Raw genomic sequence first — 42,408 nt, 5'->3', positions numbered from 1 at the left:
GGTCGGCAACACTCTATCTACAAATTTAAGTATCTCATAAAAATAGATACTCTTGGGTTTATAGGTACATCCCGTCCCTAAAAAACCTAACTTAATCATACGAGGAGGTGATACAAGCTATACGAAATCGATATTCAATTTTATTGAAAAAAAGGAGGATGTCTAAATGACAAAGAAAACAGAAATTCCATCACATTTAAAACCATTCGTATCCACACAACATTATGATCAATACACACCGGTGAATCACGCTGTGTGGCGTTATATTATGAGACAAAATCATAGCTTCTTAAAAGACGTTGCTCATCCAGCCTATGTGAACGGACTACAATCATCTGGTATTAATATAGATTCAATTCCAAAAGTAGAAGAAATGAATGAGTGTTTGGCACCAAGTGGCTGGGGTGCTGTAACGATTGACGGACTTATTCCCGGCGTAGCATTCTTCGATTTCCAAGGACACGGATTACTACCGATCGCAACAGATATTCGGAAAGTAGAAAATATCGAGTACACACCAGCGCCAGATATCGTACACGAAGCCGCAGGACACGCACCGATTTTACTTGATCCTACATATGCAAAATATGTGAAACGTTTTGGGCAAATTGGTGCAAAAGCTTTCTCTACAAAAGAAGAACATGATGCATTTGAAGCTGTTCGTACATTAACGATAGTAAAAGAAAGCCCTACTTCTACTCCTGATGAAGTTAAGGCTGCTGAAAATGCTGTAATTGAAAAACAAAACTTAGTTTCTGGTTTATCAGAAGCTGAACAAATTTCACGTCTTTTCTGGTGGACAGTAGAATATGGATTGATTGGAAATATAGATGATCCAAAAATATATGGTGCTGGTCTCCTTTCTTCTGTTGGCGAAAGCAAACATTGCTTAACAGACGCTGTAGAAAAAGTTCCATTTTCTATCGAAGCATGTACAGGGACAACTTATGACGTAACAAAAATGCAACCACAACTATTCGTTTGCAAGTCCTTTGAAGAATTAACAGATGCGCTTGAAACATTTTCTAAAACAATGGCCTTTAAAACAGGTGGAAAAGAAGGTTTAGAAAAAGCAATTCGCTCTGAGAACTATGCAACAGCTGAGCTAAATAGCGGATTACAAATTACAGGTACATTTAGCGAGACAATTGAAAACGATGCAGGTGAATTAATTTACATGCGAACAAATTCGCCAACGGCATTAGCACTTCATAATAAACAGTTAGCGAATCATTCTACTTCTGTACACAGTGACGGATTTGGAACACCAATTGGATTACTCACTGAAAATATTGCATTAGAAAATTGTACAGACGAACAACTACAATCATTAGGAATTACAATTGGAACTATCGCTGAGTTTACTTTTGCAAGTGGTATTCATGTAAAAGGAACAGTAACAGATATTGTAAAAAACGATAAGAAAATTGCTCTTATTTCCTTTATCGATTGCACAGTTACTTATAACGCCCGCGTTTTATTTGATGCTTCATGGGGCGCATTTGATATGGCTGTTGGCTCACAAATCACTTCAGTATTCCCAGGTGCCGCAGATGCAGCAGCATTTTTCCCAATGGATGAAGAAGTTCAAGAAATTCCTGCTCCACTTGTACTGAATGAACTTGAACGTATGTATCAAACAGTTCGAGATATTCGAAGTGAGGGGATTTTACACGAAGCGCATATCGATCAATTAGTAGCAATTCAAGAAGTATTAAATAAATTTTATGCGAAAGAATGGTTGCTGCGCCTTGAAGTATTAGAGTTACTTTTAGAGCATAACAAAGGGCATGAAACATCTGCAGCATTACTACATCAACTTTCTACTTTCACAACTGACGAAGCTGTAACACGCCTTATTAACAATGGTCTTGCGTTACTTCCAGTAAAGGATGTGAAAAATGATGCTAAGATTAACTGAAGAAGAAGTTCACGAGGAATTATTGAAGGTAGATAAATGGATGGTAAAAGATGAGAAATGGATTGAACGAAAATATATGTTTTCCGACTACTTAAAAGGAGTCGAATTTGTCTCTGAAGCCGCCAAACTATCAGAAGAACATAATCACCATCCATTTATCCTTATCCAGTATAAAGCAGTTATTATTACTTTGTCATCTTGGAATGCAAAAGGTTTAACGAAACTAGATTTTGAGCTTGCAAAACAATTTGATGAACTATTTTTACAAAACGAAAACGCAATTATAAGAAAATAAAAAAGAGAAGCCTTTTTAGGCTTCTCCTTTTATTTTGAAATGGATACAATGTCCAAATGGATCCTCGACTTGTAATATTCCATCTTTGTACGTAGCAATCTTGCCAATATTTTTTAAGCTTTCACATACTTGCTCTTTTTGTTTTTCATCCGCTAGTACAATTGTGAAATATTTTAAACCAACAGAACCTGGCATTTGCGGTGGTACCCCTTCACCTTGCCACGTATTTAAACCGATATGGTGATGATAACCACCTGCTGATACGAACAACGCTCCATTACGAGCTGGGATCGTTACTTCAAAACCAAGACCATCAACATAGAAACGTTTCGCTTCCTCTAAATCAGCTACATGGAAATGAATATGCCCCATCACAGTACCAGCTGGAAATCCATTCCATGTACTTCCTTGCTGTAATAATTCTTCACCAGCTAACGGGTTACTAACAAATGGGAGTTCTCCATTCTCATCACGCCAAACTTCTTTTTGTCGATCATGATAAATTTCAATCCCGTTTCCATCTGGATCAGCTAAATAAAGAGCTTCACTAAAGTAATGATCGGCTCCGCCATGTAGTGGATATACCATCTCTACAAGATGACGAAGAACATTCGCTAAATCCTGCCTACTTGGTAATAAAATTGCGTAATGATATAACCCTGTTCTTCCTCTTTGTTTCGGAAAAGCTTCTTTCTTTTCTTCAATGATAAGAAGTGGTTCATCATTTTCATTCCCAAATGTAACGACTGCTTCTTCTTCTTTTAGCACCTTCATACTTAGTACTTCCGTATAAAACTCTAGTGATTTCTTTACATTAGATACGTATAAATGAACAACATCAAGTGTTGTATCGGGATGAAGTTGAAAACTCATCTTGTTAGCCCCCCCATTTAAATTAGTTCTTCTTTGACATTTTTTCTTTTAAGAAATTATCTACAAAACCATCAGCTTTTGCAACAAATAAATATGCACCCATTGCTAATAATGCAAGTTCTAATTCGAAACCAGGATTTTTTCCATCTCCCAATAAACCAGCTGACCATTTCACTTTTACGATTGCTCCAACCATAACAAGTGCAAATAATAATCCAATATATCTTACACCTAAACCTAGAATTAATAATAGGCCTCCAACTAATTCAAATGTTGCTACACCGTATGCAAGTCCTCCTGGTAAACCAATGCTTGTAAACCACCCTGCAATATTGTCAATTCCTGATTGGAATTTTGTTAAACCGTGCATGAAGAATGTTACCCCTAACACGATACGAATAATTAAGTTACCAATATGTTGATTCATTTCTTTCTCTCCTTTATAGTTTTATTATACAAAACTTTTATTTACATTACAAAACATACACTAATTTTTTTTATTCGTCAATTCATTTTCACTGGGAAAAAATATATTTTTTTTGCTATGATACAAATAGTTGTTTACAAAAAGGAGCTTGATTTTATGAATATTGGTTCTGCAATACGTGAAATTCGTCAACGTAGGGGCATAACAATCGCACAAATTTGTGAGGGAACAGGTCTTTCTAAAGGATTTATGAGTCAGGTTGAAAATAATAAAACATCACCATCTATCTCAACTTTAGAAACGATCTCCAATTTTTTAAACGTTCCCCTTCCCTATTTATTGTTAGAGCAAAAAGATCGATTAAAAATTGTCAAAAAAGAAGAACGGAAATACAGTGTATACGGCAAAGATGAGCAAAGAATTGAACATGTTGCGGAGCAAGGGGGCCTTCGCCTATCTTTAGTAGAAATCCCTACTGGATTCCCGAAAGAAAATTCACCAAATGCCCATGAAGGGGAAGAATGTCACCTTGTATTACGCGGAAAATTAGAAGTTCAGCACGGTGAGGATATTGCAATTGTAGAAGAAGGTGATTCTTTCTCATGGAATGCATGCGTTCCTCATATTGTTCGTAATATAGGAGAAGAAACTGCATTATTACTCATCTCTAGTTATGCAGAAAATCGAAAACGTGTTTACTAAATAATAAAAAAGAAGCCTGTTAAACAGGCTTCTTTTTATCCCCTTATAATTCCATAACTTGTCCCAACTAGTACAGTCTTTTCATGCTGATTGCGATAAACTGACTCGATTGAAACTTTTTTATAGCCTTCCATTTGCTCAACATTTGTTAAAGTTAGTTCACAAGTGATCGTATCTCCTGTGAAAACTGGTCTAATAAACTCACTTACTAATTCTCTTGCTATGTAATGTAACTCTTCTCCCACTTTCGTCCCAATGCTAGCAGTCAATAAACCATGAACCATTAATCTTCCATTTTCATCGTATTCCACATGGTGTCTACCTTTATCACCGGTAATATTTGCAAATTCAAAAACTTCTTCCTCAGTAAATCTTCTTTCATATTTAAATACATCCCCAGCTTTTACACTCATTTTTATCCCCCTAATAATAAACAGAATTTTCTTTTATTTTATCATAAAACGAGCCTCAATCCATTCTCTATTATCAAAAGTCTCAAAATTACCTCGCTATACTTTTTTACTTTCCATTCATTTATCGGTGACCATCTCTTTTTGCGACTTGATATCCATAATACGCACATGTTCCATTTCTCGATAGCTCTCTAACTTCAAATCCACAGCTTCTATAAAAATCAAAATTGTTCGCTGATGTATGCGCAAACCAATCACCGTGGGGAAGTTTTTGCAGGCAAAGAGCTACAAGCTTCTTACCTAATCCCTTCCCTCTATATTCACACTTCACAACTAAATTTACTATGTTCGCAATCATAATTCCATCAGAAATGACTCTAACCATCGCAATCATCTCTTCCTCATCCCAAATTGTGAAAGCCCATGTTGAATTTTCGAATGCTATCGTAAATTTTTCAATTTGCCAAGAAGGGATATTATCATTACTCCAACCGGCATCTTCAAATAAAGCTTTAATTGCATATGCTGGTACACTACTCGTTCCCTCACGAATAATAAGTCCATTATGATAAATGTACATGTAACCCCTCCCTTTATTTTCATATACCATTCTTCAAAAAATGCAATTTACCTTTAAAAAAGTAATTTTTTCATCCAACACGCTTAATAGAATAAACTAGAGCATCGATTCCATGAAATGACGTTGTTTTCTCGTAGCTGAGCCCAGTTTTTCTAGCAACAAATATTGAGGCAGGATGATTCGGATTAATAAGAGAAATTAATTTATTCATTCGTAATGCTTGGAAACCATAGTCACGAAATGCTGCCGCCGCTTCTTTTGCATACCCTTTTCCCCAATACTGAGGAAGTAACCAATAACCAATTTCAATTTCTTCTTTTCCATCTATTTTCTGCTTTACCAGCCCTGCATGACCAATTCTTGTTCCCGTTTCCTTTTCAATCAATACAAATAAACCGAGACCGTTTTTATAGCTAGGAATCACCCATTCCTCCAGACTTTTTTTACACTGCATATATGTTTTTAATGTCCCATTTCCAATATAACGCATTACCTTCTCGTTCCCCCATAGTGAAGCGTAGAACTGTAAATCATCCATTGTATATTTGCGAATTTGTAAACGTTCTGTATGAAACATGCTGGCACTCCTTTCCACTAATTTATTCTTCATTTCACGATCATGTTTTGTATGTATACGGTATGTTACTATTTATTATAAAGTGAAACTTTAATCAGTGGGGAATTTTGTTCACCCCCACTGATTATTAGCCTTTACCAATCGGACGTTTACGGGCAGTGGATCTCCCGTCTAACTTCTTTGCTTTAACTGAATTTTTAGGCAAGAGTCTTACTGCCTGGAAAATAGCGGGATAAATGAACCAACGATAAAATACACAATATTCATTCTAAATAACTAAAAAAAGCAGTAGACAAATATTGTCCACTGCATCCATATCATAACTAGCATAAAGAAAACTACAATTGAGGGGGGTGTAGGATTTTCAAATATACTAGATACTTATCCCGTTCTAACGGGCGGTAAACTTTCCAATTGTTTCAAGTGAAAAGTTTACCGCACATAAGAACTTCCTTCGTTCATTAAGATAGTATTGCTAAATAATCATATACACGCTTAGATTTCTCTCCACCCATTCGTGCATGTTGAAGAAGAGAAATACCATGAGGGCCAGATGCACGCAATGCTTCTGGTTGAGCTACTAAAATAGCTTGTACAACTTCTAATTCACCAAGCATAGCTGCTGCAAAAATATCCATCCGAGCACCCTTTTCTAGTAAATAAAGAGCAATATCTTTACGACCTACATGTGCCGATGCGCCTAACGCACTTTCCCAATCTGATCCACCCCAATTATAAGAGGCGTGAAGTAAGCTTGGTGATTCAACCAATAGCTCTTGTACTTTCTCTAAATCCCCGTGAGCTGCCATAACAAATTCTCTTACTAATTCAGTGGTAATACGCTCTTCTGTTTGCATCGCTCTTCTCCCCTTTTAGAAATTCGTTTCGGTGTAAAAAAAGGCTTGTCACTTCCCTGAAAAATATCTACATCTATGCCAAATACATGTTGAAACATTTCATGGCATAGTACTTCTTCTGGTATACCATCATACTGAATCTTTCCTCGCTTTAATACAAGTAAACGATCACTATATTGAGCAGCTTGGTTAATGTCATGTAAAACCATTATAATTGTCATTCCAAACTCCTCATTTAATCGTTTCACAAGTTCCATTACTTCCAACTGGTGAACGATATCTAAAAAGGTTGTTGGTTCATCCAATAATAAGACATTTGTACGTTGCGCTAGCGTCATCGCAATCCAAGCACGTTGCCGTTCCCCTCCTGATAAAGAATGTAAAAGACGATATTCATACCCTTCAAGATTTGTAACAGACAATGCCCAATCAACAATTTCTTCATCTTCTTTATTTAAGCGGCTACTCCATGATTTATGTGGACCTCTTCCGAACTCAATTAGTTCTTTCACTGTTAAATCTAATTGATGATCATGCATTTGTGGTAACATTGCTAATTGCTTCGCTACATCAGCACTCTTCATCATATGAATATTTTTCCCATCTAAAATGATGTCCCCTTCGCTTTGTTTCAGTAGCCTTGCTATTAAACGAAGCAAAGTAGATTTTCCCGATCCATTCGGACCAATTAAACTAACGATTTCTCCAACCTTAATATGTACATTCATATTTTGCATTTGAAATCTTTCAGAGTGTGCGTAAAACACTTTGTTAACGGAAATCACTTTGTTTTCCTCCTCTATGAATTAAATATAAGAAGAACGGACCACCTAAGAAGGACAGTAAAATACCAACAGGCAATTCGATTGGGTCAAACCAACTTCGAGCTATTGCATCCGCAAAAACAAGTAATACCCCGCCGCCAAGGCATGATAAAGGTAGCAAATATCTATAATCATTTCCAACTAATAAACGTAGCATATGTGGTACGACAAGACCGACAAATCCAATAAGACCAGACACACTTACTGCAATTCCAGCTAATAATGTACTTACTACGATTAAATAAAACCGACTTTTTTCCACATTATGTCCTAATAACTTTGCCATTTCATCTCCAAGCATTAACACTCGAATATGCTTAATACCAAAGAAAGCTAATATAATGGCGAATATTGCATAATAAATAATCATGTTTAAATGTGCCCAACTTACACCACCAATACCGCCCGCTAACCACGGTAACACCGATTGTACTTTGTCACTATGTAATAACATTAATGCTGACGTTGCTGCACCAATTAATGCATTGATCGACACCCCTACTAAGACGATTCTTGAAGGTGGTGCCCCTTTTTGCCATGATAAAGCATAAATAACCATCGCTGTTATGAAAGCTCCTAAAAACGCCCCTAGTGGTAAAAAAGCTAGATGCTGTGGGAATAAAATCATGATGACAATTGCTACAAGGCCTGCTCCAGATGAAACTCCGATAATACCAGGATCTGCAAGAGGGTTTCTCATAACCCCTTGTAGCAGTGTACCAGATGCAGCTAAACATGTTCCTACTATAAACCCAATAAGCACTCTCGGTATGCGAAGATCCCATACAATTCGATGAACTGTCGAACCTTCCTCTTGTATACCTGTTAAAATATCTCGTATAGAAAAGGATAAACTTCCTGCGAAAAGACCGTACAAGAGACCTAGGATTGTTAATATAACTAAAGTAACTGCTATTATCCATCTTTTTTTCGCAAAAGGATGTTCCTTTTCTCTTACTACTTCACTACTTTCCATACGTATCATTTCCTTACATCTTGTATACTTTTATACATAAAGTCCATTGCTTCTGTAACTTTTGTACCAGGATTAGATCCAAATAAATCAGGTGGCAAAATAACTACGCGGTTTTGTTTTACTGCCTCTAAATTTTTCCACGCTTCATTTTTCATCATTTCGCCTTCGAATGCTTTTTTCACACTTTTTGGATCTCCGTGTGTAATTAAATAAATCACATCTGGATTCGCCTCAATAATACGTTCTACACTTAGCTGTGCATATTGCGGATATTCTTTCGTTTCTGGAAAATCAGAAGCAATATTTTTTCCGCCTGTTTTTTCTAAAATATCACCTGATAAAGATGTTGGTAATGCCGCTAAATAAGTACCTGGTGCGCCATACACTAGCAATGCTTTCACATCGCTCTTTTTCTCATATTTCTTCATTTGATCATTCATTTTTTGATTAATTTCTTTTGCTTTATCTTCTTTCTTCATTACCGTTCCATATAATTCAATATTTTTTTGAATATCTTGTACAGAATTCGCAGAAGAAATGATAACTTGCGTTCCTTGTCCTTCAACCGTTGGCACATTCTTTTGGAATCCATTGTTAGCAACAAGTACATCGGGCTTTAAACTAGCAATTTGCTCAAAATTCGGTTGATGTGCATTCCCAATTACTTGTGCTTTCCTTAACTCCTCTGGAAGAGTTAATTTCGTATCCGGGCGACCTACTATTTTTCCACCTAAAGCATGAATAATATCCATGTCCCCCATACTTAATGTTGCAAAACTTTCTGGCACTTTATCGAATGTTACCTTTCTTCCTGATAGGTCGGTAATTTCGATTTTCTCTTTTCCTTTTTCTGTTTTGGTTGCAGACGCTTTTTCGTCCCCTTTGGCACTGCAACCTATTAACAAGAAAAAAATAGATAAAATCGCTGTAAATAGCGTAATAGATTTTTTCATTCCTTCACCTCTAATTGATAATGATAATCATTAACTACTATTCTACTTTAATTGATAAGGATTATCATTGTCAACATGAAACGCATACATTTTTCTACAAAAAACAAAAAGCGTGACAAAAAGATTTTTTCTTTTCGCCGCGCTCTAGTTAACAATATTATTCACATTCATTTTCCTCTAGCTGGTCACGCATCACTCTCACACGCTGAAAGAAAAAGAACGATAAACTTAAAAATATAACGATGCTCCCCATCATAACAAAAAATTGGATTGTCTCTTTTGCTCCATTCGGAATCAACAAGCCAACCATTAACAATGTACTTACAGCGAGAAGAATTTGTCCGAACCGAGTATAGTCTTCTATTTTTCCTTTTAATTCTTTCATTATATTCTCACTCCTCCATTTCACTGTATCATATTCTATGAAACTGAAAGACCAGTAAATACAGCCATTCTGGGAGATGTTTTCCAATAAAAAAAGAGCCGCTTTACTGCGGCTCTTTTTTAATCATTATTCACCTTTATATGCTTTCATATAAATTTCTTTCAGTTCTGAAATAAGCGGCAACTTTGGATTAGCAGTTGTACATTGATCTTCAAAAGCTCTTTCTGCTAATACTCCAACAACCTCTTCAAATTGCTCTTTATCTACTCCTTTTCCTGCAATACTCATATTAATATTTAAGCTTTTTCCAAGCTCAATAATTGCTTTGACGAGTGATTCCACCCCTTCTGCTGCCGAGCTTGCTGGAAGCCCGAGCATTCTCGCTATATGTGCATATCTTTCATCTGCCACAAAGTGCTCATATTTTGGGAACAATGCGTGTTTTCTTGGCTTAATAGCATTATAGCGGACTACATGCGGCATTAGAATGGCATTTGCGCGTCCGTGCGGAATATGGAATTCTGGTCCAATTTTATGTGCTAAGCTGTGATTAATACCGAGGAAAGCATTTGCAAATGCCATACCTGCAATTGCAGAAGCGTTATGCATTTTTTCTCTTGCTTCTTCATCATTTCCATCTTTATATGCTCTCGGTAAATATTTGAATACGAGATCAATAGCTTTTAATGCTAATCCATCTGTATAGTCATTTGCCATAACAGACACATACGCCTCAATTGCATGTGTTAAAACATCCATACCAGTATCTGCTGTTACATGTGGTGGTACTGTCATTACAAATTGCGGATCAACAATTGCTACATCTGGTGTTAATTCATAATCTGCAAGCGGATACTTTATATTATTTTTCTTATCTGTAATAACCGCAAATGGTGTCACTTCTGATCCCGTTCCTGATGTCGTTGGAATCGCAACAAACTGCGCCTTATTTCCTAATTCCGGATATTTACATGTACGTTTTCTTATATCTAAAAACTTCTGTTTAATGCCATAGAATGTCGTTTCTGGATGCTCATAGAATAACCACATTCCTTTTGCTGCATCCATAGCTGAACCACCACCAAGTGCGATAATTACATCTGGCTTAAAGCTTCTCATCATTTCCGCACCTTTAAAAACAGTTTCATCTGATGGATCTGGTTCGACCTCAAAGAAAACTTCAACTTTCACATCATTTGCATGCTTGTTTAAATAGTGCGCGACTGTATCGACATAGCCATGTTCAACCATTCCAGGGTCCGTTACAATAAATGCACGTGAAATGTTAGGCATATTTGCTAAATAAGCTGTAGCATGTTTTTCAAAATAAATTTTTGGTGGCAATTTGAACCACTGCATATTCTTTTTTCTATTTGCCAGCCTTTTTATATTTAATAAATGAGTGGCTGTTACATTTTGGGAAACTGAATTCTTTCCGTATGAACCACAACCAAGTGTAAGTGATGGAATAAATCCATTATATATATCCCCTATTCCACCTTGTGATGAAGGTGCATTTACAATGAGACGGCAAGCTTTCATACGTAACCCAAATTGCTTTTGCACATCTTTATTTGTAGAATGGATAACTGCTGAATGTCCTAAACCACCTAGGTTCAACATTTCTTCGCAATATGTAAATCCTTCTTCTAATGAATTCGCCTTCACACAAGCTAATACTGGACTCAGTTTCTCACGAGATAACGGATATGCTGCTCCGATACCTTGAATTTCAGCTACAAGCATTTTTGTATGTTCAGGAACAGTAATCCCAACTAAATCGGCAATATACTGTGCTGATTTCCCTACAATATCACTATTTACTGCACATGTATTTTCATTTATAACAAGCTTTTCTAATTTTTTTCTTTCTTCTTCTGTTACAAAGTAACAATTGTTTTCAATCATTTCTGTTTTAACATCATCATAGATTTCTTTATCGACAATGATTGCTTGTTCCGATGCACAAATCATACCGTTATCAAATGTTTTCGATAAAATTAAATCATTAACAGCTCGTTTTACATGTGCTGATTTTTCTATATAACACGGTACATTACCAGGCCCAACGCCTAACGCTGGTTTTCCAGTAGAGTAAGCTGATTTCACCATACCAGCGCCTCCAGTTGCTAGAACGAGTGCTACACCATCATGGTTCATTAATTGTTTCGTCGCTTCAACAGACGGTCTTTCAATCCATTGAATACAGTGTTTTGGTGCACCAGCTTTCATCGCTGCATCATATACTGTTTTCGCCGCTGCCACAGAACATTTTTGTGCGGAAGGATGAAACGCGAAAATAATTGGATTTCTTGTTTTTATCGCAATTAACGCTTTAAACATTGTTGTCGACGTTGGATTCGTTACTGGTGTTACCCCAGCTACTACACCGACAGGTTCCGCGATTTCTATTATTTCTTCATGAGAATCTTCGTGAATAATTCCTACCGTTTTATCTTGTTTTATACTATGCCAAATATATTCAGTGGCAAAAATATTTTTAATGCATTTGTCTTCATATACACCACGGCCAGTTTCTTCAACTGCCAATTTTGCTAGCGGCATATGTTGATCAACACCTGCTAATGCCATTTCATGAACAATGTTGTCAATTTCCTCTTGTGTAAAACTTTCTAATGCTTGTAAAGCTTGTTGACCATTATTTACTAGTGTATCAATCATCTTTTTTACTTCCTGCATTTCATTTACAACTTTCTCTTTGACTACCATGTAAATTTCCTCCTATTCTACTATCACGGTCCTTATATGTCCCTATAGGTCAAAATAAGTCCCAATTAACATAAAAAAATAGAGATGCTTTCCTACATGAATTTCATTGTTTGTGAAATTTTTCACAAGTTTGTTCGTGAGTAACATTTCCTGAATTCAATATACATGAAATCATTTCGTTTGTGTATGTCTATTTTGTGAAATGTTTCACAAAATGATGTAATAAAAAAACACACTGCTAATATAGAGCAGTGCATTTTTTTATTATGCTAACGCTTGTGCTAAATCTTCAATTAAATCTTCACCATCTTCAATACCGACAGAAATACGAATTAATGTATCTGTAATTCCTAATTCTTTGCGGCGATCAGCTGGGATTGATGCATGTGTCATTTGAGATGGAATAGAAATTAAACTTTCTACTGCTCCTAAACTTTCAGCAAGTGTAAAGTACTGCAATTTCTCAAGTACTTTATTTAATGTCTCTTCACTATCTACATCAAATGAGATAATAGCACCAAATCCATTTGCTTGTTCTGTTGCTAATTCGTGGTTTTGATGTGATTCAAGACCTGGGTAATATACTTTATTTACTTTTGGATGATTATTTAAGAACTCAGCAATAGCGCGTGAATTCGTTTCATGTTCTTCCATACGAATTCCTAACGTTTTTAAACCACGAAGTAGTAAGAAGCTATCTTGTGGCCCAAGAATACCGCCTGTTGAGTTTTGTACAAAGTGAAGATCTTCTGCTAGTTGTGGGCTATTTACAACTACTAGACCTGCAACTACGTCACTATGACCTCCTAAATATTTCGTTGCACTATGAAGCACAATATCTGCTCCTAAAGAAATCGGCGACTGCCAATATGGCGTCATGAATGTGTTATCGATAATTGTTAATAAGTCTTTCTCTTTAGCAAGAGTAGATATTTTCTTAATATCAGTAATTTTTAGTAGTGGGTTCGTTGGTGTTTCTACATAAATTGCTTTCGTATTTGGACGAATCGCTTCTTCAACTTCCTCTAAGTTTGTTGTATCTACAAATGTATGCTCAATACCGAAACGGTTTAATACTTTCGTAATAACGCGGTATGTTCCGCCATACACATCATCTGTTAAAATAACGTGGTCACCTTTTGAGAACAACATAATTGTCGCTGTAATAGCAGCCATTCCTGAACCAAATGCAAATCCAGCATGCCCATTTTCTAATACAGCAATCATTTCTTCTAAAGCTGCACGTGTTGGGTTACCTGTACGTGAATATTCATATCCTTGATGCTTACCAACTGCTTCTTGTTTGTACGTACTTGTTTGATAAATCGGTACGTTTACAGATCCAGTTGAAGGTTCTCCTATGCGAATACCATGAATTAACTTTGTCTTTGCTCTCATTTTTTATTCCCATCCTTTGTATATGTCTTTACTTAAATAGCGCTCACTGCTATCTGGAAAAATGGTTACAATATTTGTACCTGGTGCTGCCTTCTCTGCCTCAAGTAAGCTCGCATGAAATGCTGCTCCTGAAGAGCTTCCAACGAGAAGTCCTTCTTTTTGCGCTAATTCTTTCACTCGTAAAAATGCATTTCGATCAGAAATCGTATGAATTTCATCAAAATAAGATGTCTTCAAAAATGGGGGGATAAATTCCAGTCCAATTCCTTCGGTCTCATGTGAACCAGCCTTACCACCATTTAAAATAGATCCTTCTGGCTCTACGATAACTGTTTTAATATCTATATTTTTTTCTTTCAAGTAAGATGCAGTCCCCATAAACGTACCGCCAGTTCCTGCTCCAGCAACAAATATGTTAATCTCTCCATTCAATGCGTCCCACAGTTCAGGTCCTAATGTTTTAAAATATGCACGAGGATTTGCCTCATTTGCGAACTGACTTGGAGAGTATGAATTCGGTATTTCATTTACTAACTCTTTTGCTTTAGCAATTGCACCGGTCATTCCTTGCTCAGTCGGTGTATGCACGACAGTTGCACCTAGTGCTTTCATTAATTCTTGTTTTTCAATACTAAATTTCTCTGGTACACAAACAATAACACGTAAATCATGTTCTAATGCTGCAAGTGCCAGTCCAATACCAGTATTCCCAGCAGTCGGTTCAATAATTGTTCCACCCTGGGTAACAAGCCCTTTTTCTAGCGCATCTTCGATTAATTCTCTTCCTAAACGATCCTTAACGCTTCCGCCTGGATTATAAAATTCAAGCTTTGCAAATAAACGGACCCCTATTGGAAGTGAAAAACGAGTAATTTCTACAATTGGTGTATGACCAATTAACTCATGAACTCCACGATATACATTCATCGTGTTCTCCCCCTTGTTTGCCAATAAAGAAAAGGCAACTGTATGTATTTTCTTTATATGAGACAGTTGCCTTTTTGTTACATTACTTTAACTCTTCTAACACTTTTACGATAAAGTTTGTAGAATGAAGAGCTGCTTGATCTAAAAACTGATCAAATGAAACATTTGATTCTTTACCAGCAATATCAGAAAGTGCGCGAATGATAACAAACGGAATTTCATATTGGTGGCATACTTGTGCAACAGCTGCTGCTTCCATTTCTACCGCATAAAGATTTTCAAATTTATCACGGATGGCTGCAACGCGATTCGGATCACTCATAAATGAATCACCTGTTGCAATCATACCTTTTACAACTTGAATATTTTCTTCAGCCTGCATACATTTCTCAGCTAATGCAACTAACGCCTCATCAGCTTTAAATCCAGGCGGCATTCCTGGTACTTGACCATATTCATAGTTAAATGCTGTTACATCTACGTCATGGTGACGAACTTCAGTGGAAATAACTACATCACCAACGTTTAGAGAATGATGGAATCCACCAGCTGAACCAGTATTAATTACTTTTTCAGGCTTATATTTTTCTAATAAAATTGTCGTTGACATCGCTGCGTTTACTTTACCAATACCAGACTTTAACAAGATTACTTCATGCCCTGCTAATAGCCCTTTCGTAAATTCACAACCAGCAACCGTTTCTGTTTCTGCTTGTTCTAATTTGTCACGTAAAATACGTACTTCTTCTTCCATTGCTCCAATTACAGCAATTCTCAATCTAATCCCTCTTTCTATTGCTTAGTTGCCTCCATTACCCAAACGAAATGATTTAATCTCGTGAAAGTTACATGGAAGCCATTGTTTTCAAAAATAGTCTGCATAACTGGAATACGTGTATAGTATTCCGTTTGCAAATCGTTTGCTAACTGGTGGAAACCTCTTTCTTTTGCTGTTTCAACAGTTTTATCATATGCATCTTGATCTGCAAATATCGTATCAGCAAACACTATTTTACCACCTTTGTTTAGCAATTGACTATACTTCGCAATCGCTACATTTTTTTCATCATCTGTTAAATGATGAAATGCATAGGTGCTTACAATGGTATCAATTGAATTTGGAACTTCAAACGAAAGAAAATCACCCTCTGTAATTGAAAATTCTTTTGGCAATTTCTCTTTTGCAATCATGCGCATTTCACGCGACGGTTCTATACCGTAAACTGTGCGGCCAGCAAGTAATAATTTATTTGTTAAATTACCTGTACCGACACCAAATTCTAATACATTACCAAATGACTTGTTAACTACATCCTCTAGAATGTCCTCATAATGAGCGAAAACTTCTTTATATTGTATATCTTCGCCTTGTACAAATGAGTCGTACGTATGAGCCCACTCATCAAATAAACCATTAAATTCTGTACCCATAAAAATTCCCCTTTTTCTTATCGGTTTTATCAGTATGATATTCCCTCTTTCTAAAAATGTCAATTGAAATGTACATGGTATTTCCTTCTTTTCTTTGTTACACTATAGTTGATTACATAGGAGAGGGGCCGTCTTCATGTCATTTACCTTTGAAATGTTAGAAGATAAAGTAGAGTTTTTTGAAGCGGGAGACTTAGCTTCTTTAGAACGAAAAATTAGTGAACAAATTGATAATAATAAAGCACTTATGCTTGAAGTTCATCACATCTCTCATCAAATGGTTATGGATCCTGAAAGCAAAAGACCGTATTATAGCGCGGTTGTTCATTTTAAATTAAAGAAATTGCGTTAACAAAAAAGAGAAGCTCCTAAGGAGCTTCTCTTTTTTAGTTTAGAGTTTGAACAAGTACTGGTTTCCAGCCCTCATTGTCTACCCAATCAATATTTACGTAATATCTTTTCCCACTTTGCTTATCTTGAACATCACCATAAGCTTTGCTCTTTCCAGTTTTGTCTCTTCCAACAAAATGGAATACTAATTGCTCTTTCGGTATCTCAACACCTGCAGCAATTGCACTTTGCATCTCATTCCAATCTGATGACCCTTGTTTAAACGTCATCGCCGGTGATGAACCTTGTTCTGTTCCTACAGCTTTCCAAGAAGGTTTTGTGTAAGCCTCTTTTGCCTTAGATACAGTTTTTTCAGCTGATACTTTCTCGTTAGCTTTCGCTTCTTCTTCAGCTTTTTTCTGTTCTTCTTCAGCCTTTAGCTTCTCTTCTTCAGCTTTTTTCTTAGCTTCTGCTTGCTCTTGTTCTTTTTCTTTTTTCTTAGCAGATTCTTTATCTTCTGATTTTCCAGCTTTCTCATTCTTTGTTGTTTGTTGAGAGACTTTCTTATCAGTAGAAGATGCTTGCTCTTTCGTACTAGGAACGAACAATTGATATGCTACAATAGCTACTAATAGTAATACAATAGCGATTGCAATATTTAAAACACCGTTTTGACGACGTTTTTGTTGTTTCTGTTGGAATCTTGATCCTCCTGCCATTCTCCAAACCTCCATGCAGTTTTTCCTAATTGCTATTGTAACATTAAATCTAGAAAGGTTGAACATTTACAATGATATTTTCATGAAATGAAGACATTTCACTATAAATTGCAAGATTACTTTTCATTCTCTAATTGATAGATTGCTCCCACCATATCTTTAAAAGTAGGTGTAACTTTATTCACTTTGCTATCAGTCTCTAGATCAACAACAACTAAAGCATATCTTGGATTCTCATACGGAAAATAACCTGCAAACCAGCGATTCACCTTCGTCCCTTTCCCCGTTTGCGCTGTCCCGGATTTTCCAGCGACACTTAGTGGCAACGAACGGAATGCCGTTCCTGTTCCTTTCTCCCTTGTTACAACGCCTCTTAATAACTCTTGTAATGTTTTCACTGTTTCATACGAAAGCTGTTTTCCATTTAACGTATGGCTCTCAAATGTAAAAAAATCCGCTCCATTTTTATATACTATTTTTTCAACAGCTTTCACTTCCATCTTTTCTCCATTCCTCGCAATCGTCGCCATCATATTTGCAATTGCTAGAGGTGATATACGTACATCTTTCTGTCCAATCGCTGTTTGTTCTACCGCTTTTTTATTACTTTTATTTTCTTCATTCCCCCAAATAGTAGTGCCTTTCTCTTCTGGCATTTGCTCAAAATGAGGTGTATGAAATACAGAACCTTTCCATCCAACCTTTTCATTTGCTCCTAGAGCTGCTACGTATGTTTCTAACACCGTCCTATCCTTTTGTAATAGCTCGTTACCTAACTCGGAAAATGTCCTGTTACAGCTCCTAGCAAAGCTCTCTTTAAAGTTAAGCGTACCCATCCTAACTTGCGGGTCGTTTTCACCATATAAATCTTTATTACAGTTAAATGTCCGATTAAACAAATTTACTTTTTGATCAATGACTGCAGCTGCAACTACTGTTTTAAAAACAGAGCCTGGAAAATGTGGCGTTAACATTTGATTTTCAAGTGTAGTTTTATATAAATTCTCATCCCTTACTTGTAAAGACGGCTTACTAACCATCGCTAATATTTCATTTGTCTTTACATCAAGTAATACTAATCCCCCCTTCTTTATTTCGTTTGCTTCAATCACTTCTTCTGCTTTTTGCTGCAACTCTTTATGTAAAGTAGTTTGAATCCTAACTGGATAAAATGGATTTCCTGGTGAAGTGTATTTCGCTTGCTTTCCGAAAATTGGTTCTCCTTGCCGATCTACTTGATATAATACTTTTGCCTCTCCATCAGTCAATAGAAATTCATCAAATGATTGCTGTAATCCTGAAATACCTATCGGCGTTTGTTTTGAAATTTTTTTCAATTCTCCATATCGCTTTTGAAATTCCCTTTCGTTCTCCCCTACATCACCAATTAAATGACTTATCTCTCCAGTTTGTTTTAATCGCACTTCAGCTGCTACAATACCTAATACATGTAATTCATTTACCTTCTCCATCTGCTCTCGTGTCACTCGAAATGGAGCAGTTTCTCCTTGTAGGGTAAATGCATTTTTGTTATTTTTCATTTGTCTTCTAATCTCTTGTCTCGACACACCAATGATATGCGCGATTTTCTCTAACATGTCATTTTTTATTTGTAAAAATGGAAAAATAATTAAAACAGGATATTTTTCCTCACCTATTTCTTTACCATTACGATCTATAAACTGCCCACGTCCATCGTCTACTGTAATGGATTGTGTGCGTTGCGTAACACTTTTTTCAATTAAATTTATTTTGCGATCAGTAAATGATTCTGTATCTATAATTTGAATTTGGATTAAACGACAAAGCAATAAAAACATAACGCTCATAAAACAAATTAAAACAATTGTAATTCTCCGTTTTATTTTCATAAAAAACACCTCATCTATTGTAGTTTAGACGAGGTACTATTTTATTTATACAAGCTCCAAAACAAAAATAGATATTATATAAAGCTATTATTGTTTTTTTGGCTTCTCTAAAAATTTCGTAAGAAGCGATTTAAATTCAGTTTCATTCACTCCAGTGTTTTTAGCAACTTCAATTACAGTAGTTGTTACATTAGCCGCTACTTTTAAATAGTCCTTACTGAAATTATCCATTTCATTTCTTTTTTCTTTTGCATTCTCAACTGTTACAGAATCAATACAAGTAATCATCTTATCTACAATATGTAAATAATTATTTTGTGCATCTATTATTTTTTGAACGTCATCTTTATTACTTACTTTCGATTGTTTTAAATATGTATATGCTTGATTCACTTCATCTTTTAAAATTTTATCATTATTTTTCGCCTGTTCTTGTAACATATTCTTCATATCATCTATTGTTTTTTGATCCATCGAATCTCGCAATAAATAATCTGGATTCCCAATCGCATAATCGTACTTAATCGTTACATCTTGAAATATTTTCATCACAATAGCTAATTGATACGCTACATCAAAATCATTGAATTCCTTTTTATCTTGTGGATTTGCTAAGGCTTTTGAACTCTCAGTTGCTTTAATATCCTGTTTTTCTTCTTGCTTCACTTTTTCTCCCTTTGATGATGTAGTTTCCTCTTTCGTTCCGCAGGCAGCAAGTCCTAATATAGAGATACTACAAACCAATCCTGTAAAGATTTTATGTTTCATAATTAGCCCCTTTTCCCTTTTGAAACCTATATTCTCCAATTATGATATCAAAGTTTAAAATGTTTTTTTGACATTTTTTGTCGAATCACTCTAAGGTTTACACAATTTTTTCTATTCTACAGATAAAGTGAAACTTTAATTAGCCCTCACCAAGCGGGCGTTTACGAGCAGTCCGACGCCCACCTAACTTCTTTACTTCCGCTGAAGTTTGAGATAGTGGTCTTACTGCCTGGCAAATAGCGGGATAAAAAAAAGATTCTCCCGATAGGAGAATCTTTTTTTTATTTTACAGAGACAATCTCTACTTGCATTTCTCCGCCTGGTGTTTGGATTGTTACTTTCTCACCAATTTGCTTACCTAATAAGCTTTTTGCGATTGGAGAATCGTTAGAAATTCTTCCTTCAAATGGGTCAGCTTCCGCGCTACCTACGATTGTGTACGCTTCTTCATCTCCATTTGGTAATTCTTTAAATGTTACTGTTTTACCTAATGTAACAACAGTAGATACTTCGCCATTATCTTTAATGATAACTGCGTTACGAATCATATTTTCTAATTGTGTAATACGTCCTTCTACGAACGCTTGCTCATCTTTCGCTGCATCGTACTCAGAGTTCTCAGAAAGGTCCCCGAAGCTACGTGCGATTTTAATACGTTCTACTACTTCTTTACGTCTTACTGTTTTTAATTGCTCAAGTTCGTTCTCTAGTTTTTGCTTACCCTCTTGCGTCATAGGGTATGTTTTTTCTGTTGACATATTTTCCACTCCTTTTATATACCAATCCCCCGAAAAAAAGAGGAGTTCCATATGAAAACTCCTCCGCTTCCATTGTTAGCGGAGGTTTCTAGTACCCTTGCACTAGCGGAGTTGTCACATACAACCCCGTATTTCCAATTCTTCTTTATATAAAGAAGATATGTATGGAAAGTTGATATAAATATGCCCTCACCTATATATAGATGAGGTTGCATGTTTCATTGTATTCGATAGGAAGGGAAAAAATCCCTTCCTACCGTATATCTTTTACTATGCTATTACAAATTTACTTTTTGTTCAAGAATTGTTGCAATTTTTGTCACCATAATATCAATTGCAACGTGGTTTTGTCCACCTTCAGGGATAATAATATCCGCAAATTTCTTAGAAGGCTCAATAAATTGATTGTGCATTGGACGTACAACATTTACGTACTGATCAATAACTGAATCCATCGTACGACCGCGCTCTTTAATATCACGCTGCATGCGACGCAGAATACGAAGGTCAGCATCCGTATCAACGAATAATTTAATGTCCATTAACTCGCAAAGACGTGGGTCTTCTAAAATAAGAATTCCTTCTAAAATAATTACATCTTTCGGCTCAACTGGAATAATTTCTTCTGAACGCGTATGCAATGTATAGTCATATACAGGCTTATCAATTTGCTCATATGCAAGCAACTGCTGCAAATGTTCAATTAACAGATCATTATCAAACGCAAGCGGATGATCATAATTTGTTTTTAAACGCTCTTCCATTGGTAAATGGCTTTGATCTTTGTAATAATAATCTTGCTCTAAGATTAAAATAGAATGACCTTTAAAATGGTCAAAAATCGCTTTCGTTACACTCGTTTTACCTGATCCCGAACCACCAGCAATTCCAATTACAACAGGCTTATTCGTCCCCATTCGACTATCACTCTTTCTTATTGAAGTATGCTTTTGCGCATCATATTATTCACATACACTCGTTGATCCACTTTGAATTTCACGATTTGCAACGGATGTCTCGCTGCATCTAATTCGTTTCCATCCTCATCCCAAATTTTCTCCACCGTTTGCGTAAAGTTTTCTATTTCTGGTCCAAAGAACTCCACTTCATGTCCTGGTTTGAAATGATTACGTTGCTCAATCGTTACGATGCCCGTTTCTTCATTATAATCTAACACTAAACCAGCAAAATCATACGTTGTTTTCTTACTATGATTTCCAAACATTTGCTCTTGATGTCCTGGAACCCCTTCAAAGAATGCAGGAGCTGTATCACGATTTGCACATTTATCAAGCTCATCTAACCATTCTTGTTTAAACTCAAAGTTATCTGGATCCGCACAATAAGCATCAATTACTTTACGATATACAGTTGCTACAGTCGCTACGTAATGGATTGATTTCATACGTCCTTCTACCTTTAAGCTATCGATTCCGATTTCAATCATTTTCGGAATTGATAAAATTAAATTTAAATCTTTTGGACTCATCGCAAAGTGAGCATCTCCTTCTTGGAATAGAGGAAGCTCTTTTGCATCTTTATGTTGTGATACTGTTTGAACTAAATCATAATCCCAGCGGCAAGATTGGCAACAACCACCACGATTAGAATCACGCGCTGTCATATGGTTACTTAATGTGCATCTTCCTGAATATGCGATACACATTGCACCATGTACGAATGCTTCAATTTCAATATCCACTTTTTCTTTAATTTCTTTCATTTCTTCATAGCTTGCTTCACGAGCTAATACAAGACGATGTAAACCTTCTTCTTTCCAATACTGTGCTGCTTTCCAGTTGGATAGTGATTGCTGTGTGCTTAAATGCACCTCAACAGAAGGCGCTACGCGTTTACAAGTCTCAATGATAAGCGGATCAGCAACGATAATTCCCGTTACGCCAGCTTTTTCAATCCCTTTTAAATATTCCTCTAGCCCGTCCATATTTTCATTATGTGCAAAGATATTTGTTGTTACGTATATTTTTGCTCCATACTTCTTTGCAAACTCAACGCCTTCTGCCATTTCTTCTAGCGTAAAGTTACCTGCATTCGAACGAAGACCAAATTCTTGTCCACCTAAATATACAGCATCTGCCCCGTAATGGATAGCTACTTTTAATTTTTCTAAGTTACCCGCAGGGATTAACAGTTCAGGTTTCTTCACAATAACACGTTTGCCATCGATCACTCGTGAAATTTCTTGTACAGTCATTTCCTACACCCTCCTCGTTTAGTAAACCGTTTCTTTAAAGAAGAATCCTGTATCTAACGGACGATTTACTGGTTGCATTTCTTCTATTTCTTTATATAGATCATCTTTCACGTCATAATATGCATCACGATCTTCTACGCATAAATCAATCGCTTGACGATATTTCTTCGTTACTTCAATAATGTATTCAGAGCTTTTTAGTACACCGTCGATTTTTAAGCTATCAACTTCAGCTTCGATTAGTTCCTCTAATTCATCGATGAAACAAATATCGTTCGGACTCATAATGTGAGTACCATTTTCATCTTCATAAATTGGATATTTATTGTTACGCTCTGGGTCATATAAGAACATATTCTCTTCATATTTTTTCTTTTCAATGTCAAGATTACGTCCTTGATACTCAAAGTAGTTTCCTACTAATGAACGCTTCGATTGGAACATACAAGTCATACCGTGAATTTGTACTTCTAGTTCCACTTCAGCATTTTCTTTTAAATCAACAATTTCATCTAAGCTCAGCTCACGAGCTAATACAGCGCGCTTCGCTCCTCTTTGTCCCCAGTAGTTACAAGTGAACCAGTTTGTTGCTGTCGTTTCTGTATTCCAGTGCAACTGCATATTTGGTGCTACTTCGCGAACAGCCATTAATACCGCTGGATCTCCGAAAACAATTGCATCTACATTTACTTCGTTTAAAAATGAAACGTAATCTGTTAATTCTTCTACTTTATCGTTGTGGAACATAGCGTTCATGGCTACGTATACTTTCACACCATTTTCATGTGCAATCTTCACAGTTTGTTTTACATCTTCACGTGAAAACTCCCCTGCTAAACGTAAACCAAACTTTTGCTCACCGATCATTACCGCATCTGCTCCTGCTTTCGCAAGAGGTTCGATATCCGCCACCGCTCTTGGCGTTACTAACAATTCAGGTTTCTTCATACCTTGGTCACCCTCTCTTTTTACTAACAGCTACTCCATCACCAATTGGGAAAATCGTTGTATCATATCCTTCATGATTCATAAGCCACTCATTGTACGTCTTAATACGACGGATTAAACCACGTGTACGTCTGTTTTCAATTTTCTCTTTTGTCGTTACAAGACCGTGGTACATAACATTATCTGAAATAATTACTCCACCAGGATTTAATAACGGTTCATATAAGTCAAAAAAGCGACGATACTGTCCTTTTGCTGCATCAATAAAAATAACGTCAAATGTCCCGTGTTCTTTTACTTGTTCACCTGTCTCTAACGCATCACCGTAAATAACTGAAATACGATCTGTTACTGGGGAACGTTCTATATATTCAAGTGCTTTTTCATATCTCTCACGATTGCGCTCAACTGTCACAATACGTGAATTTGGAATAGCTTGCATCATACGAATACTAGAATAACCGATTGCTGTTCCAAGTTCTAAAATGCTTTTCGGTCCAATTAAACGTAAAAATTGCAGCATAAATTCCATTCCAAGTCGATCCATAATTGGCACATGATTTTCTGTTGCATATTCTTCCATTTCAAGAATTAATTTATCTTTCGGATCAATAAATGATAATAGGTACTCGTTAACTGCATCCTCCATAAATGGTCCTCCTTATTTACATGGAGAAGTGCCTCTATGACGTCTTTTCACACATAGAATGCAATAAAAATACAAGCCAGCTTTACCCTTAGCTTGTACGTCCCGTTTTGATATTAAAAACGATTCTTCTGCCAGTTTTTAACCCGATATATTTTACCACAAAAAAGAGGGATGTGCGACTTTTTTCGCTATCCCTCCCCATTTCACTGTTTTTTCGTAATGTATTTTTGCTTTAATGCATTATGCTCTTCTAATGTTTTCGCATAATACACTTCACCACTTGGTGCAGCTAAGAAATAATAATAATCTGTTTGCGCAGGTTCTAACGCAGCTTCCACTGAATGTTTACCAGAGTTTGCGATCGGCCCTACCGGCAACCCTTTTACAACATACGTATTATACGGTGAGTTGACCTTTAAATCTTCGTATAATACACGTTGTTTATGCTTTCCAAGTGCATATAATACCGTTGGATCCGTTTGAAGTGGCATACCTTTTGTTAAACGATTATAAAAGACACTAGAGATCTTTTGACGATCTGTAAAACCAGTTGCCTCTTCTTCAATAAGTGAAGATAATGTTAAAAGCTGATGAACATCCCAATTCTTCGCTTTCATTTTCGCCTCATTTTGAACAATGATTGCATTTGTTTTCTCAAGCATTGGAATTACAATTGCTTCTAACGTCGTATCTTTCTTATAAAACGAATACGTTGCAGGATATAAATAACCTTCTAATGGGTATTTAATATTACTATCAAAGATTTTATCTGTTAATAACTTCGGATACTTTTGCTGCATTTTTTGAATAAATGCTTTATCGTTTAATTGACGCGTAACATCATCTTTATTCCACTTTAGTTCTGTCGCAATCGTTTCTGCAATTTCAGTTACTTGCGCCCCTTCTTTAATCGTCACTTTATAAAGAGCTGGACGATGCACGTTGCCAGATGACATTTGTTCGATCACATCTTCAGCATTCATTGAAGGATTTAATAAATATGTACCTGCTTGTAAACTTTTCGATTTAGCCTTTGTATAAAAACTAAAAACTGTACCGTTTTTTACAGCGCCTTTTTCTTCTAAAATTTCTCCAATTTTACTTGTAGATGATCCTTTCGGAATTTCTACTTCAATCTCTTTTTTATTCCCGCTATCAACTGGTCCTAATGCAGATGAAATATACGCATAGACTGAACCACAAACTAAAAGCAATGCAATAATCGAAAATAAAAAGATGCGTCTACGCTTCTTTTTCACTTGATTCTCTATCAAAACATTTCCTCCTTACTTAATTGTAGACCGTATGTACACCTTTCTATACAGCACGATGTAAAAACGCAACAAATTCACTTATCTTTTTTAATTGACACTTTATTTTTCTACAATCCGTCTCATTATACTACAAAGACTTACACAGTTTCGACAAAAAATCTTTCATTTTACATATAAATACAAAAAAAGATGGACTGTATGTCGTCCATCTTTTCAGTACTTATTATTCAGCTTCTTGCTCATCAGCTAGAGTGTTGAACATTTCTTGTACCATTTCCCACTCTTCTTCAGATTCGATTGGAAGTAAAGTTCCGCCCTCTTCCTCATTTTGCTCATAAGCCATTGCATCATAAATTTGGTCTCCATCTTCGTCTACTTCACCGATTGGAGAGAAGACTACGTATGATTTTTTGCCAAATTTTTCAGCGTCAAAAGTGAAAATAATTTCACATAAATGTTCGTTACCTTTTTCGTCTACAATTGTAATTTGATTTTCTTCCATTTTGGTCACCTCTTATTTACTATCTAAAAATCCTTGTAAGATTACGACTGCAGCCATCTTATCAATTACTTGCTTTCGCTTCTTACGGCTTACATCGGCTGAAATGAGTAGACGTTCCGCTGCCATTGTTGACAAACGCTCGTCCCACATTACAACGTCTAATTGTAACAGCTCTCGTAGGTTTTCTGCAAATTGTTGGCACGCTTCACCACGTGGGCCAATTGTACCATTCATATTTTTAGGTAAACCTACTACTATTTTGTCCACATTGTACTGCTTTACTAACTCAGAAATACGATCAAAACCAAAGTGACCTCGTTCTTCGTTAATCTTAATTGTTTCTAATCCTTGTGCTGTCCAGCCCATCTCGTCGCTAATTGCAACTCCGACTGTTTTTGTACCTACATCTAAACCTAATATCCGCATAAACTACTCCTCACGATGATGTTTCAAGTAAGACTTCACAAGCTCTTCAATTAACTCATCACGTTCAAGCTTGCGAATGATGCTACGTGCATCTTTATGGCGAGGTATGTATGCTGGGTCTCCACTTAATAAATAACCGACGATTTGGTTAATCGGATTATAGCCTTTTTCTTGAAGTGCATCATACACAGTTAAAAGTACATCATTTACATGGACACTCTGTTTTTCATCTTGAATGCTAAACTTCATTGTTTTATCAAAACCGTCCATTTCAAGCACCTCACTTATATAGTAAGTATAGGGAGAAGAACTTCTCCTCTCCCTACCATTGTACACTACTATCTCTTTATTTTGAAACAGATTTAACGTACTCTTGTACAAATGCTAAAGCTTCTTCGACTTGAGCTGGGTTTTTACCGCCTGCTTGTGCCATATCAGGACGGCCACCACCGCCACCGCCGCAACGAGAAGCTACTTCTTTCACAAGTTTACCAGCATGGTAACCTTGGCTAATTAAGTCTTTCGTTACACCTGCTAGGATGTTTACTTTATCGTCATTAACAGACGCTAATACAACAACTGCTGATTCTAATTTATTTTTCAGATCATCCATCATCGTACGTAAGTTGTTCATATCTGCAACATTTACTTTCGCTGCTAATACATTCACACCATCAACTGTCATTACAGAATCAGTTAAGTTTCCAGCTTCGATATTGCTTAATTTCGCAGCAAGAGATTCATTTTCTTTTTGCAGTTGTTTCACTTCAGCAAATAGACCATCAACTCTTGTTAAAATATCTTTCGGATTTGTTTTCATTTTTCCTGCTGCTTCTTTTAATAAACCTACTTGATCGTTCATTAATTCGTATGCAGACTTACCAGTTACTGCTTCAATACGACGAGTTCCTGCACCAATACCAGACTCAGCAACGATTTTGAAAATACCGATAGAAGCTGTATTATCAACGTGACAACCACCACAAAGCTCTAAGCTGTAATCGCCAACTTGTACAACGCGTACAACATCTCCGTATTTTTCACCGAATAATGCCATTGCGCCCATTTCTTTCGCTTCTTCGATTGCTTTTTGAGAAATCTCAACATCAATACTTTCCCAAATTTTTTCGTTTACCATACGCTCAATTTTTTCTAATTCGTCAGCTTGTACTTGACCGAAATGAGAGAAGTCAAAACGTAGACGTTCAGAAGTTACAAGAGAACCTGCTTGGTTAACGTGTGTTCCAAGTACGTCTTTTAATGCTTGGTGTAGTAAGTGAGTTGCTGTATGATTTTTTACAACGCTACTACGGTTTTTCGTATCGATAATAGCTTTTACAGCCGCATCTTTCGTTAATGTACCTTCTTCAACAACAACTTTATGCAAGTTTTGGCCGTTTGGTGCTTTTTGTACGTCTTTTACAAGAACTTTCACACCATCTGCAAGAAGGTAACCACGGTCTGCAATTTGTCCACCACTCTCAGCATAGAATGGTGTTACATCAAGAATTAACTGTCCTTCTTCACCAGCTTGTAAGCTGTCTGTGTATTCGCCGTTTTTCACAAGTGCAACAACGTTACTTTCTGTTGCAACTGTACCGTAACCAACGAATTCGCTCGCTACTTTAATTTCTCCAAGGACACCACCTTGAACTTGCATAGAATCAACGTCTTGACGAGCAGCACGTGCACGCTCACGTTGTTTTTCCATTTCATTTTCAAAACCTTCATGATCAACTGTCATGCCAGCTTCTTCTGCATATTCTTCTGTTAATTCAATTGGGAAACCGTATGTGTCATATAGACGGAACGCATCTACTCCAGAAATAACAGTTGTTTTTTCTTCTTTTGCTTTTGCAATTACTTCAGCTAAAATCGCTTCACCATCATGAAGTGTTTCATGGAAACGCTCTTCTTCGTTCTTCACAACTTTCGCAATGAAATCTTTCTTTTCAAGTACTTCTGGATAGAAGTCTTTCATTACTTCTCCAACAACCGGTACTAATTCAAACATAAATGGACGGTTGATGTTTAATTTCTTCGAATAACGAACAGCGCGGCGTAATAAACGACGTAATACATAACCACGGCCTTCGTTAGATGGAAGAGCACCGTCACCAACAGCGAATGTTACTGTACGGATATGGTCAGCAATTACTTTGAATGCCATATCTTTTTCTAAATCGCCATTACGATATTTTTCACCAGAAATTGTTTCTGTTGCACCAATCATCGGCATGAATAGGTCTGTATCAAAGTTCGTAGGTACATCTTGAACGATAGATGTCATACGCTCTAGACCCATCCCTGTATCAATGTTTTTCTTAGGAAGTGGTGTATATGAACCGTCTGGATTATGGTTAAATTGAGAGAATACAAGGTTCCATACTTCTAAGTAACGCTCGTTTTCTCCGCCTGGATATAATTCTGGGTCACTAAAGTCATTACCGTAAGCTTCTCCGCGGTCATAGAAAATCTCTGTATTCGGTCCACTTGGCCCTTCACCGATATCCCAGAAGTTTTCTTCTAAGCGGATAATACGCTCTTTTGGAACGCCCATTTTCTCATTCCAAATTGTGAATGCTTCTTCATCTTCTGGATGGATTGTAACTGATAGTAATTCTTTATCGAATCCGATCCATTTGTCGCTCGTTAAGAATTCCCAAGCCCATGTAATTGCTTCTTCTTTGAAGTAATCACCAATTGAGAAGTTTCCTAACATTTCAAAGAATGTATGGTGACGAGCTGTTTTCCCTACGTTTTCAATATCGTTTGTACGAATTGATTTTTGAGCATTTGTAATACGTGGATTTTGTGGGATTACACGTCCATCAAAATATTTTTTTAATGTAGCTACACCACTATTAATCCATAGAAGAGATGGATCTTCATGTGGAACTAGTGATGCACTAGGTTCTACTGCATGTCCTTTTTCTTGGAAAAAGTCTAAAAACATTTGACGAATTTGTGCGCCTGTTAGTTGTTTCATTGTATTTTCCTCCTTAAATATAAAAAACTCCCGTCCCTATAAAAGGGACGAGAGTTAACTCGCGATACCACCCTAATTATGAATTGATTACAATAACAATCAATTCATCACCTCATGGTGCCGTAACGTGGCAAGACGGCAGTGATTAGCTGCTCTCAGGATTAGCTTTCTGTTACCCTTCATTTAAAGCTTCTTTCAGCCATATGGAAGCTTCTCTCTATAAATGGACTGTAACGTACTTGTTCCGTCATTGATTTAATGTATTATATGACTAAATATAATAGAATTCTCTTAAGTTTGTCAATGTAGATAATCATTTATATTGTATTAATTGCTTATTAATCATAGGTATTCTACTATTCATTCTTAACAGCCTTTTCATATATTATGCGTTTATTAACAAATCGGAATCTCCTTATAAGAATGATTTATAAAAATTTCTAAATATTACTTTTTTTGCTATAATTAAATTATTGTTAATAAAATAAAGGAGCGATCACAATGACAACCTTACTTAGCAAAGCTAAAAACATATTAGCGACTGACGAAACGATATTATTTTACGCAGCATGTTCATTAGACATATTTATTTATCGTTCCGTCGCAAGGCCAGGATTGCTAATTTTAACGAACAAAAGACTATTCTTTTATGGGCCAGATGTAAGTAAGAATCCAATATTTGAAGAGTACTCTTTCGCAAAAATTTCTAATCTAAAAGAACAAAAGCGTCTTTTCAACAATCAAATTATATTTATGTATGATAACGAATGGAAAAAAATAAAACATATTCAAACAAATGATGTGAGCTCCCTCATTCAAAAAATACACGAGCAACTTTCTAAATAAATATATGATTAGCCCTCTATTTCTTACATAGAGGGCTTCTATACTTACACATCTTCTTTTTTCAAGAGCGGTCTCACATGAACAATGACAGTGCGAATAACTGCTAAAACCGGAACCGATATTAGCAATCCTACAATCCCAGCTACCTCTCCCCCAACTAGTAAGGCAAGCATAATAATAACGGGATGCATACGAAGTGACTTACCAACGATGTAAGGCGATAAAATGTTACTCTCCACAAATTGCAAAATCGCAATCGTGATCCCCGCCTTAATAAGTAAACTCGTTGATACTGTTGCTGCAATCATTAACGTCGGGATCGCTCCTAAAATAGGACCGAAGTATGGGATTATATCCGTTACCCCAATAATAATGCCAAGCAATAATGGATATTTCATACCGATAAACCAAAAAGAAAGAGCTGATACTCCCCCTAATACTAAACAAACAAATAACTGTCCTCGAATATAGCTTCCAAGTGACTTATCAATTTCTTTCGCAAGCATTTGCCCCGTACCTCGCCATTTACTTGGGACTAGTTTCCAAAAGATATGATAAAACTCACCATAATCTTTTAATATGTAAAATACAATGAACGGTATTAAGAAAATAATGAGCAATGAATCGAGTACACCACGAGCTGTACTCATCACTTTATTTAAAAGCGCTTGAATCTTCGTTTCCACACCCACAAAAAGTTGTTTCACCTTTTCATGAATGAACGAAGGGAAATTCGCTGTTTGTTCTGTAACGCCATCCATCCACGAATCGTACATCTTTGTAAACTGGGGAAATTGTTCATTAATCTCTTGTAACTGTTTAATAACGACTGGTGTTCCTTTATAAATCCCATAACCAATTCCGCCAAAGAAAAGGATATAAATGAGCAAAATGGCAAGTGTACGGGGCATCCCTTCCTTATGAATTTTTTCAATTAAAGGGTGCAATAAATACGCAATAAAACACGCGATAAGAAACGGCGTGATTGCTACTTTAAATACAAAAATAATCGGTGCCCATAGCGGCTTAATTTTTAAAAAGACGAGCAGACAAAGAAAAACAAGTAACAATAATCCTAAACGATATATCCAAATGATTTTAAGATTCTTCACATGAAAAACCTCCTCCACCTTTATTTTGAAAATAAATGGGGTAGGTTATGTGCGAAACTTTTAAAATCTTTTCATACGGACCATACTGTTTTTTAAAGACGTACATATAAATAACATAACAAGGACAACCACCCCTGAGAATACAGCATGAATTAATATAATCAGGAGGGCTAATTATGGTTTTGTTTATGCTTGGATTATCAGCAATTTTTATGATTCTTGAATGGATTTGTATCGGGTTCGGTATTTGGAAGGGGTTCTTTATTCATTCCTCACGTAAAGAAAAAGCGAAGCAATTATGGCAGTATGGAATACTTGGCGTTGGCTGCTACGGTCTATCTTATCTTTTCTCAGAGATCGGACTTTTTTATTTGCATATGGGTGCATAAAAAAACTCCCTTGTCTACAAGGGAGTTTTTCAATTTATCGAAATGATTATAAGTAAGACTTAATCATCTTACGTGCTTTTTTCATATTGCGTTTTGAAAATACATCTTGTTTACGAGCATATTGATATGCTGCAGCTCCAACACCTAATGCGATTAATGAATTGCGTAGATTCAAAGTAAATCCCCCTTTTCGTTATCCGATCGTTCTTTCATTCTCATCAAATAAATCATCAAGAGAGCTTAATGAACCATCTTCCTCAACTTGATGTGTATGGATTTTCCCCTTTGAAACCGATAATTCGATATAACAATTCCAGCAATAAAATTGGTTGACACCTATTTTTCCAATGTCTTTCCCTTTGCAATTTGGACAAATGAACATATGGCTTTCATCTCCTTACAGTCTCCCAGATTCTATTCGCCATTATGTCCAAACTGCATTCATTTATACATTACTGGAGCCTTTCAACGCTATGCGTTTGAAAGTTTCACTATATAATTTCACCTTGTTACATGAAATCATACGGTGAAATGTTTTCCACGTCCATTTCCTCGCCATTAACTGTGACCATCTGTACTTCTCCTTGTGATTCTTGCAAGCGACTAGCTAAAGTTGTTTGACGCATTGCATCATCAAGGCGATTTACACCAGATTGGAAAGCTGCTTCCTCCCCGCAAATAATAAGGAACTTCTTACTTCTTGTAATACCCGTGTAAATTAAATTACGACGTAACATACGGTTGTAACTTTTCACGATTGGCATAATAACAATCGGAAATTCACTACCTTGTGATTTATGAATGGAACAACAATATGCATGCGTAATTTGATTTAAATCGGGCTTCGTATACGTTACCTCAATTCCATCAAATGAAACGATAATCATATCTTGTTGCTCAACGTTTTCTTTTGCATAAAACACCGAAACAATTTCCCCAATATCACCATTAAACACTTGGCTCTCCGGCTGATTCACGAGTTGCAGTACTTTATCACCTCTTCGGTACACAACATCACCGTAAGCAATTTCTTTACTCTTTTCCCTCTTCGGATTAAATACTTGTTGCAGCGCTTCGTTTAATACATTAATACCAGCAGGCCCGCGGTACATCGGTGCTAATACTTGAACATCCCTTGCACTAAAGCCTTTTGTTTTAGCATTTTCGCAAACTTTTTTCACAACCTCAACAATTTGAGCCCCTGTACAGCTGATAAACGAACGATCTTTTTTGTTTTGCGCTAAATCTGGTGGTAGAGTTCCATTTTTTATCGCATGGGCAAGTTGAATCACTGATGAGCCTTCCGCTTGACGATAAATTTCAGTAAGCTTCACTGTCGGAACTGCGCCTGCATTTAATAAATCTTTTAATACTTGTCCAGGTCCTACAGATGGCAACTGATCTTCATCACCTACAACGATAACTTGAATATTCGTCGGCAACGACTTAAATAGCTGATTTGCAAGCCAAATATCAACCATTGAAAATTCATCGATAATAAGGAGCTTACCTTGGACAGGATCCGTTTCATTACGCTGGAAAGATCCTTCTGGCGTCCAACCAAGTAAACGGTGAATTGTGCAAGCTGGAAGTCCTGTCGATTCACTCATCCGCTTCGCTGCTCTTCCTGTTGGAGCTGTTAATAGTATTGGAAATGGATTATCATCACTGTATTCATTCGGATTTAACGATAATCCGTGAAGTGACGCATACATTTCAACAATCCCTTTAATAACTGTTGTTTTCCCTGTTCCTGGTCCACCTGTCAATAACATCATCGGTTTATGAAGTGCCGTTTGAATTGCTTCTTGCTGAAACGGTGCATATTGTACGTTCAGTTGTTCTTCAATTTCACCTAACGTTTTTAACACTTCCGCTTCTGGAAATGAAGGTGTTTCTTCTTGATTCATAAGCCTGCGAATAGACTTTACAACACCTTTTTCAGAGTAGAATAACGTCGCTAAATACACTCGTTCTTCTTCTATGATGACTTTCCCTTCACTTTGCATCGTTTCAATACAACCTATAATATCTTCCTCAGTCACTCTTCCTTCTTGATTGTTTAAAAGTGACATCGTTTCTCTTACAAGTTGATCTTTCCTCATATAAACATGACCAAGTTGTAATGAGACATTCTCTAATGTGTAAAAACATCCCGCTCGTACACGGTCGTCATGATTACCCGATATCCCTAACGCACGCCCTATATCATCCGCTCTTCCAAAACCAATCCCGTCCACTTCTTCAATAAGTTGATACGGATTATTACGAATCACTTCTAATGTCATCTCTTTATATTGCTGGTAAATCTTAATAGAAAGTTTCGTTCCAAAACCGTAGCCATTTAAAAAGCTCATTACTTTCTCTAATCCTTGATGTTCAACAATTGTCTCATATATTTCCTGAGCCTTTTGTTTATTAACAACACCATTTAACGCCTCAGGGTCATCCATAATTTTAGAAATAGCATGTTCTCCGAGATGGTCCACAATTTTTTCAGCTGTACGTTTTCCTATCCCTTTAAATAAATCACTCGCTAAATATTGCACCATACCTGCTTTTGTTTGTGGCAATTCTTTTTTAAATGTTTCAACCATATATTGTTTTCCATACTTTGGATGGTCCTTAAAATGACCTGTCAATGTAAACACTTCATCTTCATGCATGCGGGGAAAATGACCGTTTATCATTACTTTCTTTTCGTCATACGTTTCATTCGTTTCAATGACTTTCATACTGACAACGGAATAGAGGTTTTCTTCGTTGTGGAAAATGGTATGAAGAACTTGCGCTTTTATAAACTTTTTCTCTTCCTCAAACAAATCCATTGCATGTTGATTTCCCATCTTTCCTCTCCTTTCCGATATTTTCACTTTAATGAGCAGTACATCCCCCACCTTTTTAGATGAGGGATAACTACCCATTAAACTATATTTTTATCTTATTCAGCTTCTTGCTCTAATAAACGAACGCCATTACCCGCTAAAAAGTGATCTGGCTGAATTTCAGTTGCTTTCTTAAATAAAGCGAGAGCCTTCTCATTATTTTCCTCAAATACGTACGCAACACCTAAATTGTAATACGCATCTGCATGCTCTTCATCCATTTCTAATACCTTTTCAAAATAAGGTTTCGCCTCTTGAACATGTTCTAATCGCGCGAAGCAAAGTCCGCACTGGAATACAGCTTCTACATCGTTTTCATCTAATTCTGTTGCTCTTTGTAAGAATGGTAGTGCAAGACGATCATTTCCAAGCTGTACATGTGTGATACCTAACATAAATGTTACATCAGCTGATTGTAATCCAGCTTGCATTGCTTGTTCAAATACAGCTTTCGCCTCAGTAAATTGCTCTTGGCCATAATATACATTTCCTAAACCATAATAGGCAGCTGCAGATTTATCATCTAACTCTAGTGCGCGTTTATAAAATAAAATCGCTCGCTCGCTATCACCTAATACGTCTAATAAATTTGCAAAATTAATGTATCCAAGCGCATCTTTCGGATTTTCTTCGATTGCTTCTGTAAAATTTTTAGCTGCTTCTTCCCAGTTTCCTTCTTGCATATATTGAATACCTGTTTCAAGTTTGTTTGACATGTCCTTCACCTCTACAACAAATTATAACAAAGAATGTATTTTCCAAGCGAACGAAAATTCGCTTTATGTAAAAGAAACCTCTAACCGCTAATCGGCAGAGGCTTCTCGTTTATCCTAAATAATCCAATTTCTTACCACTACGGTATACTTCATCAATTGTAGCACCGCCTAAGCACTCATCTCCATCATAGAAAACGACTGCTTGTCCTGGTGTAATTGCACGAATTGGCTCATCACAAAGAATACGAACTGTATTTTCATCAACGATTTGAACCGTTACTTTATTGTCTTCTTGACGATAACGGAATTTCGCCGTGCACTTAAATTCGGTTTCTTTTTCTTTGTTACTTACCCATCCTACATTCGTAGCAATAACTTCATCACCATATAGAAGTTCGTTATGGAATCCTTGATCAACATATAAAATGTTTTCTTTTAGATTTTTCCCAACAGCAAACCATGGATCACCATTACCACCAATTCCAAGGCCATGACGTTGTCCAATTGTATAATACATTAAACCGTCATGCTTCCCTTTCACTTCACCAGATAATGTTTGCATTACACCTGGTTGTGCCGGTAAGTAGTTACTTAAGAAATCTTTAAAGTTACGCTCACCAATGAAGCAAATACCTGTACTATCTTTTTTCGCCGCTGTCGCTAAGCCAGCTTCTTTCGCCATTTCACGAATTTGCGGTTTCTTTAATTCACCTAACGGGAACATTGTTTTTGATAATTGCTCTTGGCTTAATTGATTTAAGAAATATGTTTGATCTTTATTGTCATCAACGCCGCGAAGCATTTTATATTCGCCGTCCATATAAGCAACGCGTGCATAATGGCCTGTTGCCACATAATCCGCACCAAGCGCAATTGCATGCTCTAAAAATGCTTTAAATTTAATTTCTTTATTACACATTACATCTGGGTTTGGTGTACGACCAGCTCGATACTCATCTAAGAAGTACGTAAATACTTTATCCCAGTATTGTTTTTCAAAGTTTACTGCATAATACGGAATACCAATTTGGTTACACACTTCAATTACATCATTGTAATCTTCTGTTGCTGTGCAGACACCATTCTCATCTGTATCATCCCAGTTTTTCATAAAAATTCCGATTACATCATAACCTTGCTCTTTTAATAAAAGTGCTGCTACAGATGAATCGACGCCACCGGACATTCCGATGACAACGCGTGTTTCGTGAGGTAGTTTGTTCATCATGTCACCTCCCATGCTAATTTTGTGTTAATCGCTTCACGATTTTCACTGTTTCGTACGCCGCTTTTTCAATTTGCTCTTTCGTATTTCCAAGTCCAAAACTAAAGCGTACGGATGAACGTATTTGATCGGAGTCTTTTCCAAACATCGCTACTAATACATGTGATGGATCAATCGAACCAGCTGTACAAGCAGAACCGCTTGATACTGCAATGCCAGCAAGGTCTAAGTTCACAAGAAATGGTTCAATGTTCATTCCTGTAAAACTTACATTAAGTACATGCGGTAAGCGATGTTCTAAGTTTCCGTTTACCTCGAAAGTAATGCCTTCATTTTTGAAGACAGATACCATTATATCTTTAAACTCTTCATATTGGGCATTTTTTTGCTCACGAGTTTTTTCAGCTATAAGAATTGCATGCTGAAGCCCAGCAATACTAGGCACATTTTCCGTACCAGCACGGCGTTTTCTTTCTTGCTCTCCGCCTATTAATAACGGTTCAAATTTCACATTTGCACCAGCGTATAAGAACCCTACACCTTTTGGCCCATTAATTTTATGAGCTGAAATTGATAATAAATCAATTCCAAACTCTTTCACATTAATTTCTACTAAACCGTAAGCTTGTACCGCATCTGTATGGAAATAAGCTTGATGATCTTTTAGCAACTTTCCTATTTCCACAATTGGTTGCATTGTCCCTACTTCATTATTCCCAAACATAACAGATACAAGAATCGTCTCTTCTGTTAATGCCTTTTGTATGTCAGAAACTTGAATAAGCCCTGTTTCATCGACAGGTAAATATGTCACTTCAAACCCTTCACGCTCTAACAATTCGCACGTATGCAAAATCGCATGATGTTCAATTTGCGTCGTTATTATGTGGTTACCTTTATGACGGTTCGCACGTGCTACACCGATAAGCGCTAAATTATCAGCTTCTGTACCACCGCTCGTAAATATAATTTCATTCGGATTCGCATGAATGCTGCGTGCACACACTCGTCTCGCCTCATCTACTGCATGGCGAGTTTGACGTCCATAAAAGTGAATACTAGACGGGTTCCCGAATATTTCTGTCATATATGGAATCATCTTTTCGACCACTTCTGGGTGAGTCGGAGATGTCGCAGCATGATCTAAGTAAATGCGTTCCATTAAATCTCCTTCTTTCCAAATCGTTTCACAAGGAATTAAATGTAAAACATATAGCCCCCGTGATTTTCTTCCTCATAACGTACTAAATCTTCTAACGTTGTACTATCTAACACTTCTTGCACCGCATCACGAACACGCATCCATAACTGGCGCTGTGCTGGCTCTTCTTCTTCTATCATTTCTACAACACTAATCGGTCCCTCTAATACACGGATTACATCCCCAGCTGTAATGTTAGCCGGTTGATCAGATAATACATATCCGCCGTATGCCCCGCGCGTACTCTTTACAAGACGAGCGTTACGAAGTGGTGAAATTAATTGCTCTAAGTAATGCTCGGATAAGTCATGCGCCTGCGCAATTGATTTTAATGAAATCGGACCTTCACCAAACTTTTTTGCAAGATCAATCATAATTGTTAAGCCATAGCGGCCTTTTGTTGAAATCTTCATCTATTTTGCACCTCTTTTCAAATTTTCACTTCTATTGGTTATATCTTATTTATAAAAAGAACACAATTTAAAATCCTATGAAATTATAGCATAATATAGTATTATAAGAAATTTCAACTTGTGTATCAAAATGATAACATAAAATCACATTGAAAAACTCGGAAATTATTACAATTGAAAGAAAAATGAAAATATTAACCTTCATTTTTCCCATAAAACAGCATCCTATTTCAAATTCCGTAGAAAAAAATGATACGATAGAACGAGATTATATATTAAGGGAGACGGTCCAAATGAAACAACCACTCGCACATCGAATGCGCCCTACAAATATTCAAGAAATTATTGGGCAACAACATTTAGTTGGTGAAGGAAAGATTTTATGGCGAATGGTCCAAGCCAATCATTTTCAATCTATGATTTTATACGGTCCTCCAGGTACAGGAAAAACATCCATTGCCAGTGCAATTGCAGGAAGTACCGGTACCCCGTTTCGTCTATTGAACGCTGTTACTCACAATAAAAAAGATATGGAAGTTGTCGTACAAGAAGCGAAGATGCATCGACACCTCGTTTTAATTTTAGATGAAGTTCACCGTCTAGATAAAGCAAAGCAAGACTTTCTATTACCTCACTTAGAAAGCGGACTTCTTACTTTAATTGGTGCTACGACAAGTAATCCATTCCATGCAATAAACTCCGCTATTCGAAGCAGGTGTCAAATTTTCGAATTACACGCACTAACAGAAGAAGATATTTTAATTGGGTTAAAAAGAGCTTTAGAAGATAAAGAAAAAGGGCTTGGAGAATATGCAGTAACGGTAACAGATGAAGCACTACATCACTTTGCAAACGCCTCTGGTGGTGATATGCGTTCCGCTTATAACGCACTTGAGCTTGCTGTATTATCTAGCTTTACTACAGACGATCAAGCGGCTGAAATCACACTCGAGATTGCAGAAGAATGCTTACAAAAGAAGAGCTTCGTCCACGACAAAGGCGGCGATGCTCATTATGATGTGTTATCAGCATTTCAAAAATCAGTGCGCGGAAGTGATGTAAATGCAGCACTCCATTATTTAGCACGCCTTATTGAAGCAGGTGATTTACAAAGCATTGGCAGACGCCTTCTTATTATGGCTTATGAAGATATTGGACTTGCTAGCCCACAAGCTGGACCACGTACACTAGCTGCAATTGAATCAGCTGAACGAGTTGGATTCCCAGAAGCACGCATCCCACTTGCAAATGCCGTTATCGAGCTATGCTTATCACCAAAATCAAATTCAGCTTATAAAGCACTTGATGCTGCATTACACGATTTACGCAACGGTCAAACAGGTGACATTCCAAGCCATTTAAAAGATAGTCATTACAAAGGCGCAGAATCACTTGGAAGAGGCATTGGATATTTATATCCGCACGACCATCCAAACGGCTGGGTAAGGCAACAATACTTACCTGATAAAATAAAAAGCAAGCAATATTATAAACCGAAAACGACAGGAAAATTTGAGCAAGCACTTTCTACTGTTTATGAAAGATTACAAACTTCGAATAAAACGAAAAATAAAGGGTAACATAAACGAAAACGTCACCATTATGGAGGCTTCGCTTATGAAAACACGTCAAGATGCATGGACAAAAGAAGATGATCTCCTTTTAGCAGAAACTGTTTTACGACATATTCGCAGCGGAAGTACACAAATAAAAGCATTTGATGAAGTTGGCGATGCGTTGAACCGGACTTCAGCAGCTTGCGGCTTTAGATGGAATGCTGAAGTAAGACCGAATTACGAAGATGCGGTGCAGCTTGCAAAAAAACAACGTAAAGAATTAAAACGTTCTGAAGCTAATATAGAAAAAAATCGGTTCACGAAAACGAAACAACTCGTAATTGACGCCGATTTTTCAGAAGATATTACGCCAAGTAAACAAGATCTTACAATGCAAAATGTCATTTCATTTTTACAAAATTTAGAACATAACAATCCTTCACTTGCAAAGTTACAAACTGAAAATGATGTATTACAAGCTCAACTCACCTCTCTGCAAAAAACGAATCATGAACTTGAAACGAAATTAGCGGTACTCACAAAAAAACAACAAGCAATCGAAGAAGATTACGCGATGCTTGTTCGAATTATGGATCGTGCTCGAAAACTTGTTTCAGTCGAAGAGCAAGAAGAGCAAATTGCCCCGATTTTCAAAACCGATCAAAATGGGAATTTAGATATTATTTATTCTGCAGAGAATTAAAAACAGGGATGTCACTTTTTTAACTGAGTGACATCCCTGTTTGTTTTCGGTGAACCATATATAGATATCGGTAAATGAAATTATATTAACGGTTTTTCGAATATATCTATCACAACTTGCAATATATCAACGATTTTTCAAATATATCTATCACAACTTGCAATATATCAACGATTTTTCAAATATATCTATCACAACTTACAATATATCAACGATTCAATAAAGGATATCGATTTAACGACAAAGATTGACAATAACATTCCTCCTTGTCATACAAGGAAACTCCTAAAACGAATTGGATATTTTTTACTAAAATGTTATTATAAACATATACCTTTAAAGGGAGATGGTTGCTATTTCATTAATAATCTTCAAAATAACTCTTGGCCTTCTCGTCCTAACTTTAGCTCTTTTCACCATTAACAGTCTAAAAAAGACATCCGCCTATAAATCAGATAAATATGATTATTGCTTACTAACCTTACTTACATTTGAACTAGTAGTGATGCAAATATTCATATTTCTTTAATACATATAAAAAAGCATATATCCAAAATGGATATATGCTTTTCTTTTATTCTTGCCCTACACGTTTCACTTCTACGTTTTTAATGCGTTCACGTACAACGTGACTTGCCATAATTAAGCCTGCCACAGATGGTACGAATGCATTTGATGAAGGCGGTAATTTCGCCTTACGAATTTTTGCATTCTCGTCTGGTACAATTTCTTTACGTACTTCTTCACGAATTACGATTGGGTTTTCGTCAGAGAAGACAACTTTTACACCTTTTTTAATACCCTCTTTACGAAGCTTCGTACGAATGACTTTCGCAATTGGATCTGTATGTGTTTTAGAGATGTCCGCAATACGGAAACGAGTTGGGTCCATTTTATTCGCTGCACCCATACTTGAGATAATTTTAATTTTACGACGTAAACATTGTTTAATTAAATGAATTTTGAACGTAATCGTATCAGATGCATCCACTACAAAGTCTAAACCGTACTTAAAGAACTCTTCATATGTTTCATCTGTATAAAACATTTCTAGTCCAATTACTTCACACTCTGGGTTAATGTCCGCGATACGCTCTTTCATTAATTCTACTTTTGAACGTCCTACAGTAGATACTAAAGCGTGAATTTGACGGTTTACGTTTGTAATATCTACAACGTCTTTATCAACTAATACGAGACGTCCTACGCCAGAACGTGCTAACGCTTCAGCTGCAAAAGAACCTACACCGCCAATTCCTAAAATACCGACTGTACTATTTTTTAATATTTCAAGTCCTTCTTTACCGAAGGCTAATTCATTACGTGAAAATTGATGTAACATTCAGCTCTACACTCCTATTACAAAAATGGTCTACCATGTATTCTAGCGTTTTTCCGACTATTTGTATAGAAAAAGTTATAGAATTCCTAAAAATACATATTTCGAGAATGAAAACATAGACCAGAATTTTATTTCTTCCTAAATACACGTTTAAAAAAGAGGATTTAGAGAACCGAGCAGATCAAGGCGCTGAAACCAGGAGGAGCGCAGTGTAGAAACACTACTCGAGCACCAGACTGGCGAAGCAACGATGAGATGCGACAGTTATCTGAACCAGACTTTTTAAACTTCCTTTCAATACA

At 36.5% G+C, this 42,408-nt stretch carries 45 protein-coding genes and 1 other annotated feature; of the genes, 8 read left to right on the top strand and 37 right to left on the bottom strand.

The window, feature by feature from the left end:
* Positions 1 to 166 precede the first annotated feature (166 nt).
* Positions 167 to 1,921, top strand: a complete 1,755-nt coding sequence (locus tag ACTFR3_RS28775; RefSeq protein ID WP_000163213.1) for an aromatic amino acid hydroxylase — start codon at positions 167 to 169, stop codon at positions 1,919 to 1,921.
* Entirely contained in the window at positions 1,902 to 2,216 is a 315-nt protein-coding gene (locus ACTFR3_RS28770) for a 4a-hydroxytetrahydrobiopterin dehydratase (protein WP_000979538.1), read from the top strand. The genes ACTFR3_RS28775 and ACTFR3_RS28770 overlap by 20 nt, the downstream gene beginning before the upstream one ends.
* A gap of 15 nt (positions 2,217 to 2,231) precedes the next feature.
* Here the strand turns inward: ACTFR3_RS28770 and ACTFR3_RS28765 are convergent, their stop codons facing one another.
* Positions 2,232 to 3,089 (bottom strand): VOC family protein, encoded by an 858-nt coding sequence (locus tag ACTFR3_RS28765; RefSeq protein WP_000009840.1) that lies wholly within the window; start codon positions 3,087 to 3,089, stop codon positions 2,232 to 2,234.
* 22 nt (positions 3,090 to 3,111) lie between these two features.
* Entirely contained in the window at positions 3,112 to 3,516 is a 405-nt protein-coding gene (locus ACTFR3_RS28760; protein ID WP_001071553.1) for a DoxX family protein, read from the bottom strand.
* A gap of 156 nt (positions 3,517 to 3,672) precedes the next feature.
* Between ACTFR3_RS28760 and ACTFR3_RS28755 the strand changes: the two genes are divergently transcribed.
* The gene (locus ACTFR3_RS28755; RefSeq protein WP_001020693.1) at positions 3,673 to 4,218 is read left to right on the top strand and encodes a helix-turn-helix domain-containing protein; all 546 of its coding nucleotides are present in this window, start codon (positions 3,673 to 3,675) and stop codon (positions 4,216 to 4,218) included.
* Positions 4,219 to 4,253: 35 nt separating this feature from the next.
* On the opposite strand, the gene ACTFR3_RS28750 is transcribed toward ACTFR3_RS28755, so the two are convergent.
* From ACTFR3_RS28750 to ACTFR3_RS28690, 13 genes are all read right to left on the bottom strand, one after another.
* Positions 4,254 to 4,631, bottom strand: a complete 378-nt coding sequence (locus ACTFR3_RS28750; protein WP_000111564.1) for a MaoC/PaaZ C-terminal domain-containing protein — start codon at positions 4,629 to 4,631, stop codon at positions 4,254 to 4,256.
* 121 nt (positions 4,632 to 4,752) lie between these two features.
* Complete coding sequence (locus ACTFR3_RS28745) at positions 4,753 to 5,211, bottom strand: GNAT family N-acetyltransferase (protein WP_000276126.1); 459 nt, start codon at positions 5,209 to 5,211, stop codon at positions 4,753 to 4,755.
* Positions 5,212 to 5,281: 70 nt separating this feature from the next.
* The gene (locus ACTFR3_RS28740; RefSeq protein WP_004408018.1) at positions 5,282 to 5,821 is read right to left on the bottom strand and encodes a GNAT family N-acetyltransferase; all 540 of its coding nucleotides are present in this window, start codon (positions 5,819 to 5,821) and stop codon (positions 5,282 to 5,284) included.
* 428 nt (positions 5,822 to 6,249) lie between these two features.
* Positions 6,250 to 6,645 (bottom strand): ankyrin repeat domain-containing protein, encoded by a 396-nt coding sequence (locus ACTFR3_RS28735; protein WP_001192766.1) that lies wholly within the window; start codon positions 6,643 to 6,645, stop codon positions 6,250 to 6,252.
* Positions 6,612 to 7,430, bottom strand: coding sequence for an ABC transporter ATP-binding protein (locus ACTFR3_RS28730; RefSeq protein ID WP_000626552.1), 819 nt, complete (start codon positions 7,428 to 7,430; stop codon positions 6,612 to 6,614). Before ACTFR3_RS28730 ends, ACTFR3_RS28735 begins: the two co-directional genes overlap by 34 nt.
* A complete protein-coding gene (locus ACTFR3_RS28725; RefSeq protein ID WP_002041831.1) occupies positions 7,417 to 8,445 on the bottom strand; it encodes a FecCD family ABC transporter permease in 1,029 nt (342 codons plus the stop codon). The genes ACTFR3_RS28730 and ACTFR3_RS28725 overlap by 14 nt, the downstream gene beginning before the upstream one ends.
* A 5-nt stretch (positions 8,446 to 8,450) precedes the next feature.
* Entirely contained in the window at positions 8,451 to 9,398 is a 948-nt protein-coding gene (locus ACTFR3_RS28720) for an ABC transporter substrate-binding protein (protein ID WP_000748460.1), read from the bottom strand.
* Positions 9,399 to 9,555: 157 nt separating this feature from the next.
* Positions 9,556 to 9,783: a YrhC family protein gene (locus ACTFR3_RS28715; RefSeq protein WP_000661264.1), complete on the bottom strand. Its 228-nt coding sequence runs from the start codon at positions 9,781 to 9,783 to the stop codon at positions 9,556 to 9,558.
* A 126-nt stretch (positions 9,784 to 9,909) separates the two neighbouring features.
* The gene (gene adhE / locus ACTFR3_RS28710; protein WP_440045091.1) at positions 9,910 to 12,513 is read right to left on the bottom strand and encodes a bifunctional acetaldehyde-CoA/alcohol dehydrogenase; all 2,604 of its coding nucleotides are present in this window, start codon (positions 12,511 to 12,513) and stop codon (positions 9,910 to 9,912) included.
* Positions 12,514 to 12,777: 264 nt separating this feature from the next.
* A complete protein-coding gene (locus ACTFR3_RS28705; RefSeq protein WP_001201908.1) occupies positions 12,778 to 13,911 on the bottom strand; it encodes a bifunctional cystathionine gamma-lyase/homocysteine desulfhydrase in 1,134 nt (377 codons plus the stop codon).
* A 3-nt stretch (positions 13,912 to 13,914) separates the two neighbouring features.
* On the bottom strand, positions 13,915 to 14,838 hold the full coding sequence (locus ACTFR3_RS28700) for an O-acetylserine dependent cystathionine beta-synthase (RefSeq protein WP_001103874.1): 924 nt from the start codon (positions 14,836 to 14,838) through the stop codon (positions 13,915 to 13,917).
* 82 nt (positions 14,839 to 14,920) lie between these two features.
* Positions 14,921 to 15,616, bottom strand: a complete 696-nt coding sequence (gene mtnN, locus ACTFR3_RS28695) for a 5'-methylthioadenosine/S-adenosylhomocysteine nucleosidase (protein WP_001217024.1) — start codon at positions 15,614 to 15,616, stop codon at positions 14,921 to 14,923.
* 14 nt (positions 15,617 to 15,630) lie between these two features.
* Positions 15,631 to 16,269: a class I SAM-dependent DNA methyltransferase gene (locus ACTFR3_RS28690; RefSeq protein WP_000536320.1), complete on the bottom strand. Its 639-nt coding sequence runs from the start codon at positions 16,267 to 16,269 to the stop codon at positions 15,631 to 15,633.
* Between the two features lie 136 nt (positions 16,270 to 16,405).
* Between ACTFR3_RS28690 and ACTFR3_RS28685 the strand changes: the two genes are divergently transcribed.
* Positions 16,406 to 16,621, top strand: coding sequence for a YrzA family protein (locus tag ACTFR3_RS28685; RefSeq protein ID WP_000010984.1), 216 nt, complete (start codon positions 16,406 to 16,408; stop codon positions 16,619 to 16,621).
* Positions 16,622 to 16,655: 34 nt separating this feature from the next.
* Here ACTFR3_RS28685 and ACTFR3_RS28680 read toward each other — a convergent pair whose 3' ends face one another.
* The 13 genes from ACTFR3_RS28680 to alaS form a co-directional block, all read right to left on the bottom strand.
* The gene (locus ACTFR3_RS28680) at positions 16,656 to 17,318 is read right to left on the bottom strand and encodes a YrrS family protein (RefSeq protein WP_000897098.1); all 663 of its coding nucleotides are present in this window, start codon (positions 17,316 to 17,318) and stop codon (positions 16,656 to 16,658) included.
* 116 nt (positions 17,319 to 17,434) lie between these two features.
* A complete protein-coding gene (locus tag ACTFR3_RS28675; protein WP_078385609.1) occupies positions 17,435 to 19,189 on the bottom strand; it encodes a peptidoglycan D,D-transpeptidase FtsI family protein in 1,755 nt (584 codons plus the stop codon).
* An 87-nt stretch (positions 19,190 to 19,276) separates the two neighbouring features.
* The gene (locus ACTFR3_RS28670) at positions 19,277 to 19,957 is read right to left on the bottom strand and encodes a hypothetical protein (protein WP_000680871.1); all 681 of its coding nucleotides are present in this window, start codon (positions 19,955 to 19,957) and stop codon (positions 19,277 to 19,279) included.
* 281 nt (positions 19,958 to 20,238) lie between these two features.
* Positions 20,239 to 20,715, bottom strand: a complete 477-nt coding sequence (greA, locus tag ACTFR3_RS28665) for a transcription elongation factor GreA (protein ID WP_014894880.1) — start codon at positions 20,713 to 20,715, stop codon at positions 20,239 to 20,241.
* A 278-nt stretch (positions 20,716 to 20,993) separates the two neighbouring features.
* On the bottom strand, positions 20,994 to 21,632 hold the full coding sequence (udk, locus tag ACTFR3_RS28660; RefSeq protein WP_000537078.1) for a uridine kinase: 639 nt from the start codon (positions 21,630 to 21,632) through the stop codon (positions 20,994 to 20,996).
* Between the two features lie 17 nt (positions 21,633 to 21,649).
* Entirely contained in the window at positions 21,650 to 22,930 is a 1,281-nt protein-coding gene (locus ACTFR3_RS28655) for a peptidase U32 family protein (RefSeq protein ID WP_000217974.1), read from the bottom strand.
* Between the two features lie 18 nt (positions 22,931 to 22,948).
* On the bottom strand, positions 22,949 to 23,878 hold the full coding sequence (locus ACTFR3_RS28650) for a peptidase U32 family protein (protein ID WP_000742801.1): 930 nt from the start codon (positions 23,876 to 23,878) through the stop codon (positions 22,949 to 22,951).
* Positions 23,879 to 23,885: 7 nt separating this feature from the next.
* Positions 23,886 to 24,527 (bottom strand): O-methyltransferase, encoded by a 642-nt coding sequence (locus ACTFR3_RS28645; protein ID WP_000389102.1) that lies wholly within the window; start codon positions 24,525 to 24,527, stop codon positions 23,886 to 23,888.
* A gap of 203 nt (positions 24,528 to 24,730) precedes the next feature.
* A complete protein-coding gene (mltG, locus tag ACTFR3_RS28640) occupies positions 24,731 to 25,801 on the bottom strand; it encodes an endolytic transglycosylase MltG (RefSeq protein ID WP_000572134.1) in 1,071 nt (356 codons plus the stop codon).
* A 223-nt stretch (positions 25,802 to 26,024) separates the two neighbouring features.
* Positions 26,025 to 26,303, bottom strand: coding sequence for a DUF1292 domain-containing protein (locus tag ACTFR3_RS28635; protein ID WP_000392247.1), 279 nt, complete (start codon positions 26,301 to 26,303; stop codon positions 26,025 to 26,027).
* Positions 26,304 to 26,315: 12 nt separating this feature from the next.
* Positions 26,316 to 26,729: a Holliday junction resolvase RuvX gene (gene ruvX / locus ACTFR3_RS28630; RefSeq protein ID WP_001221193.1), complete on the bottom strand. Its 414-nt coding sequence runs from the start codon at positions 26,727 to 26,729 to the stop codon at positions 26,316 to 26,318.
* 3 nt (positions 26,730 to 26,732) lie between these two features.
* Positions 26,733 to 26,999 (bottom strand): IreB family regulatory phosphoprotein, encoded by a 267-nt coding sequence (locus tag ACTFR3_RS28625; RefSeq protein ID WP_000348590.1) that lies wholly within the window; start codon positions 26,997 to 26,999, stop codon positions 26,733 to 26,735.
* 76 nt (positions 27,000 to 27,075) lie between these two features.
* A complete protein-coding gene (alaS, locus tag ACTFR3_RS28620; protein ID WP_000811825.1) occupies positions 27,076 to 29,718 on the bottom strand; it encodes an alanine--tRNA ligase in 2,643 nt (880 codons plus the stop codon).
* 40 nt (positions 29,719 to 29,758) lie between these two features.
* Positions 29,759 to 29,978 (bottom strand) — a binding site (T-box leader).
* 241 nt (positions 29,979 to 30,219) lie between these two features.
* On the opposite strand from alaS, the gene ACTFR3_RS28615 reads away from it, so the two are divergent.
* Positions 30,220 to 30,564 carry a PH domain-containing protein gene (locus ACTFR3_RS28615; protein WP_000209577.1) on the top strand — a complete coding sequence of 115 codons (345 nt, stop codon included), beginning with the start codon at positions 30,220 to 30,222 and terminating at the stop codon, positions 30,562 to 30,564.
* A 44-nt stretch (positions 30,565 to 30,608) separates the two neighbouring features.
* Here ACTFR3_RS28615 and ACTFR3_RS28610 read toward each other — a convergent pair whose 3' ends face one another.
* Complete coding sequence (locus tag ACTFR3_RS28610) at positions 30,609 to 31,676, bottom strand: AI-2E family transporter (protein WP_000793131.1); 1,068 nt, start codon at positions 31,674 to 31,676, stop codon at positions 30,609 to 30,611.
* 176 nt (positions 31,677 to 31,852) lie between these two features.
* Between ACTFR3_RS28610 and ACTFR3_RS28605 the strand changes: the two genes are divergently transcribed.
* The gene (locus ACTFR3_RS28605) at positions 31,853 to 32,065 is read left to right on the top strand and encodes a hypothetical protein (RefSeq protein WP_000242533.1); all 213 of its coding nucleotides are present in this window, start codon (positions 31,853 to 31,855) and stop codon (positions 32,063 to 32,065) included.
* 46 nt (positions 32,066 to 32,111) lie between these two features.
* On the opposite strand, the gene ACTFR3_RS28600 is transcribed toward ACTFR3_RS28605, so the two are convergent.
* From ACTFR3_RS28600 to cymR, 7 genes are all read right to left on the bottom strand, one after another.
* Positions 32,112 to 32,240, bottom strand: a complete 129-nt coding sequence (locus ACTFR3_RS28600) for a YrzQ family protein (RefSeq protein ID WP_001053553.1) — start codon at positions 32,238 to 32,240, stop codon at positions 32,112 to 32,114.
* Between the two features lie 18 nt (positions 32,241 to 32,258).
* Complete coding sequence (locus ACTFR3_RS28595; protein WP_000469281.1) at positions 32,259 to 32,447, bottom strand: hypothetical protein; 189 nt, start codon at positions 32,445 to 32,447, stop codon at positions 32,259 to 32,261.
* Positions 32,448 to 32,574: 127 nt separating this feature from the next.
* On the bottom strand, positions 32,575 to 34,911 hold the full coding sequence (gene recD2, locus ACTFR3_RS28590) for an SF1B family DNA helicase RecD2 (RefSeq protein ID WP_000528082.1): 2,337 nt from the start codon (positions 34,909 to 34,911) through the stop codon (positions 32,575 to 32,577).
* A gap of 95 nt (positions 34,912 to 35,006) precedes the next feature.
* Entirely contained in the window at positions 35,007 to 35,666 is a 660-nt protein-coding gene (locus ACTFR3_RS28585; protein ID WP_000066409.1) for a tetratricopeptide repeat protein, read from the bottom strand.
* Positions 35,667 to 35,775: 109 nt separating this feature from the next.
* The gene (mnmA, locus tag ACTFR3_RS28580; protein WP_001038010.1) at positions 35,776 to 36,891 is read right to left on the bottom strand and encodes a tRNA 2-thiouridine(34) synthase MnmA; all 1,116 of its coding nucleotides are present in this window, start codon (positions 36,889 to 36,891) and stop codon (positions 35,776 to 35,778) included.
* Positions 36,892 to 36,907: 16 nt separating this feature from the next.
* Positions 36,908 to 38,053, bottom strand: a complete 1,146-nt coding sequence (locus tag ACTFR3_RS28575; RefSeq protein WP_000439881.1) for a cysteine desulfurase family protein — start codon at positions 38,051 to 38,053, stop codon at positions 36,908 to 36,910.
* A gap of 35 nt (positions 38,054 to 38,088) precedes the next feature.
* A complete protein-coding gene (gene cymR, locus ACTFR3_RS28570) occupies positions 38,089 to 38,505 on the bottom strand; it encodes a cysteine metabolism transcriptional regulator CymR (protein ID WP_000704116.1) in 417 nt (138 codons plus the stop codon).
* Positions 38,506 to 38,798: 293 nt separating this feature from the next.
* On the opposite strand from cymR, the gene ACTFR3_RS28565 reads away from it, so the two are divergent.
* Together ACTFR3_RS28565 and ACTFR3_RS28560 are read left to right on the top strand one after the other, a co-directional pair.
* Complete coding sequence (locus tag ACTFR3_RS28565) at positions 38,799 to 40,085, top strand: replication-associated recombination protein A (RefSeq protein ID WP_000812943.1); 1,287 nt, start codon at positions 38,799 to 38,801, stop codon at positions 40,083 to 40,085.
* A 37-nt stretch (positions 40,086 to 40,122) separates the two neighbouring features.
* Entirely contained in the window at positions 40,123 to 40,764 is a 642-nt protein-coding gene (locus ACTFR3_RS28560; RefSeq protein WP_000857713.1) for an RsfA family transcriptional regulator, read from the top strand.
* Positions 40,765 to 41,338: 574 nt separating this feature from the next.
* Here the strand turns inward: ACTFR3_RS28560 and ACTFR3_RS28555 are convergent.
* Positions 41,339 to 42,106 carry a tRNA threonylcarbamoyladenosine dehydratase gene (locus tag ACTFR3_RS28555; RefSeq protein ID WP_000903179.1) on the bottom strand — a complete coding sequence of 256 codons (768 nt, stop codon included), beginning with the start codon at positions 42,104 to 42,106 and terminating at the stop codon, positions 41,339 to 41,341.
* Positions 42,107 to 42,408: the final 302 nt, after the last annotated feature.

The organism is Bacillus cereus group sp. MYBK14-1, assembly GCF_051916885.1.
Lineage (GTDB): Bacteria > Bacillota > Bacilli > Bacillales > Bacillaceae_G > Bacillus_A > Bacillus_A cereus.
Note: the sequence above shows the minus strand (reverse complement) of the source record. Positions and strands in the feature narration are given on the sequence as shown.

Bases quoted from the DNA above. Each gene is read 5' to 3' on its own strand.
- ACTFR3_RS28715 (WP_000661264.1), bottom strand. From the start codon at position 9,783: ATGAAAGAATTAAAAGGAAAAATAGAAGACTATACTCGGTTCGGACAA.
- ACTFR3_RS28615 (WP_000209577.1), top strand. From the start codon at position 30,220: ATGACAACCTTACTTAGCAAAGCTAAAAACATATTAGCGACTGACGAA.
- ACTFR3_RS28775 (WP_000163213.1), top strand. From the start codon at position 167: ATGACAAAGAAAACAGAAATTCCATCACATTTAAAACCATTCGTATCC.
- ACTFR3_RS28645 (WP_000389102.1), bottom strand. From the start codon at position 24,527: ATGGAGGATGCAGTTAACGAGTACCTATTATCATTTATTGATCCGAAA.
- ACTFR3_RS28650 (WP_000742801.1), bottom strand. From the start codon at position 23,878: ATGAAGAAACCTGAATTGTTAGTAACGCCAAGAGCGGTGGCGGATATC.
- ACTFR3_RS28680 (WP_000897098.1), bottom strand. From the start codon at position 17,318: ATGGCAGGAGGATCAAGATTCCAACAGAAACAACAAAAACGTCGTCAA.
- ACTFR3_RS28575 (WP_000439881.1), bottom strand. From the start codon at position 38,053: ATGGAACGCATTTACTTAGATCATGCTGCGACATCTCCGACTCACCCA.
- greA (WP_014894880.1), bottom strand. From the start codon at position 20,715: ATGTCAACAGAAAAAACATACCCTATGACGCAAGAGGGTAAGCAAAAA.
- ACTFR3_RS28560 (WP_000857713.1), top strand. From the start codon at position 40,123: ATGAAAACACGTCAAGATGCATGGACAAAAGAAGATGATCTCCTTTTA.
- ACTFR3_RS28725 (WP_002041831.1), bottom strand. From the start codon at position 8,445: ATGGAAAGTAGTGAAGTAGTAAGAGAAAAGGAACATCCTTTTGCGAAA.
- ACTFR3_RS28635 (WP_000392247.1), bottom strand. From the start codon at position 26,303: ATGGAAGAAAATCAAATTACAATTGTAGACGAAAAAGGTAACGAACAT.
- ACTFR3_RS28685 (WP_000010984.1), top strand. From the start codon at position 16,406: ATGTCATTTACCTTTGAAATGTTAGAAGATAAAGTAGAGTTTTTTGAA.
- ruvX (WP_001221193.1), bottom strand. From the start codon at position 26,729: ATGCGGATATTAGGTTTAGATGTAGGTACAAAAACAGTCGGAGTTGCA.
- ACTFR3_RS28555 (WP_000903179.1), bottom strand. From the start codon at position 42,106: ATGTTACATCAATTTTCACGTAATGAATTAGCCTTCGGTAAAGAAGGA.
- ACTFR3_RS28740 (WP_004408018.1), bottom strand. From the start codon at position 5,821: ATGAAGAATAAATTAGTGGAAAGGAGTGCCAGCATGTTTCATACAGAA.
- ACTFR3_RS28655 (WP_000217974.1), bottom strand. From the start codon at position 22,930: ATGACTGTACAAGAAATTTCACGAGTGATCGATGGCAAACGTGTTATT.
- ACTFR3_RS28670 (WP_000680871.1), bottom strand. From the start codon at position 19,957: ATGAAACATAAAATCTTTACAGGATTGGTTTGTAGTATCTCTATATTA.
- ACTFR3_RS28755 (WP_001020693.1), top strand. From the start codon at position 3,673: ATGAATATTGGTTCTGCAATACGTGAAATTCGTCAACGTAGGGGCATA.
- ACTFR3_RS28720 (WP_000748460.1), bottom strand. From the start codon at position 9,398: ATGAAAAAATCTATTACGCTATTTACAGCGATTTTATCTATTTTTTTC.
- ACTFR3_RS28605 (WP_000242533.1), top strand. From the start codon at position 31,853: ATGGTTTTGTTTATGCTTGGATTATCAGCAATTTTTATGATTCTTGAA.
- ACTFR3_RS28585 (WP_000066409.1), bottom strand. From the start codon at position 35,666: ATGTCAAACAAACTTGAAACAGGTATTCAATATATGCAAGAAGGAAAC.
- ACTFR3_RS28565 (WP_000812943.1), top strand. From the start codon at position 38,799: ATGAAACAACCACTCGCACATCGAATGCGCCCTACAAATATTCAAGAA.
- alaS (WP_000811825.1), bottom strand. From the start codon at position 29,718: ATGAAACAACTAACAGGCGCACAAATTCGTCAAATGTTTTTAGACTTT.
- cymR (WP_000704116.1), bottom strand. From the start codon at position 38,505: ATGAAGATTTCAACAAAAGGCCGCTATGGCTTAACAATTATGATTGAT.
- ACTFR3_RS28690 (WP_000536320.1), bottom strand. From the start codon at position 16,269: ATGGGTACAGAATTTAATGGTTTATTTGATGAGTGGGCTCATACGTAC.
- ACTFR3_RS28705 (WP_001201908.1), bottom strand. From the start codon at position 13,911: ATGAGAGCAAAGACAAAGTTAATTCATGGTATTCGCATAGGAGAACCT.
- ACTFR3_RS28700 (WP_001103874.1), bottom strand. From the start codon at position 14,838: ATGAATGTATATCGTGGAGTTCATGAGTTAATTGGTCATACACCAATT.
- ACTFR3_RS28675 (WP_078385609.1), bottom strand. From the start codon at position 19,189: ATGAAAATAAAACGGAGAATTACAATTGTTTTAATTTGTTTTATGAGC.
- ACTFR3_RS28760 (WP_001071553.1), bottom strand. From the start codon at position 3,516: ATGAATCAACATATTGGTAACTTAATTATTCGTATCGTGTTAGGGGTA.
- ACTFR3_RS28735 (WP_001192766.1), bottom strand. From the start codon at position 6,645: ATGCAAACAGAAGAGCGTATTACCACTGAATTAGTAAGAGAATTTGTT.
- adhE (WP_440045091.1), bottom strand. From the start codon at position 12,513: ATGGTAGTCAAAGAGAAAGTTGTAAATGAAATGCAGGAAGTAAAAAAG.
- udk (WP_000537078.1), bottom strand. From the start codon at position 21,632: ATGGGGACGAATAAGCCTGTTGTAATTGGAATTGCTGGTGGTTCGGGA.
- mnmA (WP_001038010.1), bottom strand. From the start codon at position 36,891: ATGAACAAACTACCTCACGAAACACGCGTTGTCATCGGAATGTCCGGT.
- ACTFR3_RS28625 (WP_000348590.1), bottom strand. From the start codon at position 26,999: ATGGACGGTTTTGATAAAACAATGAAGTTTAGCATTCAAGATGAAAAA.
- ACTFR3_RS28770 (WP_000979538.1), top strand. From the start codon at position 1,902: ATGATGCTAAGATTAACTGAAGAAGAAGTTCACGAGGAATTATTGAAG.
- ACTFR3_RS28750 (WP_000111564.1), bottom strand. From the start codon at position 4,631: ATGAGTGTAAAAGCTGGGGATGTATTTAAATATGAAAGAAGATTTACT.
- recD2 (WP_000528082.1), bottom strand. From the start codon at position 34,911: ATGGGAAATCAACATGCAATGGATTTGTTTGAGGAAGAGAAAAAGTTT.
- ACTFR3_RS28745 (WP_000276126.1), bottom strand. From the start codon at position 5,211: ATGTACATTTATCATAATGGACTTATTATTCGTGAGGGAACGAGTAGT.
- ACTFR3_RS28765 (WP_000009840.1), bottom strand. From the start codon at position 3,089: ATGAGTTTTCAACTTCATCCCGATACAACACTTGATGTTGTTCATTTA.
- ACTFR3_RS28595 (WP_000469281.1), bottom strand. From the start codon at position 32,447: ATGTTCATTTGTCCAAATTGCAAAGGGAAAGACATTGGAAAAATAGGT.